The sequence below is a fragment of the Streptosporangium sp. NPDC049376 genome, from assembly GCF_044466505.1.
Taxonomy (GTDB): Bacteria; Actinomycetota; Actinomycetes; order Streptosporangiales; family Streptosporangiaceae; genus Streptosporangium.
The window spans coordinates 1-55,771 of sequence record NZ_JBITMT010000005.1; the positions used below are offsets into that span (position 1 = coordinate 1).

Consider the following 55,771-nt stretch of genomic DNA (forward strand, 5'->3'; position numbering starts at 1 on the left):
TGGGGTGGTTTTGTTGTTTTCCCGCCCCCGCGGCCCGCCGCCCGGGGCGGGGGGGGTTCACGGCCCCCGCGGTTATCAGGGTGGGGGGTTAAAAACCCCCGGGGGGGCCCCCCCCGCGGGGCCCCCACCGCGAGGGCGTCAGTTGTGGCTTGAACGGGCCTTGAACAGGGCCCGTTTGGCCGCCTTGCCGACCTGGCGGTCGGGGTGGGCCTTGCCGATCGCCTCCAGGAGCTCCTCCAGATGGGGGTGCGGCACCTTCCAGATCACGTCGAGCAGGTTGACGAGGTTCGGCACGTTGCCGATGTCGTCGAGGCTGCTGACGAACTCGGGGCGGCCGAGACCCGCCGAGATGGTCAGCATGTCGAGGATGAGCCAGTGGGTGTCGGCCTGGGTGGGTGGCGGGGCGTCCTCGACGCCGAGCTGCGCCAGGTGGGTGGCCGCGTAGGGGCGCAGGGAGGGCTCGTCGAGGGCCTCCTGCCAGGCGGGCACCGCGATCTCGCCCAGCGAGCCGACCATGCTGGCCGCCTGGACCCTGACGAGGGCGTCCGCGTCGTCCTCCGCGGCGGCCTCCAGCAGTTCCCTGGCGGCCTTGCCGGGCTCGCGGAGCTCCATCCAGGCGGCGAACTCGGCGTCGGCCTCCTCCTCGGGCAGCTCCGCGCTGAAGGACAGCAGGTCGAGGGCCGTCATCGCGTCGATGGCGGGGCGGGCGTCCAGTTCGATGTCGGCGTCGTCGGCCAGGTGGACGACGCCCTCCATGCCGAGCGGCGTCAGCCGTACCTGGTCGTGCTCGACCTCGACCATGCCGTAGCCGGCGAGCCAGTCGAGCACGGGGGCGAGCGGGTCGCCGTACTGCGCGACCGCCGCGGCCCAGGCCTGCGCGCCCTGGTCGTCGTACTCGGCGACGGCCTCCTCAAGCTCGGCACGCAGTTCGGCCAGGCCCTTTGAGCCGGTCGCCAGCAGCACCCTGACCAGCAGCGCCCTGGTCAGGCCGGACAGGGCGATCGTGGCGTCCTCGTCGTCGAGCTCGGGGTCGCCGTAGTCGATCGAGTGCAGACCGGCCAGCCAGGCGTCCAGGACGTCGTCGTCCTCCTCGAACGGCCATTCGGCGGTGTCGGGGTCGGCGCTGACGGTGTCCTCGCCCTCCGGCTGGAGGAAGTCGAGGTCGATCGCGAGGTTCCAGATGTTCCAGAGCGCGGGCACCGAGTCGGCCAGCGAGGCGCCGTCCGTCTCGGGGACGGGAAGGCCGAGGGCGCCGAGGGCCTCAATGATCTCCGCGTCGGTGAGCAGGCTCGTCTCGCCGACCTGGCGTTCGGAACCGACCCACACCGCCAGATCGCGGGCCTTGACGATCAGCCTGACCTCCCGGGCGGCCGAGGCCAGCTCGCTGTCGGGACGGAGCCGGATCGTGTCCAGCTCCGCGAGCTCGTCCGCGAACGGCTCGAAGTCTCCAAGTCCGTCGATCTCGTCCTCTTCGTCCTCGTCGTCGTACTCGTCGTCCTGTTCGGCGGCGAGGTCCTCCATCGCGTCGACGAAGTCGTCCTCGATGCGGTCGAGTTCGGCGAGCAGTTCCTTGAGCGAGGAGGATCCCGCGCTCAGCTTCCCGGTCTCGGACAGGAAGGTCAGGTAGGCGCGGACCGCGGGCACCATGCCGTCGGCGGCCGCGTCCGGATCCTCGACGACCTGGGGCATCCGGTCCAGCAGAACGGCGCGCAGGTCGGCCCGCTTCCACCGGCCGACGTCCGTCGAGGCGATCAGCCGGTGCCAGAGGGCGACGGAGCCCACCAAGTTGGAATCGCTGCCGGGCGCGTTCTCACGCGCCCAGAGGATGAAGTCTTGGAGCAGGGGACGCAGTTCAGCGGCGGCTGCCTCAATGCGATCTGTCACCTACCCAGCCTAGGGGGCCGGAAGGGTGCTCGCCTCCTCATATCGTACGGCTCAGTTGGCCCGTCGCATCGACTCGGTGATCCGCTCGGCGGCGGAGACCACGGGGGCGGCGTGCAGCCGTCCGGGGGTGCGGGTCAGCCGCTCTATCGGGCCGGAGACGGAGACCGCGGCGATGACCTTGCCTCCCGTGCCCCTGATCGGCGCCGAGACGCTGGCCACCCCCTGCTCGCGCTCGCCGACGCTGTGCGCCCAGCCCCTGCGGCGGACGCTGGCCAGGGTCGCCGCGGTGAACTTGGCCCCGCGCAGGCCGCGGTGCAGGCGGTCGGGCTCCTCCCAGGCGAGCAGGATCTGCGCGGCGGACCCGGCGAGCATCGGCAGGGCGGAGCCGACGGGGACGGTGTCGCGCAGCCCGCTGGCGCGCTCGGCGGCGGCGACGCACACCCGCTCGTCGCCCTGGCGCCGGTACAGCTGGGCGCTCTCGCCCGTCAGGTCACGCAGCTGGGTCAGCACCGGTACGGCGACCGCCAGCAGCCTGTCCTCACCGGCCGCGGTGGACAACTCGGACAGCCGGGGGCCGAGGACGAAACGCCCCTGTGTGTCACGGGAGACGATGCGGTGGTGTTCGAGGGCGACGGCGAGCCGGTGGGCCGTGGGCCGGGCCAGGCCGGTGGCCTGGACGAGCTGCGCGAGGGACGCCGGGCCGGCTTCAAGGGCGTTGAGCACGAGAACGGCCTTGTCGAGTACGCCGACTCCGCTAGAGTTGTCCATACACCGATACTGCCGTCTCGACATATGAGAAAGCAAGTGGGGTGCGGAAAGCGATCGCAAGGAGGCGACATGGGCCGCACGCTGGCGGAGAAGGTCTGGGAGCAGCACGTGGTGCGACGTGCGGAGGGAGAACCCGACCTGCTCTATATCGACCTGCACCTCATTCATGAGGTGACCAGCCCGCAGGCGTTCGACGGCCTGCGCATGGCGGGGCGTCCCGTGCGGAGGCCGGAGCTCACGATCGCCACCGAGGACCACAACGTCCCGACGGTGCTCGGCCCGATCGCCGACCCCGTCTCGCGCACCCAGGTCGAGACGCTGCGCAAGAACTGCGCGGAGTTCGGCGTCAGGCTGCACCCGATGGGCGACGCGGGTCAGGGTGTCGTGCACATCATCGGCCCGCAGTTCGGCCTGACCCAGCCGGGCATGACCATCGTCTGTGGTGATTCTCACACCTCGACCCACGGCGCCTTCGGCGGCATCGCCTTCGGCATCGGCACCTCCGAGGTCGAGCACGTGCTGGCCACCCAGACGCTGCCCGCCTACCGGCCGAAGACGATGGCCATCGAGGTCTCGGGCGAACTGCCCGTCGGGGTCACCGCCAAGGACCTGATCCTGGCGATCATCGCCAAGATCGGCACCGGTGGCGGCCAGGGCTACATCGTCGAGTACCGGGGCGAGGCCATCCGCAAGCTCTCCATGGAGGGCCGGATGACCGTCTGCAACATGTCGATCGAGGCGGGCGCCAGGGCGGGCATGATCGCCCCCGACGAGACGACCTTCGAGTACCTCAGGGGCAGGCCCCACGCCCCCACCGGCGAGAACTGGGACGCCGCCGTCGAGTACTGGCGGTCGCTGTCGACCGACGAGGACGCCGTATTCGACACGGTCGTCGAGATCGACGCCTCGACGCTGACCCCGTTCGTCACCTGGGGCACGAACCCGGGCCAGGGCGCTCCGCTGGGCAGCGCGATCCCGGCTCCCGAGGACACCGGCGACCCGGGCGCGGCCGCCCGCGCGCTCGAGTACATGGGCCTGACCGCGGGGACCCCGCTGCGCGAGGTCGCGGTGGACACGGTCTTCGTCGGCTCCTGCACCAACGGCCGGATCGAGGACCTGCGCGCCGCGGCCGAGGTGCTGCGCGGGCGCCAGGTCGTCACCCGCACGCTGATCGTCCCCGGCTCGATGCTGGTCAAGCTCCAGGCCGAGCAGGAGGGGCTGCACGAGGTGTTCAAGGCCGCGGGCGCCGAGTGGCGCGAGGCGGGCTGCTCGATGTGCCTGGGCATGAACCCCGACACCCTCGCCCCCGGCGAGCGCAGCGCCTCGACCTCCAACCGCAACTTCGAGGGGCGTCAGGGCAAGGGTGGCCGTACCCACCTGGTCTCCCCGCAGGTCGCCGCCGCGACCGCCGTCACCGGAAAACTGACCGCGCCCGCCGACCTGGTCTAGGAGAAACTCGCAATGGAAGCCTTCACCGTCCACACCGGCCGGGCCGTACCGCTGCGCCGCAGCAACGTCGACACCGACCAGATCATCCCCGCGGTCTGGCTCAAGCAGGTCAGCAGGACCGGGTTCGAGAAGGGCCTGTTCTCCGCCTGGCGCGAGGACCCCGGATTCGTCCTGAACGACCCGGCCTACCAGGGGGCCTCGGTCCTCGTCGCCGGCCCCGACTTCGGCACCGGCTCCTCACGTGAGCACGCCGTCTGGGCCCTGCAGCAGTACGGCTTCCGCGCGGTGATCGCACCGCGTTTCGCCGACATCTTCCGTAATAACTCCACCAAGATGGGGCTGCTCCCGGTGGTGCTCTCGGCCGCGGAGGTCGAGGCCCTGCAGGCGGCGGCCGAGGCGGACCCGACCCTTGAGGTCACCGTCGACCTGGCCGAACGCCAGGTGCGCTGGGCGGGGGAGACGGCCGGTTTCGAGATCGACGACTACACCCGCTGGCGTCTGATGGAGGGGCTCGACGACATCGGGCTGACCCTGCGCAACGCCGACGACATCGCGACATACGAGAATGGTCGGCAGCCATGGCTGCCGACGACCGTCTGACACGTTCAGAAGACGACCTGGCCCGGCGGCTGCGCGACGCGCACCGCCGGGTTCGTTTGTTGACCCTTTCTCCGGAGCGGCGGGAGCGTCTCGCCAGACGCCTGCTGTCGATCTGTGACCTCGCAAAGCACGATCTCCACCGTGCAGCGGGGCGTCTTGATTTATTCCTTCTCGACCTTGATGCTCTGGTTTCAGATACGCCAAGTGCTGGAAACATTGCGGAAGGTGATTGAGTCGTAGGGCTCCGTCCCCTAATTTCAAGCGGGCAAGGGGTTTCTCGCTCTGTTGAGACCTCGGGCCGTGACAACCGGGTGAGACGGGCTACCTGCCCCACGACCCACTCCCAGACATCGGTAGCAGGGGGAGCAACCTTTATGAACAAGAAGGAACTCGTCGAGGCGATCGCGGATCGCGTCGGTGACAGAAAGACCGCGACCGAGGCCGTCAACGCGGTGCTCGACACCATTCAGCGGGCCGTCGCCAGCGGCGACAAGGTCTCCATCACCGGATTCGGCGCCTTCGAGATGGTGCACAAGCCCGCCCGTTCCGCGAGGAACCCTTCGACCGGCGCGGAGATCAAGGTCGCCGAGAGCTGGGGTCCCAAGTTCCGGCCGGGCTCCGACTTCAAGGAGCTCGTCAACGTGGAGGGAAAGAAGGCCGCGAAGAAAAGGTAGGACTCGCCCGGGCGCCGGGACTCCCGTCGCGGGGGCCCGGCGCCCCGCCTTTCACGCGACGGCCGTACGGTCCCGTCACATGGGGGCGGTGGGAGGAACCGGGAACGTGGACAGCGTGACGTAGGTGATCCGGTCGCCGTCGAGGACGACGTTCACCCGTTGTCCCGCCCGTAGAAGCCGCAGCGGTCCGGCGTCGAAGGCCGCGGTGTCGAACGGGATCTCCGTCCCGTCGTCGGAGTAGACAGAGCCCGACCTGGTCGTCGTGTCGAAGATCCGTACCGTCGCCTGCACCCGGTCATGGTAACCCGGTCACCCGGAGGGACGCGGGTGGTCGGCGGCGTAGGACGCCAGCCCCCGGATGATGATCTCTATGCCGAGGTCGAACCGTTCGTCGTTCGTCCGCTGGAGCATGACGTCGGCGAGCTCGACCATGTTCGGGAAGCGGTCGGGCGGCAGCTCCCTGAAGTAGCGTTCGAGCGTCTGCCTGATCTCCGCCCAGGACCTCTCGACCGCCGGCCGTTCCCCGTCCTCCTCGGCCTCCTGGCGCCGGTCGTCCCAGACGCTCTCCTCGAAGGCGAAGCCGTTCATGAAGGTGGAGATCATGTCGCCCGCCGCGCCCGCGAGGTGGTCGGGGAGGCCGCCCGCGCGGAAGACGGCCAGGAGCTGCTCAAGGTGGGGGAGCGCCTCAGCGCTGAAGGGGAAGCCGGTCATGGCGATCCTGGCCATGTCACGGTGCTCGTGCAGCTTGGTCCGCCCGGTGCGGGCGTACTGCCTGATCTGCTCCTGCCAGTTCTCCGGGTCGGGGGCGGGCAGCTCCCAGTTGCGGAACATCCGCAGGTACATCAGTTCGAGCAGCTCGTCCTTGCCGCTGACGTGGGCGTAGAGGGCGGAGACCGCGACGTTCAGCTCGGCCGCGACCTGGCGCATGCTGAGCTTCTCGTAGCCCACGCGGTCGATCACCGTGTAGGCGGCCTCGATGATCCGGTCACGGGTGAGCGGGATGCGGGCCGGACCCGTCCTTCTGCGTGCCCGATCCCACGGCAGTGCGGGCAGCTCGTCACTCATGACGCCAGTGTAACGCCAGGGTGAACACTGCTCATCACATTGAACGCCGCTCGTTTTCACGACATATCTTGTCTTCGGCGTCGATGCGACATATCTTAAGAACACCGCACTGAGTGGCGAACGCCGTTCTTTGATAGAACGATGCTCGTGTATGGTGAACGCTGTTCATCTCAATCCCTCCAACCGCTGGGAGTCCCCCCATGACCACAGACGTGTCAGAACCACTTCGGAAGGCGGCCGAGCCGCCCCTCCACCGGTGGCGCTGGGTCGCGCTCGCCGTCATCCTGCTCGGCGAGGTGATGGACCTCCTCGACGCCATGGTCACCAACATCGCCGGGCCGACCATCAGGAACGAGCTCGGTGGTTCGGCCTCCGTCATCCAGTGGCTCGGCGCCGCCTACACCCTCTCGATGGCGGTCGGCCTGATCACCGGCGGCAGACTCGGTGACATCTTCGGCCGCAGGCGGATGTTCGTCATCGGCGCGGCCGGGTTCACCCTGGGGTCGCTGCTGTGCGGCCTCGCCCAGTCACCCGAACTGCTCATCGGCGCGCGGGTCCTGCAGGGCCTGTTCGGCGCCGTCATGCTGCCGCAGGGGCTCGGCATGATCAAGGAGATGTTCCCGCCGAAGGAGATGGGCGCGGCGTTCGGCCTGTTCGGGCCGGTCATGGGCCTGTCCACGGTCGGTGGCCCGATCCTGGCCGGATGGCTGGTCGACGCCGACTTCTTCGGCACCGGCTGGCGCATGATCTTCCTGATCAACCTGCCGCTCGGCCTGGCCGCCGTCCTGATGGGGATGCGCTTCCTGCCCGAGTCCCGTTCGCCGCACCCGCTCAAGCTCGACGTCCCCGGCGTGCTGCTGGCCTCCCTGGCCGGTCTCCTGCTGGTCTTCCCCCTGGTCCAGGGCAGGGAGAGTGACTGGCCCGCCTGGGCCTTCCTGATGATGGGCGCCTCCGCCGTGCTCTTCGTGCTCTTCGGCTGGTTCGAGGCCAGGAAGAGCCGGACGGGCGGTGACCCGCTGGTCGTCCCCAGCCTCTTCCGCAAGCGCGCCTTCACCGGCGGCCTGGCGACGGGCCTGGTCTTCTTCTCCGCCATGTCCGGTTTCGCGCTGGTGTTCAACCTCTACACCCAGATCGGCCTGGGCTACTCCACGCTCCAGGCGGCCCTGGTGATGATCCCCTGGTCGCTGGGCATGGTCGCCGGGTTCGGGGTGGCGCAGGCGGTCGCGAAGTTCGGCCGCAAGGTCCTGCAGGGCGGCATCCTCGTCATGGCGCTCGGCGTCGTCGGAGTCCTGCTGACGATCGCCCAGGCCGGCACCGGTGTGACCGCCTGGCAGTTCGTTCCCTCCCTGGCGGTCACCGGGCTCGGCATGGGCCTGCTGATGGCGCCCTTCTTCGACATCATCCTGGCCGGCGTCGAGCAGCACGAGACCGGCTCGGCCTCGGGCACGCTGACCGCGATCCAGCAGCTCGGTGGCGCCGTCGGTGTCGCCCTGCTCGGCACGGTCTTCTTCGACCAGGCCGCGGCCACCCTCAGGCCCGACTTCGTCGGCGCGGCGGGCACGGTCCTGTGGGTGGTCGCGGGGATGCTCCTGCTGACCTTCGTCACGGCCTTCCTGCTGCCCAAGCAGGCCAGGGAGGGGGAGAACGCCGGGCACTGACCCCGCCACGGCGCCCCGCCCGCGGGGGCCCGCCGTTCGGAGCCGGAGCGCCTCCGGCCCGGAACGGCGGACACGGCGGGCACGGGCGGGTCAGGAGGAAGAGGGAGTCCCCCCAGCGGGGGACTCCCTTTCGATCTTCTCCACCACGGCGAGGGTGCGGGGACCGACCCCGAGGGACAGGGCGCTGCGCAGGTCGTCCGGGGTGTCCACGTCCCGGCGTACCGAGGCGACCCCCTCAAGACAGAGCTCCTTGGCGCCGTACCGCAGATGACGCTCACGCGACTCGCCGCTGAAGCCCGGGGTGAACGGGACGCCGGGCCGTACGCCGTAGAAGGTCGTGCCGATCTCGGCCGCGTCGGGCAGGAACGCCTGGTCGAACTCGCCGGCCGCGGCCAGCACCAGGGCGAGTTCGGCGGGCCGCAGCGCGGGCAGGTCGGCCTGGAGCGCGCCCACGGAGCCGGCGGGCGCCAGCCGTACGGCCTCGGTGGCGCCGTGCCGCAGCGCCGCGTTCAGGCCGGCCTCGGGATCGCCCACCACGTGGGCGCCGATCCCGGCGAGCGCGGGCGCGGCCACGGGATCACTCGTCACGACCACGACGCGCGCGACCGTCGCGCAGGCCAGCGCGGCCTCGACGGTGTCGCAGGCGAACGCGACGGCCAGGGCGGCCCGGTGCGGGCCCGCCGCCCTCGACAGCCGCGTCTTGGCGGCGACCAACGTCTTGACCGGCACGACGAGGGTCCAGGCTGAACTCTGCGGAGCAGGCATAGCCTTAAGCATCGCGCCTCGACATCCTGTACGGCCAACCGGGACACTTGGGGCGCATCACTGCTTACGGAGGAGTTCATGAGACGTCCTGGATGGCCTTCCCGGTTCTGGGTCGCCCTGGCCGTCACGGTCGTCAAGCCGATCTCGTGGCTCCTGGTCAGGAAGGACTGGCGCGGGGCCGAGCGGCTGCCGCCGACCGGCGGGGTCATCCTGGCCGTCAACCACCTGTCGTGGCTCGACCCGGTCCTGGTCGCCCACTACCTCTACAACAACGGCCGCTGGCCGACGATCCTGGCCAAGGCCGGACTGTTCTCGGTGCCGCTGCTCGGGCGCGCGGTGCGCGGGCTGATGGCCATCCCGGTCCACCGGGGCAGCGCGGAGGCCTCCCGCTCGCTCGCCGAGTCGGAGCGCAGGATCGCCGAGGGCGCGTGCGTGATGTTCTATCCCGAGGGCACCTGCACCCGCGACCCCGACTTCTGGCCGATGGAGGGCAAGACCGGCGCGGCCAGGCTGGCCCTGGCGACCGGCGCGCCGGTGATCCCGGTGGCGCACTGGGGTGCCCAGGAGATCCTGCCCTACGGCGGTAAACGGCCAAGACTCTGGCCGCGTAAGACCTTCCACGTGCTGGCGGGGCCACCGGTCGACCTGTCGAAGTACGAGGGGCGGCCCCTGCACGCCGACGTGCTGCGCGCGGCGACCGCGGACATCATGGCGGCGGTCACCGCTCAGCTCGCCGAACTGCGGGGGGAGAAGGCGCCGCCGGCACCGTTCAAGCGGCCCTCGGACCATTGACTTCGACGTACGGTGATGAAATGACCAAGGCGGCTGTATTCGGCACGGGCTCGTGGGGCACGACATTCGCGATGATCCTCGCGGGCGCGGGAGGCAAGACCGTTCTGTGGGGCAGGCGCCCCGAGGTCGTCGAGGCGATCGACCGCCGCCACGAGAACCCCGACTACCTGCCGGGCGTACGGCTGCCCGAGACCCTGCGCGCGACGACCGACCCTGCCGAGGCCCTGGACGGGGCGGACTTCGTGGTGCTGGCCGTGCCGTCCCAGACGTTGCGGGTGAACCTGACCGGGTGGAAGCCGTACCTCCCGCCGGAGGCGGTGCTGGTCAGCCTGATGAAGGGCATCGAGCTCGGCACGACGAAGCGGATGAGCGAGGTGATCTGCGAGGTCGCCGAGGTGCCGAAGGAGCGGGTCGCGGTCGTCTCGGGTCCCAACCTGGTCGGTGAGATCGTCAGGGGCCAGCCCGCGGCGACCGTGGTCGCCTGCGCCGACCGGCACGCCATGGAACGCCTCCAGGAGGCCTGCCACCTGCCGCCGTGGTTTCGCCCCTACACCAACCCGGACGTCGTCGGGGTCGAACTCGGCGGCGCCGTCAAGAACGTGATCGCTCTCGCCGTGGGCGTCTCGGCGGGGATGGGGCTCGGCGACAACGTCAGCGCGATGCTGATGACCAGGGGACTCGCGGAGATCTCCCGGCTGGGCGAGGCGCTCGGCGCCGATCCGCACACCTTCGCCGGGCTGGCCGGAATGGGCGATCTCATAGCGACCTGCACCTCCCCATTGTCCAGGAACCGTACCTTCGGTGAGAATCTTGGCCGGGGGATGACCCTGGCCGAGGTCGTCGCCGCGACGAAGCAGACCGCCGAAGGAGTCAAATCCTGCGAGTCGGTTCTGGAACTGGCCAGGAAGCACGATGTCGAGATGCCGATCACGGAGGTGGTTGTGGCCGTCGTGCACGACGGGTTGCCTCCCGCCGAGGCCGGGAACCTGCTGATGTCGCGAACCCTCAAACCAGAACGGTACGGCGTTTGACCTCCCTGTCGTCCTCGCCGCCGAGGACACGGGAGAGGGAGCCCGGAGGCGTCGGCCGTACGATCCCGCCGACACCGCGAGGGAGGGAAGCGCCGTCACCCCGCCCCGGGATCGGAGTACCCCCGGCGCGAATCCGGTGAGCCGACGAATGCGCAGACCCAACGGTGAGAACACCCGCGCGGTCCACCTGCCCCCCTTGGCCGACCCCCGGCAGAGCCCGCTCGGCCTGCCGGTGTGGCGCAGCTCCGCCTGGGGCTTCTCCGACTCGGCCGAGTACGCCGAGATGTGCGACGAGAAGAGCTCGGGCTTCGCCCACGGCGGGGTGGACAACCCGACGACCGCCGCCTTCGCCGCCGCGGTCGCCTCGCTCGAAGGGGCCGCGGCGCCCAAGGACGTCGCCGGGCAGGCCTTCTCCTCGGGGATGGCCGCGATCACCGCGGTCCTGATGACCTTCCTGCGGGCCGGAGCGCACATCGTCGCCCCGATCCCCGTGCACGGCGGGACCTACTCGCTGATCACCAACGTGCTCTCCAGGTTCGGCGTCTCGGCGGGCTTCGCGGACTACGGCGACCTCAGCCGGGTGAACGCCGAGGTCAGGTCGAACACGAAGATCATCTACGCGGAGACCCTGTCCAACCCGGCCATGGCCGTCTCCGACATCCGGGGCCTGTACCGCATCGCCCGCAGGGCCGGGGCGCTGCTTGTCGTCGACTCGACCTTCGCGACCCCGGTCGTCTGCCGCCCGCTCGAACACGGCGCCGACCTGGTCGTCCACTCGGCGACCCGGTATCTCGGCGGCCACGACGACTGCGAGGGCGGTGTCGCGGTCGGCCGTCCCGACCTGATCGCACAGCTCGGCGAGGTCCGTCTCGACACCGGCGGCACGCTCTCCCCCGACGACGCCTTCCTGCTCCGCAGGGGGCTGGCGACCCTCCCGCTCCGGGTGCGCAGGATGTGCGCGACCGCGATGGTCTTCGCCGCCGCGGTGGCCAAGCACCCCGCGGTGCGCCGGGTCGACTACCCGGGCCTGCCGGGACACCCCGGCCACCAGCTCGCCAGGCACCTGTTCGACTCGGGCCCTGAGGGGACGAGGTACGGCGCCTGCGTGACGGTCACCCCGCACGGCGGCTACGACGCGGGCGTCGCGCTGGCCGACGGCCTCAGGATCGCCTCGATCGCCACCTCGGTCGGCGGCACCAGGACCAAGGCGGCGCACGTCGCCTCGACCAGCCATCCGCAGCTCGGCGGGGCCGCCGGGATCGACGCCGGGGCGGTCCGCTTCTCGATCGGACTGGAGGACGCGGAGGACCTCATCATGGACGTGACGAGGGCTCTGGACGCCCTCCTCGACCAAGGGGTGGCCCCGGACAGCGGAAAGGGCCCCGGATCGGGACGATAGGCGCGTCTGACAGCCGGGATGACGGCCCAGAGGGGGTACATTCGGTCATCATGAGCGAGCAGCGCGAAACCCGCCCGCGGGTTGCAATCGTCTTCGGTGGCCGCAACTCCGAGCACGGCGTCTCCCTCCTCGGGGCCGGGAGCGTCCTTGAGGCCATCGACCGGTCCAAGTACGAGGTTCTCCCCGTGGGCATCGCCCAGGACGGGCGGTGGGTGCTCGCCTCCGGCGAGCAGCGCTACGCGATCGAGAACGGCGAGATGCCGGTCGTCGACGCCACGGGAACGGCGCTCGCGCTGCCGACCGGCGGCGATGCGCTGGTCGTCTACGAAGCGGGCAGCATCCCGGTCGAGTTCGGCCAGGTGGACGTCGTCTTCCCGGTGATGCACGGCCCCTTCGCCGAGGACGGCACGATCCAGGGGCTGCTGGAGATGGCCGGGGTCCGCTACGTCGGCTCCGGGGTGCTGGCCAGCGCGGTCGGTATGGACAAGGGCTACATGAAGACGGTGCTGGCCGCCGCGGGCCTGCCGGTCGGGCCGTACGTCGTCGTGCGCGACCGTGACTGGCGCACCGCCCGCGAGCGGGTCCTCAAGGAGGTCGAGGAGCTCGGCTGGCCGGTCTTCGTCAAGCCCGCCCGCGCCGGGTCGAGTCAGGGCATCTCCAAGGCCAACGACCGCGAGGAGCTCGAAAGGGCCGTGGAGTTCGCCCGCGAGCACGACCCCAAGGTGCTGGTCGAGGCCGCCATCGTGGGCCGCGAGATCGAGTGCGCCGTGCTGGAGTCCCCCGGTGACGAGGCGCCCAGGGCCAGCCTGCCCGGTGAGGTGCTGGTCCACGGCGACCACGAGTTCTTCGACTTCGAGGCCAAGTACATCGGCGACGAGATGTCCCTGGCCGTGCCCGCCGACATTCCGGCCGAGGTCGCCGAGGAGCTGCGCGCGATGGCCGTGCGCGCCTTCGAGGCGCTCGGCTGTGAGGGCCTGTCCCGGGTGGACTTCTTCTACACCGAGGACGGCCGGCTGATCCTCAACGAGATCAACACGATGCCCGGCTTCACCTCGGTCTCGGTCGCGCCGCAGCTGTGGGCCGCGACCGGTGTGCCGTACGGGGAGCTCGTCGACCGGCTGATCCAGCTGGCGCTGAACCGCGCGCCGGGGCTCAGGTAGGTCAGCCCGTCTGGGGGAGCGCCGCCTTGATCGGCCCGGAGAGGTCGACCAGGACGTTCCCCGGGACGTGCTCGCGGGAGATCGTCACCTCGACGTAGGCCTGCCTGCCGATCGCGGTGAACAGGGCGGGCCTGGTGGGGTCGTTGAACCACGCGACCCCGTTGATCTCCGGCACCTCGTCGGTGGCGGCCATCGTCGACGGCCGGGTCACCCCGCAGCGCAGCGCGATCCGCGCCTGCCCCCACACCGCGACGTACGGCGAGGCGGGCGACGACTCGACCCGGTCCACACCGTCGAGGGTCTTGGGCAGCCGTCCGCCGAGGGCCTTGCACGCGGCGGCGGCCGCTCCCTCGGGAACGGGCGGGTCCACGCGGACCGCGCCGCCGCATCCCGCCAGGAGCAGAGGGAGGCAGGCGAGCGCGGCCCAGCGGGCGAACCGGAGTGACATGGAGTCTCCCGGTGAGGTCAGATATGGACGATGGGACACGTAAGAGTACGTGTGATGCCCTCCACCGCCTGAATCTGGGCCACCACCATCTTGCCGAGTTCGTCCACGTTGCGGGCCTCGGCGCGGACGATCACGTCGTAGGGTCCGGTCACGTCCTCGGCCTGGGTGACACCGGTGATCGAGGAGATCTGCCCGGCCACGTTCGCGGCCTTGCCGACCTCGGTCTGGATCAGGATGTAGGCCTGCACCATAACGTCCTCCCGGGCGATTGGATCAGTGCCGAAGGGCCACCGTACCCTGTGATGAACGGGAGGTGTGTCATCACAGTCGGAGATCTCGGCGAATTCGGAGTTGTCGCACGTATAGCCGAACGCTTGCCACAAGGTGGGACCGTGCTTCTCGGTCCCGGGGACGACGCCGCGATGGTGAGGTCTCCTGACGGACGGGTCGTCGTGACGACAGACTTACTGATCGAGGGTAGGCATTTCCGTCGCGATTGGTCCAGTGGCTACGACATCGGGCGTAAAGCTGCGGCCCAGAATCTTTCAGACATCGTTGCCATGGGGGCCGACCCCACCGGCATCGTGGTCGGTCTCGGCCTGCCCGCCGACGCCGCCACCGGCTGGCTCGACGACCTCACCGACGGCTTCCGCGACGAGTGCGACCTGGTCGGCGCGAGTGTGGTCGGCGGCGACGTCACCCGCTGCGACCTGGTCGTGCTCGGGGTGACCGCGCTGGGAGACCTCGGCGGGCGTGCCCCGGTCACCCGCTCCGGCGCGCGCCCCGGCGACGTGGTCGCGGTCACCGGACGGCTCGGTCACGCCGCGGCGGGGCTCGCGCTGCTCGCCGCCGGTGAGAAGGGCCCCGCCGAACTGCTCGACGCCCATCGCCGCCCCGCACCTCCGTACGCCTGCGGTCCCCGGGCGGCCGCGCTCGGCGCCACCTCGATGCTCGACGTCAGTGACGGGCTCCTCCAGGACCTCGGTCACGTCGCCGAGGCGAGCGAGGTGGGGATCGTGCTCCTGCCGGAGGCCTTCGTGATCTCCGAGTCCCTTGAGGAGGCCGCCGGACGGCTCGGGGTGGACCCGCTCGGGTGGATCCTGTCCGGCGGGGACGATCACGCGCTCGCGGCGACGTTCCCTCAGAGCGTACGGCTGCCGCAGGAGTGGACCGTGGTCGGCCGGGTCGAGGCGGGTAAGGGCGTGCAGGTCAGCGGCCGTTCGATGGCCTATGAGGGGTGGGATCACTTCAGGGAGTGAATTTTCCCACTTCCTGTGACATTCGTGAAAATTGCGACAAACGGTTATTGAAATGGTATGAAGTTTGGCGGCCGAGATTCCCTAGAGGAAGGGGCGACATGGGCCGCCATGGTGGACATGGGGAAGACGTCCCCCGTAACCGGGGGAAACGTGAGCCGGAGTCAGCTCCGGAGCCCCCCCAACAGTCCGGGACCAATGACGAGTTGATCGGGCGCCGGCTCCGTCCAGAGGAGTCCGCGATCACCGAACCCGCCAAGGGGTTCCTCGGATCAGGCTGGTCGGCCACGACCGAACTGTCCGAGCCCGTCTGGCCGGGAGAGGAGCGCAAGCCGAGACGGCGCGTCAGGACGATGCTGCTCACCGCGGTCGCGGTCGTCGCCGTCCTCGGCGGAAGCGCCGCGGCCATCCAGCTGACCAGCGGCTCCGCCGACTCGACCACCGCCTGCCCGCCCGGCGGCTGCGCGGCCGCCTCCTCGGAACGGCCCGCCCCCGAGGACTCGCTCACCGATCCCGAGGACCCCACGCCGCCGGGAGAGGAGACGGAGGAGCCCGCGGAGGAGCCGACCGGGGAGGCGACGGGCAAGCCCGGCGGGACGGAGACGCGGCCCCCGCGGACCCCGGCGCCCGTCGCCACTGCGCACCGCGCGGACCGTACCCCCGAGACCCCAGAGGCGAAGGCGCGCCCGACCCCGAAGACCGGGCACACCCCGCGCCGCACCGAGCAGGCGCAGCCGAGCGACGACCCCGAGCCCACACCGGAACCGACCGGGGAGGCGCTCGTCACCGGCGAACGGCCGCACACGCCCGGCGAGTCGCCGGGCGTCCCCGAGACCTCCGCGACCCCGGCGCCCACCCCGACCACCCCCGCGGCCTCCGGGGTCACCGTCGGATTCGGCCTGGTCAAGGAGAAGACCCAGGCCTACACCGCCCAGCTCGTCATCGCCGCGGACGGCAAGCTCGACGGCCTGACGCTGAAGATGCCGGTCGGTGGCGAGATCACCTCGCTGCACGGCGCCGACTGGAAGCAGGAGGGCGGAATCCTCGTCCTCGACTCGGCGCAGAACCTGGATCCGGGGGAGAACCTGGTCGTCACCTTCAGCGCGGACGGCCAGTCGAGTACCCCCAAGACCTGCCAGAGCCCCCAGGCTGACTGCGTCGTCATCTGATCCGGTACGGCGGGCATGCCCGAGAGCTGGTTGGATGGGGCTCATGACCGATTCCGCCCCTCCCCGCGTGCTGACCGTCGCCGGATCCGACTCCGGCGGCGGCGCGGGCATCCAGGCCGACCTGAAGACGATGCTGGCCCTCGGCGTCCACGGCATGAGCGTCATCGCCGCGGTGACCGCCCAGAACTCGCTGGGCGTCCAGGGCTACTGGGAGCTGCCCGCGGAGGCGGTCCGCGCCCAGCTCGACTCGGTGCTCGGCGACATCGGCGCACAGGCGATCAAGACCGGGATGCTGGCCTCGCCGGTACTGGTCGAGACGGTCGCCGAGACGCTCGCCGGGGCGGGGGCACCGGTCGTGGTCGACCCGGTCGGGGTCTCCAAGCACGGGGACACGCTGCTCGCGCCGGAGGCGGTCGAGACCGTCAGGACACGGCTGCTGCCGGTCGCGACCGTCGTGACCCCCAACCTCTGGGAGGTCGCGCAGCTGACCGGCGTCAAGGTCGAGGACGACCGGGACATGCGCAAGGCCGCCGACGCCGTCCTCGCGCTCGGCCCGGCCTGGGCGCTGATCAAGGGCGGCCACCTGCCGGGAGAGCCGGTCGACCTGCTCACCGACGGCACCCGTGAGTTCCGCTTCCACGCCGAACGCCACGACAACCGCCACACCCACGGCACCGGCTGCACCCTGGCCTCGGCCGTCGCCTCCTACCTGGCGCTCGGCGAGGACGTCCCCGCCGCCGTTGAGAAGGCCAAGGCGTACGTCACCGGGGCCATCGCCCACGGTTTCGCCCTCGGCTCCGGCATAGGCCCCGTGGACCACGCCTGGCGCTGGCGTTAGCCCTTCTGGGTCTCAGCCCGTGTGACGTCCCGCCGGAGCCCGATCTCCGGCCCCGTTCACAGAAGCCCGATCATGGGGTCGGTGCCCAGGCGGCGCAGGACCTCGGCGGTCCTGGACGCCTGCTCGGCGTCCGGGCCCTCCCTGTGGCCCGACTCGACGGCGTCGGCCAGCGCGACCAGCTCGTGCGGCGGCAGGAAACCGTTCACGGTGCGCAGGTGGAGCCGTACCTTGGGGCCGTTGTGGTCCCGGGCCGTCAGGTGAGGGATGGTGCGCCCGGTCTGGTGCCTGTGCTCGCCGCTTCCCTCGTACTCGGGGGTCGAGCCGAGCCAGACGCGGGCCGTGGCGAGGTCGGCCCGGCGTGTCCTGAACGTGCGCCGGACCTCCAGCACACTTCCGGTGAGGGTCGCCCTGAAACGGAAGGCGGCGACGAGGCCGCCCAGGAAGACCGTCCCGACCAGCGCGAATATCAGCAGGACCAGGTACTCGATCCGGAACGGGGAGTGGTCCGGGGGGTAGTACGGATAGTCCGTCGACGTGTACTGGTCACGCACCATGAGGATCACGAACAGCGGAAGCGCCACGAAGGGGAGGGCGAGAACCGACATGATGATCTTGGAACCCGTGCTCGCGCCGGCGCTCAGTTTGAGTGGTGCCGGAGAGGTGCTCACCATCTGACATTAACCAGTCAAGATGGTGATTCAGAGGAGATGTCCAGAAAAGACTTCTGGCAACACGACGCGGCCCGGCGCCCTACGAGGGGGCGCCGGGCCGCGTGTGCGTCTGGCTAGCGGGTGACCTTGCCGGCCTTGATGCAGGAGGTGCAAACGTTCAGCCGCTTCGGCGTGCCGTTCACCACTGCGCGCACGGGCTGGATGTTCGGGTTCCAGCGGCGGCGGGTGCGGCGGTGCGAGTGGGAGACGTTGTTGCCGAAGGTCGGCTTCTTAGCGCAAACATCGCAGACGGAAGCCACGGTTCGCTCCTTAGATCAGTCGAGAGGCTCGATCCGCCGCGTCGGCGGCGGTCATCGGGCGTGCCGGGACGACCGGCTGGCCAGACGAGAATACCCGACGCCCGGCCTCACATGACAACACGGACCGCCATGACTGGCCGAACGGGGATAGTCCCAAGGGTCAACGGTAGCGCATTCCCGGGGGCCGCCGGACGGCCGTGCCGGGCCCGCCCGCGTGGTGTCGAGGCGATTCTGTCGCACGGACACGGTAGAAACTCTGGGGTGACGAGCTTCGACGAGCCGCTGACCAAGGCGCTTGACCCCAAGACCGCCAAGCTGCTGGAGAGCGTCCTCGACCTGCGCACCGTGGGCGACCTGCTGCGGCACTACCCCCGCCGCTACGCCGAGCGCGGTGAGCTGACCGACTTCGAGGACCTTCAGGCCGACGAGCACGCCACGGTCGTCGGCGAGGTCACCAGGGCCATGCGCAGGCCGATGCGCAACAAGGGCGGCACCTGGCTGGAGGTCGAGATCGTCGACGGCCGCCGAGGCAAGATCTACCTGTCCTTCTTCGGCAGGGCCTCCCACATCGCGGAGACCCGGCTGCGGCCCGGCGTCAGGGGCATGTTCGCGGGCAAGGTCGGCGCGTTCGGCCAGGGCGACAAACGCAGGTGGCAGCTCTCCCACCCCGAGTTCGAGATGTTCGACGAGAGCCAGGAGGGCGCCGAGAGGTTCGCCGCCGCGCTGGTGCCGATCTATCCGGCGGGCAAGGACGTGACCCCCTGGGCGATCCGCAGGGCGCTCGGCGTCCTGCTCGACACCCTGGAGCCCCTTGAGGACCCGCTCCCCGCCGACCTCCGGAGCAGACGTGAGCTTCCCGGGCTGGCCGAGGCGCTCACGGCCGTCCACCGGCCCCGCGACCACGCCGACGTCTCCAGGGCGCGCAAGCGGCTGAAGTACGACGAGGCCTTCCTGCTCCAGGCGGTGCTGCTGCAGCGCCGCGCGGCCGCGGCCTCCTGGCCCGCCGTCCCCAGGCCCGCCCGCGCGGACGGGCTGCTGGCCGACTTCGACGCGCGCCTGCCGTTCCAGCTCACCGAGGGGCAGCGGAGCGTGGGCGAGGAGATCGCCGCCGACCTGGCCCTGGCCCACCCCATGCACAGGCTCCTGCAGGGCGAGGTCGGCGCGGGCAAGACCGTCGTCGCGCTGCGCGCCATGCTCCAGGTGGTCGACGCAGGAGGCCAGGCCGTACTGCTCGCCCCGACGGAGGTGCTCGCCCAGCAGCACCACAGGTCGATCACGGCCATGCTCGGCGACCTGGCGACGGGCGGCATGTTCGGCGGTACGGCGGTCGCCCTGCTGACCGGTTCGCTCGGCGCGGCGGCCCGCCGTACGGCCATGCTCGACGCCGCCTCGGGCGCGGCCGGGATCGTCGTCGGCACCCACGCGGTCCTGCAGGAGCGCGTGCAGTTCGCCGACCTGGGGCTGGTCGTGGTCGACGAGCAGCACCGCTTCGGCGTCGAGCAGCGCGACGCGCTCAGGGAGAAGGCCGGGGGAGGCCGTCCGCACGTGCTGGTCATGACCGCGACCCCGATCCCGCGCACGGTCGCCATGACCGTCTTCGGCGACCTGACGGTCTCCACGCTCTCCCAGCTCCCCTCGGGGCGCGCGCCGATCACCACGCACGTGGTCCCCGCCGCGGAGAAGCCGCACTTCCTCGACCGGGCCTGGAGCAGGCTGCGCGAGGAGGTCGAGCTGGGACGGCAGGCCTACATCGTCTGCCCGCGCATCGGCGACCTAGAGGGCGACGAGGGCGACCTGTCCAAGGACGACGACGAGCGCCGCCCCCCGCTCGCGGTGCTCGACGTGGCCGAGACGCTCTCCCAGGGCCCGCTGCACGGCCTGCGTACGGCGGTGCTGCACGGCAAGCTGCCCCCGGAGGAGAAGGACGCCGTGATGCGGGCCTTCAGCCGCGGCGAGACGGACGTCCTGGTGGCCACCACGGTCATCGAGGTCGGCGTCGACGTGCCCAACTCCTCCGTCATGGTCATCATGGACGCCGACCGGTTCGGCGTCTCCCAGCTCCACCAGCTGCGCGGCCGGGTCGGCCGGGGCGGGCTGCCGGGGTTGTGCCTGCTGGTGACCGACGCCCCCGGCGGCACCCCGGCCAGGCAGCGGCTCGACGCGGTGGCCGCGACCCTCGACGGCTTCGAGCTGTCCCGGGTCGACCTCGAACAGCGCCGCGAGGGTGACGTGCTGGGCGTCGCGCAGTCGGGCCGCAGGTCGTCGCTGAAGCTGCTGCAACTCCTGCGGGACGAAGAGGTGATCCACTCGGCCCGCCTCGACGCCGAGGGCGTGCTGGAGAGCGATCCGGAGCTGTCGGGGCACCCGATGCTGCGCATGGAGATCGACAGGCTGCTGGCCGACGAGCGCGCCGAATACCTGGAGAAGACCTGAGCCCGTCAGGAGACGGTCCTTGGGCGTCCGGGGCCCTCGGCGTCCGCCGACGGGAGCGGGAAGGCCTGGGGCGGCACGGAGGGGCCGCGGGCGGGAAAGGTCAGAAGACGCCCGAAGGCGGGGACGGCCTCCCCCCGAATGCCGTCCCCGCCTGGGCCCGCCCTCGGGTCAGGTGCCGAGAGCACCGGCGTGCGGAAGGGCTCACGATCACGCCGGTCGGCCTTCTCCTGGGTCGCCGAAGGCCGCAGGACTCATCATGCAAGCAGTCGTGACCCGGGGGAACGACCCTTGCGCTTTCGTCGCCACTCCTTGCCCACTCTTGACCTAGATCACCTACCCGAACCCTTTTGACCTGCGGTTATGTGATGCGTCGCGACACGCCGGGCTGTGGTCCGCGCCGCCGCTGGGACAATGGGCCGGTGAGTCGAGTCATCGCGGGAAGCGCAGGAGGACGACGGCTGGCCGTGCCGCCGGGGCGGGGGACCCGCCCCACGAGCGACCGGGCCAGAGAGGGGATCTTCGCAACCGTCGGGTCGTTGTTCGGCCCCCTGGACGGCGCCCGGGTGCTCGACCTCTACTCGGGGTCGGGGGCCCTCGGGCTTGAGGCGCTGTCCCGGGGCGCGGAGCACGCCCTGCTCGTCGAGTCGGACGCCAAGGCGATCAGGACGATCAGGGCCAACATCGCCTCCCTCGGGCTGCCCGGTGCGGAACTGGCCGCCGACCGCGTCGAGCGGGTGCTCGAACGGGGAACGGCGCAGCCGTACGACCTGGTGTTCGCCGACCCGCCGTACACACTGGGCGCCGAGGCGGTCGACGCCGTGCTCAGGGGGCTGAGGGACGGCGGCTGGCTGGAACGGGACGCCCTGGTGGTCGTGGAACGCGAGAGCCGGGGCACAGACCTGGTGTGGCCCGAGGGGTACGAGGAGGACAGGGTCCGTCGTTACGGGGAAGCGGCCGTTTGGTACGGTCGCGCCGCCGGGAATCCATAGGGCAGGGGGTTTCGCCTTGCGTCGCGTTGTCTGTCCGGGATCGTTCGATCCCGTTACCAACGGCCATCTGGACATCATCGGCCGGGCCTGCCGGCAGTACGACGAGGTCGTGGTCGCCGTCCTGATCAACATCGAGAAGAAGAGCCTGTTCACGGTCGAGGAGCGCATCGAGATGCTCCAGAACGTGACCAAGGAGTACGGCAACGTGCGCGTGGACAAGTTCCACGGTCTGCTGGTGGACTACTGCAGGCAGCAGCAGATCCCGGCCATCGTCAAGGGCCTGCGGGCGATCAGCGACTTCGACTACGAGTTGCAGATGGCCCAGCTCAACTACCGGATGTCCGGGGTCGAGACACTGTTCATGGCCACCGGTCCCGAGGTGTCGTTCCTGTCGTCGAGTCGCATCAAGGAGATCGTCCGTTACGGCGGGAGCGTGGCCGGTCTGGTACCCGATCTCGTCCAGGAACTCCTGGTCGAACGGCTCAGGGGCTGACCCCTGGTATCCTCTTGTTTCTGCCTTGCACGACGGCGTTGATTCGCCATGCCTGATGAGAGTGGAATGACTCCGCACAGCCTTGACCCCCGCGCCCCGTGGGTGATCTCCACCCATGACCTGGGGCGGAGACCGGGGGCGATGCTTCGGATGAGTCTCACCCTCCCGGCGCCGGCGAACATCGGTGTTGACATGATCGGTGTCCCCAGGGACACCGACGTCGAGCTGGACATCCGGCTTGAAGCGGTCATGGAAGGTGTGCTCGTCACGGGCACGGCGCGGGCCCCGCTGCGGGGGGAGTGCGCACGCTGCCTGGAGGAGATCGTCTCGGATACCGAGGTGAGCTTCCAGGAGCTGTTCTTCTACTCGGCGGAGGATGCCGCCGAGGACGACTCGCTTCTCGACGGAGAACTGCTCGACCTCGAACCTGCGTTCCGTGACGCGGTGGTGCTCACACTGCCGTTGAGCCCGGTGTGCAGCGAAGACTGCTCCGGGCTCTGCTCGGAGTGCGGGATCAGGCTGGCCGACGCCGAGCCTGATCACGGACACGAGGTCGTCGACGCCCGCTGGGCCAAGCTGCAGGGTCTGGTTCCAGAACATAACAACGATCAGGAGAGCTGACGTGGCTGTCCCCAAGCGCAAGATGTCGCGGAGCAACACTCGCTCCCGCAGGTCGCAGTGGAAGGCCGCCGCGGTCTCGCTCGTGAGCTGCCCCCAGTGCCGCTCGCCGAAGCGTCCGCACGTGGCGTGCCCCTCCTGCGGCACCTACAACCGCCGTCAGGTGATCGAGCCCTCCGCCTGATCGCAGTCTGACCGACGGACACCGGCCGGGTTTCTCCGGCCGGTGCCACCGTTCGCGATCCACATGCGATGGCGGTCGGCCCGCGGCTGTGGTGGACGCCGGGTTACGCGGTGACGCGTACCCTCCCGGCGCCCACCACATCTTCGGGCATCTCTCATTCCCTTCCTCGCCATCGCGCATTTCACCGCAAGCGTGCGAGGAGAAGAAACCATGGGGATGAGCAGTGTCAAGCCGGTAGCCGTCGAGGTCGTCAGTGACGAGCTCGACAAGGTCCTCTCCGTGCGACTGGACGCGGCGATCCTGGAGCGGGCGCTGACGCACCGCTCCTACGCCTACGAGAACGGCGGTCTGCCGACCAACGAGCGTCTTGAGTTCCTCGGCGACTCCGTGCTCGGCCTGGTCGTCACCGACACCCTGTACCGCAACCACCCCGACCTGCCCGAGGGGCAGCTCGCCAAGCTCAGGGCCGCGGTGGTCAACATGCGCGCCCTCGCGGGCGTCGCCCGCACCCTCGGTCTCGGGCGCTTCCTGCGCCTCGGCAGGGGCGAGGAGGGCACCGGGGGGCGTGACAAGTCCTCGATCCTCGCCGACACCCTTGAGGCGCTGATCGGCTCGGTCTACGTGGACAAGGGCCTCGACGAGGCCTTCCGCGTCGTCCACCTGCTGTTCGACCCGCTCATCACCCGCTCCGCCTCGCTGGGCGCCGGTCTCGACTGGAAGACCTCGTTGCAGGAGCTGACCGCCTCCGAGTCGCTCGGCGTGCCCGAGTACCACGTGGAGGAGAGCGGCCCCGACCACGCCAAGTCCTTCACCGCGATCGTCAGGGTCGGCGGCGAGGAGTACGGCTCCGGCTCGGGCCGTTCGAAGAAGGAGGCCGAGCAGCAGGCGGCCGAGACCGCATGGACCCGCATCCGTGAGGACCGCGACAAGCGCGAGGCCGGCTGACCCGCGAGCCGTACGGCACGAACCGAAGGAGGGGGCATGCCCGAACTGCCCGAGGTCGAGGTCGTACGGCGCGGCCTGGAACGCTGGGTCCGCGGACGCGTCGTCGCGCGGGCCGAGGTGCTGCACCCGAGAGCGATCAGGAGGCACGTCCCCGGCGCCGAGGAGTTCGCCGCCCAGCTCAAGGGGCGCACGATCGGCACCGCCGAACGCAGGGGCAAGTACCTCTGGCTGCCCCTCGACGGGACGGACGCGATCCTGGCCCATCTCGGCATGAGCGGCCAGCTGCTGGTCGTCGAGCCGGACACGGCCCGGGAGAAACACCTGCGGATCCGGATCACCTTCGCCGACGGCGGCCCCGACCTGCGCTTCGTCGACCAGCGGACCTTCGGGCACGTGCTGGTGACACCGCTGGCCGAGGCCGGCGGCAGGCAGGTGCCCGAGCCGATCACCCACATCGCGGCCGACCCGTTCGAGGAGCACTTCGACGAGGCGCTCTTCGCCCGCCGTCTGCGGGCCCGGCGGACCGAGATCAAGCGGGCGCTCCTGGACCAGTCGCTGATCAGCGGGGTCGGCAACATCTACGCCGACGAGGCGCTCTGGCGGGCCCGCCTGCACGGCGCCAGGCCGACCGGGGCGCTGACCGGGCCGAAGATCTCCGAGCTGGTCGGCGCGGCCCGCGAGGTGATGACCGAGGCCCTGGCGCAGGGCGGCACGTCCTTCGACAGCCTCTACGTCAACGTCAACGGTGAGAGCGGCTACTTCGAGCGCTCACTGGCCGTGTACGGCAGGCGGGACGAACCCTGCCCGCGCTGCGGCGCGCCGATCGTCAGGGAGTCGTTCATGAACCGTTCCTCCTACAGCTGCCCCCGCTGCCAGCCCCGCCCGAGAGGGGCGGCGGCATGACGGCCGTACGGCTGACCGCCTGGGTCAGAGGGCGTGTCCAGGGGGTCGGTTTCCGCTGGTGGACGCGGGCCAGGGCGCTGGAGCTCGGACTTTCCGGATGGGCGAGGAACACCGAGGACGGCCGGGTCGAGGTCGTCGCCGAGGGTGGTCGTGAGGCGTGCGAGAACCTGCTCTCCCAGCTCAGGGCGGGTGCGACCCCGGGAAAGGTTGACGCGGTCGTGGAACGCTGGAGCGAGGCCAAAGGAAATCTTGGCGGTTTCGTTGAGCGCTGATGCTTCCTTAAACCGCCCAAAATAAGGTATATTTTACTGTCGAGAGTGCCCACTGGTGCATCCACACGGAGCGTTCAACTTGACCGCCCCTTTCGCCGGTGCGACTCTTGATAAGAACCACGCGCACCCCTCCCGCGGCAAGAAGTGCGCGAACCAGTCTGGTCACTCAGCGTGGAGGACCCTTTACCATGGCGAAGGCTCTACTCGGCCACGTCGGCGGTCCTGACCCTCGTATGGTCTCGGAGATGCGCCGTCTTCAGCAGCGTATCCGTGATCTGGAGGCAGAGCTCACCCGGCTCCAGGCCCAGAACGACGAACTCGCGGCCGGCACCCGCGACGAGGCGTTCACCCGCCTGCAGGATCGTGAGCCGGTTCTCACTTAGAGACCGGGACGAAACACCACTGTCCAGGGGCGCCTCGCCGGGGCGTCCCTTGCCATGCCGACCCCTGTCACGTGCGGGGCCACGCATGGCGAACGACCCATGTACGGCGGGCGGACCACACGGTACGCCCGGCGCACCGCCGTACGACGAGATCGCTCACAGATGACGTGAGAAGAAGGCGAACTGCTCGGGGAGCACACGGACCCGGTACGCCGTGTCCTGGCACCCCGAGGAGATCCCTCCCTCCGTCGTCGCGCCGAGCGCCTTCAACCCCTTCAGCATCGTCTCCGTCTGCGGAGCCCTGTCGTCGCGCTCGCCGCAGCCCAGCCAGACCGGGATGTCCACCAGGTCACGCAGCGGAGCCCGTGCCGCCGTGACGGCGGGTGAGGCCGCGGCCACCGCGGCGACCCGGCCGGAACCCAGCTGCGCGGCCAGCCTGAGGGCCTCCGCCCCGCCCGCCGCCCAGCCGAGCAGCCCGATCCTTCCGGTGTCGAACCCCTGGGTCTCCAGATGCGGGAGCACGGTCCCCACGACGTCGGCCGAAGGCCAGTCGTCGATCGCGGCGACCGCGAACCGCCCCCCGCTCGCCGCCAGGTAACGGTCCGCGGAACAGAGGTCGAGCGACGCGCGGGCGTTCTCCGTACCCTCGGGAAACATGATCACGACGGCGGTCCGGTCGCGTGGCCGCGGCGGCAGTGAGACGATCACCGTACGGCCCTCGACCTCGCTCAGCCGCCGGGCCCCGGGACGGGCGACGGGAGGGTCGGGGACGCCTCCGCAGACGACGCGGGCGTAGGCGTTCCGGAAACCGTCCGGACCGATCGCGAGCGCGGCACCGCCCAGGCCGAGCGCGGCCAGCCCGCCGCCGACCAGGAAAGCCCGCCGTCTGAGACGGCCGTCCCCGCCGTGCGGGGAGCCCTCGCCGCGTTCCGCATCCATGCAGGGCACCCTAGGCGCTGGACAGGCGGGCGCGGGCGAAGAACGGTAGTCTTCCCAGGCGAGAGCGACAGGGCGGCTTGGGAAAGCGCGAGCGAACACGGGTGAACGCGGCGGACGAGGGGTGACATGTATCTGAAAACCCTGACTCTGCGCGGATTCAAGTCCTTCGCCTCGGCCACCACCCTCAGGTTCGAACCCGGCATCACCGCCGTCGTCGGCCCGAACGGCTCGGGCAAGTCCAACGTGGTCGACGCCCTGGCCTGGGTGATGGGCGAGCACAGCGCCAAGTCGCTGCGCGGCGGCAAGATGGAGGACGTCATCTTCGCCGGGACGTCCTCACGGGCCCCGCTCGGCCGTGCCGAGGTCACGCTCACCATCGACAACACCGACGGCGCGCTGCCCATCGACTACACCGAGGTCACGATCAGCCGCCTGATGTTCAGGGCGGGACAGAGCGAGTACGCCATCAACGGCGACACCTGCCGCCTGCTCGACATCCAGGAACTCCTGTCCGACTCGGGCATCGGCCGTGAGATGCACGTCATCGTCGGGCAGGGCCAGCTCGACCAGGTGCTGCACGCGGGCCCGGAGGACCGCAGGGCCTTCATCGAGGAGGCCGCGGGCGTTCTGAAGCACCGCAAGCGCAAGGAGAAGGCGCTGCGGAAGCTCGACGCGATGCAGGCCAACATGACCCGGGTCCAGGACCTCACCACCGAGCTGCGCAGACAGCTCAAACCCCTCGGCCGCCAGGCGGAGATCGCCCGCAAGGCCGCGGTCATCCAGGCCGACCTGCGGGACGCCAGGCTCAGGCTGCTCGCCGACGACGTGCTCACCCTGCGCGTCACCCTGGAGCGGGAGACCGCCGACGAGGCCGCCGTGCTGGCCCGCCGTACGGTGGTGGAGACCGAGCTGGAACAGGGCCAGGTCGCCGAGGCCGAGCTTGAGGCCGCGGAGGCCGAGGCACAGCCGCGACTGGCCGCCGCCCAGGAGACCTACTTCCGGCTTTCGTCCCTCCGTGAGCGCCTCAGGGGCCTGGCCGGACTGGCCGCCGAACGGCACCGCAACGCGACCGACACCGCGGTCGAGCGCAGAGGACGCGACCCGGAGGACTACGAGCGCGAGGCCGAGGAGATCCAGGAGCAGGAACGCGTCCTTGAGGAACTCCTCGACCAGGAGCGGGAGACCCTGGCACAGGCCGTCGCGGGACGCTCGGAGAGCGAGGCGGCGCTCGCCGCCGAGGAACGCCGCCTGGCCGCGGAGGCCAAGGCCGTCGCGGACCGGCGCGAAGGGCTGGCCAAGCTCAGGGGACAGGCCGGCGCGGCGCACAGCAGGGCGGGCGCGGCCGAGGAGGAGATCGGGCGGCTGAGGCTCTCCCTCGAAGAGGCCGAACAGCGCGCCGAGCGTGCCCGCGCCGACCACGAGGGCCAGGAACGCTCTGAGCCGGAGATCGACCCCGCCCTCGCCGAAGAGCTGGAAATCGCCCTTGAGGCCGTGGCACAGGCGAGGGAGGCCGTCGAGGAGGCCAAGGCCGTCGCCGAGGAGGCCAAGGCCTCGGTCGCGGGCCCCAACGCGGCCCTGTCCTCGGCCAAGGCCGCCGTCGGTGTCGCCCGCAAGGCCGACCAGGAGGCCCAGCGTCAGGTCGCCGCGCTCGAAGCCAGGTTCGAGGCGCTCCAGCTGAGCCTGGCGAGCGGCACGGACGGCGCCGCGGCGCTGCTGGCCGCCGACCTGGCCGGGGTGCTCGGCCCGGTGGCCACCATGCTGACCGTCAGCCCCGGCGCGGAGACGGCCGTGGCCGCCGTGCTCGGCGCCTACGCCGAGGCGGTGGCCGTGGAGTCGCTGCAGGCCGCCGCGGACGCCATCGACTTCCTCAGCCGCCAGGACGGGGGCCGGGCGGCCCTGCTCGTCGCCACGGGCGGACAGGTCCCGCGGAGGGCCGACATGCCCGTCGCGGGCGGCCGGTGGGCGGCGGACCTGGTCACCGTGCCCGACGCGCTGCGGGCCGCCGTCACGCACCTGCTGGCCGACGTCCTGGTCGTCGACGACCTTGAGACGGCCAGGAAGGCCGTCGAGCAGTGGCCCGAGCTGCGAGCCGTCACCCGCTCCGGCGACCTGGTCGGCTCCTACGCCGCCAGGGGAGGCTCAACGGGCGCGGCCTCCGCCCTCCAGATGCGGGCCGCTCTCGACGAGGCCGTCGCGGACCTGGCCACGGCCAGGCAGGCCGCCGAACAGGCGGGCCTCGCCATGGAGGAGGCCGCCGAAGCCGAGGCACAGGCGCAGTTCGCCGTCGAGGCCGCCCAGGCGGGCGTGGGCGAGGCGCAGACAGGCGTGCAGACCGCCCAGGCCGGGGTGAACGCCGCCCAGGCCGCGCTCGACCAGATCAGGGCCAGACAGCGTGACGCCGACCAGCGGGCCGCCGCGACCGCGCGGCGACTGGCCCAGCTCGGCGCCGCGGCCGAGGCCGCCGCCGCCGAGTGTGAACGGCTCGCCAGGGCCGTACGGGCCGCCGAGGAGGCCCGCGACCGGGACGCCGCGGGGCTCGCCGAGATCGAGGAACGGCTCGCCGCCGCCACCGCCGAGGTGGAGGCCGAACCCGAACCGACCACCGAGATGCGCGACGAGCTCGCGGAGATCTGCGCCTCGGCGAGACAGACGGAGATGGAGGCCCGCCTGGCCGTACGGACGGCCGAGGAGCGGGTCAAGGGCCTCACGGGCCGGGCCGACGAACTGCTGCGCGCCGCCGAACGGGAGCGCGAGGAACGCGCCAGGGCCGCCGAGCTGCGGGAACGGCGGCGCAGGCAGGCACTGGTCGCCCAGGCCGTGGTCCGTGGCACCGAGCTGACCCTGGCCCGCCTGGAGACCTCCCTCACCGTGGCGGCCGAGGAACGCGACGAGGCCGAACAGGCGCGCGGGCAGATCGACCAGTCGCTCAAGTCGATCAGGCTCCGCGTCAGGGAACTGTCCGGCGAACTGGACAAGCTGATCAACAGGGCGCACGGCAGCGAGGTCGCCAGAACCGAACGGCGCCTGCGCCTGGAACAGCTGGAGGCCAAGGCCGTCGACGAGTACGGCGTCGAACCCGACACGCTCATCGCCGAGTACGGCCCGGCCGAACCCGTCCCGACCGTCGACGGCGACCCCGTTCCCTACGTGCGTGAGGAACAGGAGAAGCGGGCCAAGGCCGCCGACCGGCAGATGGCGCAGCTCGGCAAGGTCAACCCGCTGGCCCTTGAGGAGTTCGCCGCCCTTGAGGAACGGCACGCCTTCCTCACCTCCCAGCTTGAGGACCTCAAGAAGACCAGACGTGACCTGCTGCTCGTCGTCAAGGAGGTGGACGAGCGGGTCGAGCAGGTGTTCGGCGCCGCCTACGCCGACGTCGCCCGCGAGTTCGAGCAGATCTTCGGGCGGGTCTTCCCCGGCGGTGAGGGCAGGCTGCTGCTCACCGACCCGGAGGACATGCTGACCACCGGCGTCGAGGTCGAGGCCAGACCGCCGGGCAAGAAGGTCAAGCGCCTGTCGCTGCTGTCCGGAGGGGAACGGTCGCTGACCGCCGTCGCCTTCCTCGTCGCCATCTTCAAGGCGCGGCCCTCGCCGTTCTACGTGATGGACGAGGTCGAGGCGGCGCTCGACGACACCAACACCCAACGGCTGCTGACCCTGTTCGAGGAACTGCGGCAGACGTCACAGCTCATCGTCATCACCCACCAGAAACGCACAATGGAGATCGCCGACGCGCTGTACGGGGTCTCGATGCGGGGGGACGGGGTCAGCCAGGTGATCAGTCAGCGGCTTCGAGAAAGTTAGTTGTGTCTCTTTGCGCGGCTTCGGCAGCGCGGGTTGTGTTTCTTTGCTCCGCCTGGCGGCGTCGCGGGCTGTGTCTCTTTGCTCCGCCTTCGGCGTCGCGGGCTTGGGCGCTTCGGGTCGGCGTCTTCCCTCGTCACTGCGTCGCTTCGCTCCTGCGTTCCTCAGTCCAGACACCGACGCGCCCAAGCCGTGTCTTTTTGCTCCGCCTGGCGGCGTCGCGGGCTTGGGCGCCTCGGGTCGGTGCTTTCCCTCGTCACTCATCCGCTGCGCTCCTTCGCTCCTCAGTCCAAGCACCGACGCGCCCAAGCCGAAACTCTTCACACTTGGCGCCGGGGGTGTCGGCCGACCCCTCGCTTCGGAGGTGGAAAGTCCACGCGGGCAGGTGCGGGGGACGTCTTTGTCGTCGTGGTGGGGAGGGTGAGCAGTCAAGATCGATGGGGGGTGACTTGACCCGGGGGGTCGGAGCATTCCGAGGGGTCTGGAAAACTGTGCTCTTGTGGAAGGCTATCTCGGCATAATCGCGATCATCGTCGTTGTCGCCCTGCTGGCGGCGGGCGGCATGTTCCTGTTGCTCAGGCCGCGGGGCAAGTCGGCTCCTCCGGTGGAGCCGCCCGAGGTGCGGCCCGTTCCCGGGGAGGAACAGGCGCCTCCCGTGGGGGCCGCGCAGGACGACGACGCGGCGACCACCACTCTTCCGCCGCCGGCCAAGCCCGCCGAGCCCATGGTCGTCCCCCCGGCCGTCGAGATCCCGCCGCCCTCGGCGGGCCGCATGGTACGGCTGCGCGCCAGGCTCGCCCGGTCCCAGAGCACCCTCGGCAAGGGCCTGCTCGACCTGCTCTCGCGTGACCGTCTCGACGACGACACCTGGGACGAGATCGAGGAGACCCTGATCACCGCGGACGTCGGCGTCGCCCCGACCCAGGCGATGGTCGAGGAGCTGCGGACCAAGGTGAAGGTGCTGGGCAGCAGGACGCCCGCCGAGGTGCGCGGACTGCTCAAGGAGCAGCTGCTGACCCAGATCGGCGCCGACACCGACCGCACCCTGCACGTCAAGCCGCACGGGGAGCGTCCCGCGGTCGTGCTCGTCGTCGGCGTCAACGGCACCGGCAAGACCACGACGACCGGCAAGCTGGCGCGTTCCCTCATCGGCGACGGCAACAAGGTCGTGCTCGGCGCCGCCGACACCTTCCGCGCCGCCGCGGCCGACCAGCTCCAGACCTGGGGCGACCGGGTCGGCGCCGAGGTCGTGCGTGGTCCCGAGGGCGGCGACCCGGCCTCGGTGGCCTTCGACGCCGTGGCCAAGGGCATCGAGGACAAGGTGGACGTGGTCATCGTCGACACGGCGGGCCGTCTGCACACCAAGACCGGCCTGATGGACGAGCTGGGCAAGGTCAAGCGCGTCATCGAGAAGAAGGCGACGGTCGACGAGGTCCTGCTCGTCCTGGACGCGACCACGGGTCAGAACGGCATGCGCCAGGCCCAGGTGTTCGCCGAGGTCGTCGACGTCACCGGTATCGCCCTGACCAAGCTCGACGGCACCGCCAAGGGCGGCATCATCATCTCCGTCCAGCGTGAGCTCGGAGTGCCGGTCAAGCTGGTCGGCCTCGGTGAGGGGCCGGACGACCTGGCCCCGTTCGACCCCGAGGTCTTCGTGGACGCCCTGCTCGGCGACTGAGAGAGCCACCGGGAACCGGGACGCGGTGAACGCCGCGTCCCGGTGGGGACGTCAGTCTCGAAGGAGCGCCCCGTTGCGCCGGGCGCGGTCTCCGGCGGAGGGCAGTGGCCCGACGGGCACGACCATGGGGGTGCCCGCCACCGGGTCCTCGATGACCCGGGCGGCCAGGTCGAAGACCTTCGCGAGCAACTCCTCGGTGAGGACCTCGGCGGGAGGCCCGGCGGCGACGACCTTGCCCGAGCGCATGGCGACCAGGTGGTCGGTGTAGCGGGCGGCGAGGTTGAGGTCGTGCAGGACCATCACCACCGTACGGCCGAGCTCCCCGTGCAGGCGGCGGACGAGTTCGAGGACCTCGATCTGGTGCGCCAGGTCGAGGAAGGTCGTCGGCTCGTCGAGCAGCAGCAGGTCGGTGCCCTGGGCCAGGGCCATCGAGATCCAGGCGCGCTGACGCTGCCCGCCGGACAGCTCGTCGAGCGGGCGTTCGCCCAGGTCGAGCAGGCCCGTCATGGACAGGGCCTCGTTGACGGCCGTCTCGTCGCCGGAGGACCACTGCCGGTACCACGTCTGGTGCGGGTGCCGTCCCCTGGCCACCAGGTCGGCCACGGTCAGTCCCTCGGGGGCCGTGGGGGCCTGCGGCAGCACTCCCAGGATCTTCGCGACCTCCCTGGTCGGCATCCTGTCGATGCGTTTGCCGTCCAGCAGCACCTCGCCGCCGGAGGGCTTCAGCAGGCGTCCCAGCGCGCGCAGCAGTGTGGACTTGCCGCATCCGTTGGGGCCGATGATCGTCGTCACCGTCCCGGCCTCGATCCCGAGGTCGAGCCCGTCGACGATGACGCGGTCGCCGTACCCGAGCTTGACGTCGACGGCCCGTAGTCTCAAGGTCGTGCCTTTCTTCGCGCGCGGACGAGGAGATAGATCAGATAGGGGGCGCCGAGGACCGCGGTGACCACGCCGACGGGAAGTTCGACGGGGCTGAACGCGGTCCGCGAGACCAGGTCGGAGGCGCTGGTGAGGACGGCACCGGTGAGCGCGGACACCACGAGCGGAGGCTGGGCCGCTCCGGCCAGGCGCAACGCGATCTGTGGCGCGGCCAGCGCGACGAAGGCGATGGGGCCCGCCGCGGCGGTCGCGAGCGCGGCCAGCAGCACGGCGGCCAGGATCATCAGGCTCCTGGTGAGGTTGGGGCGCACCCCGAGCCCGGTGACGGTCTCCTCGCCGAAGCGCAGCGCGCCGAGTGAGCGGGCGCCGACCAGGGTCGCCGGGACCAGTACGGCCAGCGCAACCGCGACGGGGACGACGTGTTCCCAGCCCCTGCCGTTCAGCGAGCCGGTGATCCAGACGATGGCGCGCCCGCTGTCGTTGACGTCGCCGATGGTCAGCAGCCAGTACTTGACGTTGACGCACATCACCGAGACGCCGATGCCGACGAGCACCAGGCGGTAGCCGTCCAGGCCGCCGCGCCAGGCGAGCGTGTAGACGGCCAGCGCCCCGGCCGCGCCGCCGAGCAGGGCGAGCAGCGGAATCCCGACCGAGGCCAGCATGCCGCCCGCCCCGCCCGCGGCGCTCGACGTGGCCACGATGGCCGCGACCACGCACACGCTGGCGCCCGGCGTCACCCCGAGGATGTCGGGGCTGGCCAGCGGGTTGCGCGCGATGGCCTGGGTGATCGCCCCGGCCAGGGCGAGCGCCGCGCCGACCAGGACGCCGGTGAGCGCCCGGGGCAGCCGCAGCTCCATCACCACGAGGTGGTCGGGGCCGTCCCCCACGACGGCCCGGCCCACCTCGGCCAGGCTCATCGGGATGTCGCCGATCCGCATGCCGAGCCCGGTCAGCAGTACGGCGGCGGCCAGCAGGACCAGTGCCGTCAGGACGGGGCGTGGCCGCAGCGGCCAGGAGGCGGGACCGGCCCGCAGCGCCTTTGTCTGTGCCCTTGTCGGGGCCTTCGTCTCAGAGGGGCGCAGGCCGTACACGGGGGTGGGGTTCACAGGCGGACCGGCTTCCTGCGGCGGACCAGGGCGACGAAGAACGGCGCGCCGAGCAGGGCGAGGACCACTCCTGCCTCCAGTTCGCCGGGCCGGGCGACCACCCGTCCCGTCACGTCGGCGAGCAGCAGCGCCACCGCGCCGATCAGCCCCGCGTACGGCAGCAGCCACCGGTTGTCGGGGCCGGAGAGGGGGCGGGCCAAGTGGGGGACCATCAGGCCGAGGAAGGCCAGCGAGCCGCAGGCCGCGACCGAGGCGCCGGTGAGCAGCGTGATCGCGCAGATGCCGACGGCGCGGGTCAGGGTGACGTTCTGGCCCAGGGCCCTGGCCACGTCCTCGCCGAGGGCGAGCGCGTTGAGGCCGGGGGCGTTGACCAGGGCGAGCAGGAGCCCGACGACGACGAACGGCAGCACCTGGGTGACGGTCTCCGCGCCCCGGCCCGCGATCGAGCCGGTCTGCCAGAACCGGAAGACGTCCATCGCCTGCTCGTCCATCAGGACCAGGGCCGAGGTGAGCGCGTAGAGGAAGGAGCTGACCGCCGTGCCGGCCAGGGCCAGGGTCAGCGGGGTCGGGCCGGACCGTCCGCCGACCATGCCGAGGGCGAAGACTCCGGCGCTGGCGACGAGGGCCCCGGCCAGGCCGAACCAGATGTAGCCGTACAGGCCGGTGACGCCGAGCGTCATGATGGCGAGCACCATCGCGAACGCCGCGCCCTGGGTGACGCCGAGCAGACCGGGGTCGGCCAGCGGGTTGCGGGTGTGCCCCTGCATGAGGGCGCCCGCGACGCCCAGGGCGATCCCGGCCATGACCCCGATGGCGGTCCTGGGCACGCGCAGCGACCGCACGACGATGTCGTTCTCGGTGCCCGACGGGCCGGTCAGGGCGTGCCACACGTCGCCGGGCGGGACCGGTTTCGCGCCGACCGCGAGGCTCAGCAGGACGGCGGTCAGCAGCAGGGCGAACAGCCCGGCGACCACGATCGACCTGCGGGTACGCAGGGCCGTGAGAACGCCCCTGGGCGAGGGGGACCGCGCGATGACCGCCGTCGTGCTCACGCGCGCTCCTCTCGCCTGCCGGAGACCGGACACCGTCCCGTGGACCGGGACCCCGATTGTCGGGCTCCGAACGAGTATGACAGTTTAGGCATGCCTAATCTAATTTAGGCGTGCCTTACCTTGGAGGAAGTCCTGATGAGAACATTGCGCGCCGTGGCGCTCGGGATGGCGACGGCCGTACTGTCGGCGGGGCTGGCCGCCTGCGGCACGAGTACGCCGACCACCGCGAAGCCCGCCGCGGAAACCGGGACGGGGGCGGATCCCTCGGCCGGGGCGGCGGCCGCGGAGGGCTTCCCCCGCACGGTGAAGCACGCCATGGGCGAGACCGTGATCCCGGCCAGGCCGGTGCGGGTCGTGACCCTCGACCAGAGCTTCGTCGACGCGGTGCTCACCCTGGACACCGACGTCGTCGGGTTCACCACCTACCGGGCGATCGACGACAAGCTCCCCGACTATCTGACCCCGGTCCTCGGGCACGCCAAGGACGCCGTCTCCGTCGGCACGCTCGAACAGCCGAGCCTGGAGCGGATCATCGCCCTCAAGCCCGACCTGATCGTCTCGGCGAAGGTCCGGCACGAGGCGCTGTACGACAAGCTGTCGAAGATCGCTCCGACGGTGTTCAGTGAGACCACCGGCGCGATCTGGAAGGAGAACCTCAGGCTCATGGGGCGGGCCCTGGGCAGGGAGGACCTGGCGGAGACCAGGCTCAAGGACTACCAGGACCGCGCCGCCGCGCTCGGCGCCTCCATCGACAAGAAGAACGGCGGAATGCCGACCGTCTCGGTCGTCCGGTTCGCCGGGGAGCCGACCGTGCGCCTGTACGTGGAGAACTCCTACTCGGGGCTGGTGCTGAAGGACGTCGGCTTCGTCCGGCCGAAGGACCAGCCGACCACGACCGAGACGATCGCGGTGAACATCAGCCAGGAGAACATCTCCCAGCTCGACGCCGAGCACATCTTCGTGGCGGCCTACCCCGACCCGGCGGCCGAGCCGATCAAGAAGGAGTTCCAGGCCAACCCGCTGTGGGGCAGGCTCAAGGGCGCCAAGCACGACGTCGCCGACGTCGTCTGGATGAGCGCGGTCGGCATCCAGGGCGCCCACGCCATCCTCGACGACGTCGCGAAGGTCTTCGGGGTCGATCCCGCCAGGGCCTCCTGAGCGGGTTCCTTCGGGTGGGATGTCAGGGCTCGGCCAGGAAGGACCTCAGTTCCTCCAGGTGAGGGGCGATGTCCAGGCCGCGCTCGGCGAGCCAGGCGTCGTCGCCGTAGGTGCAGCGGTAGCGTTCGCCGCCGTCGCAGATCAGGGTGACGACGCTGCCCCGCTCGCCCGCCTGGCGCATCTCCCGCAGGATCCGTACGGCGGCCGCGACGTTGGTGCCCGTCGAGCCGCCGACGTCGCGGCCGGTGACCTCGCGGACCCAGCGCATCGCCGCGATGGACAGGGCGTCCGGGACCTGGATCATGCGGTCGATCACGGTGGGCATGAACGACGGTTCGACCCGGGGGCGGCCGATGCCCTCGATGCGGGAGCCGGGGGCGGTGACGGTGTCGTCGCCGGCGCACCAGCCCGGGTAGAAGGCGGACCCCTCCGGGTCGACCACCGCGAGCCTGGTTTGGTGCCGCCGGTAGCGGATGTAGCGGCCGATGGTCGAGGACGTGCCGCCGGTGCCGGCGCCGACCACGATCCAGGTCGGCTCGGGGTGGGGTTCCATCTCCATCTGCTGGAAGATGCTCTCGGCGATGTTGTTGTTGCCGCGCCAGTCGGTGGCCCGCTCGGCGTAGGTGAACTGGTCCATGAAGTGGCCGCCGGTCTCGGCCGCGACCCGGCGGGACTCCTCGTAGATGGTCCCGGGGTCCTGAACGAGGTGACACCTGCCGCCGTAGAACTCGATCAGGGCGATCTTCTCGGGGGACGTCGAGGCGGGCATCACCGCGACGAACGGCAGGCCGACCAGCCTGGCGAAGTAGGCCTCGCTCACCGCGGTCGAGCCGCTGGAGGCCTCGACGACCGTGGTCGAGGGGCCGATCCAGCCGTTGGCCAGGCCGTACAGGAACAGGGATCGGGCCAGGCGGTGCTTGAGTGAACCGGTTGGGTGGACGGACTCGTCTTTGAGGTAGAGGTTTACCCCCCAGTGCGTGGGAAGCGGGAAGACGTGGAGATGGGTATCGCAGCTTCGGTGGGCGTCGGCCTCGACGTGACGGATGGCCTCGGCCACCCAGGAGCGGGTATAGGGGTCATGCCTGTCCACGTATTCCATGCACCCAAAAGTAGCGCGAGCTGGGGTTATGTGATGATGGACACAACCTCTACCATCTTCAGAGGGAGATGTTACGATAATGAGACTTGTCCGGCTGTAGGGCGTGTCGTACCCGCCTTCGAAGCAGCCGACGACCAACCTCCTGACCAGGCGGAAGAGCTCTTAACGGCCCGCTTACGAGCCGCCTGCGAGCATTCGACAAGCCGCCGGAAAGGGCGTGTCGTGCCTGTGCCGGACGGTGGTGGGGGGAATCAGTACAAGGGGGAAGAACACGTGATCACGATGACCGAAGAGCAGCGCCAGGACTGGTTCGAGCGCGACGTCGTTCCGGTCACCACCCAGCTCTACGCGTCCGCGATGCGTTTGACCCGCAACTCCGCCGACGCCGAGGACCTCGTGCAGGAGACGGTGGCCAAGGCGTTCACCTCTTACCACCAGTTCCGGGAGGGGACCAACCTCAAGGCGTGGCTGCACCGGATCCTCACCAACAACTTCATCAACGAGTACCGCAAGAAGCAGCGTTCGCCCAAGCTCTCGGCGACCGAGGAGATCGAGGACTGGCAGCTCGCCGCCGCCGAGTCCCACATGTCCTCCGGGCTGAAGTCCGCCGAGACCGAGGCGCTCGAACAGCTGCCCGACAGCGCCGTGATGAACGCGCTGCGCTCCCTGCCCGAGGACTTCCGCGTCGCGGTCTATCTGGCCGACGTCGAGGGCTTCGCCTACAAGGAGATCGCCGAGCGCATGGGCACGCCCATCGGCACCGTCATGTCCCGGCTGCACCGTGGCCGCCGTCAGCTCAGGACGATGCTTGAGGACTACGCCCGCGAGGAGGGCGCCGTCCGCCTGCCCGAGCAGCGCCAGGCCGCCTGACCGGCGGCTCATGCCCGATCCGGGGCTCAGCCCGCGGCGATCAGCGCGACCGCCGCGAGGGTGAAGCCGATGCCTGTCATCTGCACGACGTTGAGTCGTTCCTTCAGGACGTATCTGGCCAGCACCAGCGTGCTCGCCGGGTAGAGGGAGACCGGCACGCCGACGAGGCTCAGCATGCCGCGCTGCTGGGCGAACATGAACAGCACGTTGGCCAGCATGTCGAGAACCCCGGCCGCCAGGATGATCCGCAGCGCGCCCGCGCCCGGCCGCAGCGTACGGCCGGTGGCCAGGGCCAGCAGGGCGATGAGGGTGATCGAGGAGAGGCGCGCGCCGAACAGCGGCCACATCCCGGTCTCGGCGGGCGACTGCGCCAGCAGGACGAAGAAGCCGCCGAACCCCACGCCCGCCACCAGCGCGGCCACCAGCGGCCCCCGGCCGTTCCCGGACGCGCTCCGCGAGGGATCACGGCTGACCAGCAGCACCGCGACCAGTGCCAGCACCACACCGCAGAGCGCAGGCGGCTCGGGCCGCTCCCCGGTGGCCAGGCCGTACAGGACGGGCAGGGCCGCGGAGGTGGTCGCGGTGGTCGGGGCGACGACGGACATCACGCCGCTGGCCAGCGCCCGGTAGAAGAGCACCAGCCCGGCGGCGCCGGAGACACCCGCCGCCGTGCCCCAGGCGAACGCGCCCGCCGTCGGGGCGCCGGGCAGCAGCGGCATCAGCGCGACCACCAGGGCGAGCCCGGCGCTCTGGGAGAGCACGACCACCGCCATCACCCGCGACCTGCGGGTGGCCAGACCGCCGAAGAAGTCGGCCGTGCCGTAGACCACGGCGCAGAGTGTGGCCAGCGCCACCGCGATCATCCTTCACCTCAGTTCAATGGATTGCACCGTTGGAACAATATATGAGGTGCAAAATACTGCAAATCAGGTTCACTACACTGGACTGATGGATCCCGAGACGATCAACGCGGCGGTCGCCAACAACGTGCGGGCCCAGCGGGCGCACCGGCAGATGACGCTCGACGAACTGGCCACCCGCTCCGGGGTGAGCCGCGGCATGCTCGTCCAGGTCGAGCAGGGACGGACCAACCCCAGCATCAACACGCTCACCCGCATCGCCGACGCCCTCGGGGTGACGGTCGCGCGCCTGGTCGAGGTCTCGGACGTGCCCGTGGTGCGGGTCGTCCCCGCGGCCAACGTCGTCACCTTCCCGCACGGGAAGGCCAGTTCGGCCCGGCTGCTGGTCGGCACCGACGCCCCGTCGATCCTGGAGCTGTGGGACTGGCGGCTCGCCCCCGGCGACCATCACGACGGTGACGCCCACCCTCCGGGCACCAGGGAGATGCTGACCGTCATCGAGGGGGAGCTCACCCTCTCGGTGTACGGCGGCAGCCACGTCGTGGGCGTGGACGACGCCGTGGTGTTCCGCGCCGACCGGCCGCACCGCTACTCCAACAACGGGCAGGTCCCGCTCAGGTTCACGATGGTGGTGACCGAGCCGAAGGAGACACCTGACCAATAGTGGGGAACGGGTGTCACCAGGCGACGCGTGACCGCATCATTACCCCATGTCGCTTTCGCTGTCACCCGCTGGTGGCGGGGCCTGTGTCCCGGCCGCGCGGTCCGTCCCTCCGTCGGGGAGCGGTCCCTCCGTCCGCCGGGGAGGTGACGGGTGAACGAGCGTGTCGAGGCGGGGGAGGCGATCGCCAGGCTCCGCGCGGACCTGGCCGGGCTCGGGGTCACCGGCGCCTACGAGGTCGACGACGACGGCACTCTCTCGGTATGGATCGGGCTCGTCGTTCGCTTCCGAGATGGTTTCTACCGGTGGCAGGAGGGCCAGGTGAAACGTCGGCATCTGGGCACGGATTCGAAAGGATGCGCCATTCGGGTAGCGCGTCGCTATGCGGAACTCCAGGCGGATGTCCCATCCTGGTGGGACGAACTGGCCAGGAGTCTGCGGGGGGACGTGGCCGGAGACTATCCATGACCATCTGTGACCCCGGCCGGCCTGGCGGGGGGCAGACGTGTGGCGATGGATGGTTTTCACCATGGCCGTCCTGCTGGGAGTCGCGGGCTGTGAGCCCCCTGTCGCGATCCTGAGCATCGAGAGCGACCCGTCCCCGTCCGTCTCGCCGTCCCCCGAGGCCTCCCCGCTCTTCGACCCGGAGGAACTCGCCGAAAGGCTGGTCGCGATCCAGCGGCAGTGGCCGAGGAACAGCCTTCCGAAGCCGCCCGGCGCGCGCGGGGTGAACTGCGCCAGGATCAGGTGCGTCGCGCTGACCTTCGACGACGGGCCCGGGCCGTACACCGGCAGGCTGCTCGACATCCTCGCCAGGCACCAGGCGAGGGCCACCTTCTTCGTACTGGGCAGGATGGTCGCCGAGGACCGGGGGGAGAACCTCCGCAGGATGGTCGTCGAGGGACATGAGATCGGCAACCACACCTGGGACCACCTTCCGCTCCCTCAGCTCTCGGAGAAGTCGATCAGGTTCGAGCTGGACAGCACCCAGAAGATCGTCAGACGGCTGTCCGGGGTCAAGATGACGATGATGCGGCCGCCGTACGGCTCGACGGGCAGGCGGGTCGCGGCGGAGGCCTCCCGTCTCGGGCTCGCCCAGGTCATGTGGAGCGTCGACACCCTCGACTGGCGTGACCGCGACTCCAGGCTGGTCGCCCAGCGCGCGGCCCAGGCCACCCCGGGGGCCATCGTGCTCATGCACGACATCCACCCGACGACCGTCGAGGCCGTGCCCGCCGTCCTGAACCAGTTCGTCCAGCGGGGCTACACGTTCGTGACGCTGTCGGAGCTGTACGGCGTGCCCCGCCTGGTGCCCGGCAGGGCCTACACCAGCATGGGCGACGGAGCCAGGGGGACCGCGGCCACGGAGATTCCCTAACCGTCGGTGGCCGATGGCACGATGGGCCGCATGGGTTTCAGCGGCTTTCCCGACGAGGGGCTCCTGTTCTACGAGGGCCTTGAGGCGGACAACTCGAAGACCTACTGGACGCGCAACAAGCGGGTCTACGAGGAGGCGGTCCGGGCTCCGATGGCGGCCCTCGGCGAGGGGCTCGCCGAGGAGTTCGGGCAGGCGCGCATGTTCCGTCCCAACCGCGACGTCCGCTTCTCCAAGGACAAGTCCCCCTACAAGACGCACCAGGGGTCCTACGTCCCGAAGGGCGAGGCGATCGGCTTCTACGTCCAGCTCGACGCGGCCGGGCTGCTCGTCGGCGGAGGACTCTACGCCGCGCAGGGCGAACAACTGGCCCGCTACCGCCAGGCGGTCGACGAGGAGATCAGCGGGATGCCGCTGGAGAAGATCGTCGCCGAGGCGCGCGTCGCGGGCTACGCCATCGAGGGCGACCGTCTCAAGACGCGGCCGAGGGGCGTCCCCGAGGACCACCCCCGTCTCGACCTGCTCCGTCACAGGTCGCTGCACGCGAGCCGCCGTTTCGAGCCGGAGGGGTGGATCCACACCCCGCAGGTCGTGGAGCGGGTGCGGGAGGTCTGGCGCGACCTCACCCCGCTGGTCGAGTGGCTCGCCGACCACCTTCCCGCCGACTGACCCGGGTCAGGGCTTCGTATGCCCCCGGTCACGGTTCGTTGACGGCCCTGACCGTCTTCGACCGGTCACCTGGCGTTTCGTGTTTTCGGGACGGCCCACCCTCCTGACAGGAACCTTGACACTCCGCTCGGGTTTCGGATAGTCCGGAGGCATGGGTCCGAGTCGCTGCCGACTCGCGACACCACCAGCCGGAGCGGGGGAGGCGCCAATGGCGACCTACGAGTATGTCTGCCGGGACTGTGGATACTTCGACGTTCGTCTTCCGATGGGAACCGCGCCGTCCGAGTACGGCTGCGCCACCTGCGGACACGACGCCCGTCGCGTCTACTCCCCGCCGAACGTCTCCTGGGTTCCTCCGGCGCTCGCGGCCGCGTTCGGCCGTGAGGAACAGAGCCGGGAGGCGCCCGAGGTCGTCACCACGCCGCCGGGACGGCGACCGCCCCGGCCGCCGCACCCCGCGCTGGCGCGCCTGCCCCGGCCATGAGCCTGTGAGGGAGGTCCGGCGATGGCGACCGTGGGACTGCTTTACGTCGGTGCGGTGCTCTTCATCAACGGAATGATGCTGCTGGGAAAGGTCGACGCGCGGGCGGCGGCCGTCTTCAACCTCTTCGTCGGGGCGCTGCAGGTGATCACGCCCACCGTGCTGATCATCGCCGCGGGCGACAGGGCGGGTGCGATCCTCGGGGCCTCGGGACTCTTCCTGTTCGGCTTCACCTACCTCTACGTGGGCATCGGCCTGCTCGGCGGGTTCGACACCACGGGGGTCGGCTACTTCTCGCTGTTCGTGGCGATCACGGCGCTCGGTTTCTCCTACGCGAACTTCAGGATCCTCGGTGACAAGCCCTTCGGCGTCATCTGGCTCTACTGGGCGTTCCTGTGGTTGCTGTTCTTCCTGCTGCTCGGGCTCAAGCGCGAGCATCTGACCGTCTACACGGGCTGGGTGACGGCGATCGAGGGGTGGGTGACCGCGGCCATCCCGGCCTTCCTGCTGCTCACCGGCTACTGGCAGAACTGGAACCAGGACCTGCTGGCCGTACTGCTGGCGGTGTTCGGCGTGGTCGTCTTCGGCGGGCTGTGGCTGCTGACGAGGGGGCGGCGGTCACTTCCCGGCGGCACCGGTCCCGCAGGGGGGAAGACGGCCGCGGCGCACTAGATCCGTACGGGCGTGGCCCGGAGAGGTCCCTGGAAGGCCCTAGAAGGAAGGGCTCCGGAGGAGGTGATGTGGCCTGGGCATCCGGTCGGCACACACATCCCGAGAAAGGAGTTGCCATGCCGAAGGTCGTCTTCAGCGTGGATCAGTCGAAGCCGATGCGTGATCAGCAGGTGCCGGGGCACAACCGGTGGCACCCGGACATCCCCGTGGCGGCCATGGTCAGGCCGGGGGACGTGTTCCGCGTCGAATGTCGTGAGTGGACCGACTCGCAGATACACAACAGCGACTCGGCGAACGACGTGCGGGACGTCGACCTGTCCCTCGCGCACATGCTCAGCGGCCCCATCGGGGTCGAGGGGGCCGAACCGGGAGACCTGTTGGTGGTCGACATCCTGGACCTGGGCCCGGTCCCCCAGGAGACCGGTGAGGCGCCGGGACAGGGCTGGGGGTACACCGGCATATTCGCCAAGGCGAACGGCGGTGGCTTCCTGACCGACTACTTCCCCGACGCGTACAAGGCGATCTGGGACTTCAACGGCATATATGCGACATCTCGCCATTTGCCCGGTATCAGATACGCGGGGATCACCCACCCCGGCCTGTTCGGCACGGCGCCGTCGGCCGAACTGCTCGCCGACTGGAACCGGCGGGAACAGGCGCTCATCGACACCGACCCCGACCGGGTTCCGGCGCTCGGCCTGCCGCCGCTGGCCGAGAACACCCTGGCCGGTCAGGCGACCGGCGAGGTGGAGGCCAGGATCGCCCGTGAGGGGGCCCGTACCGTGCCCGCGCGGGAGAACGGCGGCAACCACGACATCAAGAACTTCACACGCGGCGCACGCGTCTTCTACCCCGTCCACGTGAAGGACGCCAAGCTCTCCGGAGGTGACCTGCACTTCAGTCAGGGCGACGGCGAGATCACCTTCTGCGGGGCGATCGAGATGGGGGGCTTCATCGACTTCCACGTGGACCTCATCAAGGGAGGCATGGAGAAGTACGGCGTCAGCACCAACCCCGTCTTCATGCCCGGCAACGTCGAGCCGCGCTATTCGGAGTTCATCTCGTTCATCGGCATCTCGGTCGACCACGACACCAACACCAACTACTACCTCGACGCGACGGTGGCCTACCGCAGGGCGTGCCTCAACGCCGTCGAGTACCTCAAGAGGTGGGGCTACACCGGGGAGCAGGCCTACCTGCTGCTCGGCTCGGCGCCCATCGAGGGCCGGATCAGCGGCGTCGTCGACATTCCCAACGCCTGCTGCTCGCTCTACCTGCCCACGGAGATCTTCGACTTCGACGTGCGCCCGAACAAGGAGGGGCCCGTCAAGCAGAAGCGGGGACAGTGCGCGGTCTCGTCCTGACCCGATGACCCGGAGGGGCTCCCCTCCGCGGGAGAGTCCTCTGGCGATGGGGCCGGGGGACTCTCCGCGCGTCCAGGTCTCCATGGGCCGGCCTGTGGTCACGGACCGCCCGGAGAGCCGCGGGCGACGGTCAGCGGTCGAACGCGGAGGACTTCACGCCGTTGACGAAGGCGTGCCATCCGGGAGAGGTGAAGTAGAGGACGGGACCCAGGGGGTCCTTGCTGTCACGAACGGCATGGGTGGCGTCCCGCTTGTGCTCGGGGCGGTGTGCGGCGGAGCCGAGTTCGGCGACCTCGACGCAGTCGCCTCCGTTGGGGCTGCTGAAACTCGACTTCCGCCACGGGAGATTGCTCAGGTCCATTTCTCCTCTACCATTCTCTTGATGCTGTCCTCTGGCATGCCGGTGATAAAACGGGAGGAGGGCAGCCTCAAATGACCGCACTGCCCCCGGGGTCCTTCGGACGGTTCAATGATGATGCGGTCGCAGACGCCGTTTCTCAACACGTTACCCCGGTTTCGCCGACGGGGACGGCGGTATTCACCGTTCGAGCAGGGTACGGCCTCGTGGGCGGATCCGGTGACATGGATTTCCCGTGAAAAACACGATGTGGGTAACCGATCACTTCCCGCGCCGGCCGGCCCGTTGTCGAACGGTTACCTGGGACTCCCGTTAATGGGCCATTCGGATAACGGAATTCTCGGATGTATTCGGCGTGGTGGCGCGGGAACCGCTTCGGAGGCTCCGTTGAAGGAGTGACGCGTGTTCCTTTCTGGGAACGGTGAGGGCCGTGAAACGCAAAAAGAGCGCCCGCCGTACGACGGACGCCCTTTTTCCGGGGTTTTCCGGGGTTCTCAGTTGCCGCGCTTGGCGCGGGCCGCGCTCCTGCCCCGGGTGGCCGCGTCGAGGACGACCTTGCGGATGCGCACGTTCTCCGGAGTGATCTCCACGCACTCGTCCTCGCGGATGAACTCCAGCGCCTGCTCAAGGGAGAGCTGACGCGGCGGGATGACCTTCTCGGTCTCGTCCGCCGTCGAGGAGCGCATGTTGGTGAGCTTCTTCTCCTTGGTGATGTTCACGTCCATGTCATCCGAGCGGGAGTTCTCGCCGATGATCATGCCCTCGTAGACCTCGGTGGTCGGCGAGACGAACAGCACGCCGCGCTCCTGGAGGTTCAGCATCGCGAACGCGGTCACCGGGCCGGGACGGTCGGCGACCAGGGAGCCGTTGTTGCGGGTGCGCAGCTCGCCGAACCAGGGCTCGTAGGAGTCGAAGACGTGGTGAACCAGGCCGGTGCCCCGGGTCTCGGTGAGGAACTCGGTCCTGAAGCCGATCAGACCACGAGCCGGGACCACGAACTCCATCCGGATCCAGCCGGTGCCGTGGTTGGTCATGTGCTCCATCCGGCCCTTGCGCACGGCCAGCAGCTGCGTCACCGCGCCGAGGTACTCCTCGGGGCAGTCGACGGTCAGCCGCTCGACCGGCTCGTGCACCTTGCCGTCGATGGTCTTGGTGACGACCTGGGGCTTGCCGACGGTCAGCTCGTAACCCTCGCGGCGCATCTGCTCGACGAGGATGGCCAGCGCCAGCTCACCACGGCCCTGCACCTCCCAGGCGTCGGGCCGGTCGGTCGGCAGGACGCGCAGCGAGACGTTGCCGATCAGCTCCTTGTCGAGGCGGTCCTTGACCATGCGGGCGGTGACCTTCGAGCCCTTCACCTTGCCGACCAGCGGCGAGGTGTTGGTGCCGATGGTCATCGAGATCGCGGGCTCGTCCACGGTGATCAGCGGCAGCGGACGCGGGTCCTCCGGGTCGGCCAGCGTTTCGCCGATCATGATGTCCGGGATGCCGGCGATCGCGATGATGTCGCCGGGACCGGCCTCCTCGGCGGGCTTGCGCTCAAGCGCCTCGGTCATCAGCAGCTCGGTGATCTTCACCTTCTGGATGCTGCCGTCGGTGCGGCACCAGGCGACCTGCTGGCTCTTCCTGATGGTGCCCTGGTGGACGCGGCACAGCGCGATCCTGCCGAGGTAGGAGGAGGCGTCGAGGTTGGTGACGTGCGCCTGCAGCGGGGCGTCCGGGTCGTAGGTCGGCGCGGGGATGGTCTCCTTGATGACCTCGAAGAGCGGTTCGAGGTCGTCGGAGTCGGGCATCCCGCCGTCCTCGGGGCGGTTCAGCGAGGCGCGGCCCGCCTTGGCCGAGGCGTAGACGATCGGGAAGTCGATCTGCTCCTCGGTGGCGTCGAGATCCATGAAGAGCTCGTAGACCTCGTCCACGACCTCCTTGATCCGGGCGTCGGGGCGGTCGACCTTGTTGATGCACAGGATGACCGGCATCTTGGCGGCGAACGCCTTGCGCAGCACGAACCGGGTCTGCGGCAGCGGACCCTCCGAGGCGTCGACCAGCAGCACGACGCCGTCGACCATCGACAGACCGCGCTCGACCTCGCCGCCGAAGTCGGCGTGGCCCGGGGTGTCGATGATGTTGAGGGTCATGCCGCCGTGCTTGACGGCGGTGTTCTTCGCGAGAATGGTGATGCCCTTCTCGCGTTCGAGGTCGTTGGAGTCCATGACACGGTCGTCCACGTCCTGGTTCGCGCGGAACGCTCCGGACTGCCAGAGCATGGCATCCACGAGAGTGGTCTTGCCGTGGTCGACGTGCGCGATGATCGCGATGTTCCGCAGGTCATCGCGGCTGTTCAAAGGCATGTTTGAGTCTCACTCTGTGATCGTGGAGGCTGGCCGCGGACCGTGCGGCCTCCCTATTTTAGTTGATCCGCAACAATCGCTTTCACGCCGCCGCCGAACGCGGTCATATGTTCACCTCCGGGACACCCCACAGGCCTGCGGATCGGGCCTTTCTCCGATATGACGAGCCGTCCCCCCGGCCCGCCGTGTTCGGTCATAAGCTCGTGGACATGCCGCTAGCGCCGTCGTTCGCCGTGATGCTCAGGACCGAGGACAACGTGCGGATCGAGGCCGCGCACACCCCGTCACGCGGTCCTGCCGACCTGGGCATCGTGCTCGCCCACGGCTTCACCGGCTCGCTCAGGGAACGCCCGGCCCGCCGCATCACCCACGTGCTCAGCGGGTTCGGCGGCGTCGTCTCCTTCGACTTCCGCGGCCACGGCCGCTCCGGCGGCGAGTCGACCGTCGGGGACCTGGAGATCCTCGACATGGACGCGGCGGTACGGCACGCCAGGGCGATCGGCTACGCCAGGGTCGCCGTCGTCGGCTTCTCCATGGGCGGGGCGGTGGCCGTACGGTACGCCGGATGGCGGGCGGCGGCAGGCCGGGTCGGGCGGGACGGCGAGATCGACGCCGTGGTCACGGTCAGCGCGCCCGCGCGGTGGTACTACCGGGGGACCAGGCCCATGCGGCAGGTGCACTGGGCGATCGAGCGCCCTCTGGGACGCCTGGCCGCGCGGGTCGGCAAGCGGACGCGGATCAGGAGCAGGGGATGGGACCCGGTGCCCTCGGCCCCCCACGAGGCGGTCGTGGACATCTCGCCGACCCCGCTGCTGATCGTCCACGGCGACGCCGACTCCTTCTTCCCCCTCGACCACGCCCACCAGCTCCACGACGCGGCGGGGGAGCCGAAGGAGCTGTGGATCGAGCCGGGCTACGGCCACGCCGAGTCGGCGGCGACCCCCGACCTGGTCCGCAGGATCGGCAGGTGGGTCGTGGCCAACTCCTGACCACCCTGGTTCACCCGGGCGACGCCCCGAGGGTGTTGACTGCTCTGCGTCTTTTGGTCGGGCCTGGTTTCGTGACCTGGTCTCGCGGCACAGGAGGGCGTATGCGCAGCATCTACGTGGCGGGTCTCGGGCGGGGGGACGGCAGGCAGATCGTCGAACTGGGCCTGATGGAGCTGCTCGCCCGCCGGGCCCACAGGACGGGGGTCTTCCGGCCGATCACCAGGGGAGACGACCGCACGCTCGAACTGCTCGGCATGAGATACCGGCCCGCGGCCGCTCAGTCCGGCGTCACGGCCGAGGCCGCCGCGGAGATCTACGCCGGTCACGGCACCGAGGAGCTGATCTCCCGGCTGGTCACCCGTTTCCACGCGCTCGAACGGGAGTGCGACGCGCTGCTCGTGCTCGGCAGTTCCTTCGCCACCGACGACCTGCCCAGGGAACTGGCGTTCAACGCCCGGCTCGCCGCGGAGTTCGGCGCCCCGGTGATCGTGGTGGTCGGCGCGCACGGCGAACGGGCGGAGGAGATCGCGATGGAGATGCGCACCGGCTACCAGGTCTTCTCCGACCTCGGCAGCACGGTGCTCGCGGTCGTCGCCAACCGGGTGCCGGCCGGGATGAGCGTCGATCCCGTTCTTCCCGTGCCCTGCTACGTCATCCCTGAGCATCCCTCGCTCTCGGCGCCGACGGTCGGGCAGGTGATGCGGGCCGTCGACGCCAGAAGGTTGCAGGGCGACGAGGACGCGCTGCGCAGGGACGTGCTGGGGTTCGTGTTCGGCGGGGCCACGTTGCCGGTCTTCCTCGAACACCTGACGGACGGGGCCCTGGTGATCACCCCGGGAGACCGGGCCGACCTGCTGCTGGCCTCCCTCGCGACGGAGGCGGCGGGCACCGTCAGGCCGTCCGGCGTGGTTCTGACGCTCGGCCAGGAGCCGACGAAGACCGTGCGGGACCTCACCGCCCGCCTGGCCCCCGGGGTGCCGGTGCTCTCCGCCGCGGCGGACAGCTTCACCGTCGCCACGACCCTGGCCGGGCTCGAAGGGCGGCTGACGGCCGACAACCCTCGCAAGATCGACACCGCGCTCGGCCACTTCGAGGCCCACGTGAACACCGCCGACCTCGCGGACCGGATCGAACTGGCCCGTCCTGAGCGGGTCACCCCGATGATGTTCGAGCACACCCTGCTGGAGCGGGCCCGCGCCCAGCGGAGGCACATCGTGCTGCCCGAGGGCGAGGAGGACCGTGTCCTGCGGGCCGCCGACATCCTCATGCGGCGCGGCATCGTCGACCTCACCCTGCTCGGCAGGCAGGAGGTGATCCGCAGGAGGATCGGCGACCTCGGTCTCGACCTGTCCGGCGTGACCGTCGTCGACCCCGTGACCTCCCCGATGCGCGGTCCCTTCGCCCGCGAGTACGCCGCGCTGCGGGCGCACAAGGGCGTGACGCAGGAACGGGCGGAGGAGCTGATGGCCGACGTCAACTTCTTCGGCACGATGATGTTGCACCGCGGCGAGGTGCACGGCATGGTCTCCGGCGCCGCGCACACCACGGCCGCGACGATCCTGCCGGCCTTCCAGATCATCAAGACGGTCCCCGGCACCTCGGTCGTCTCCTCGGTGTTCTTCATGTGCCTGGCCGACAGGGTGCTCGTCTACGGCGACTGCGCGATCAACCCCGACCCCGACGCCGAACGGCTCGCCGACATCGCGATCTCCTCGGCCCGTACGGCACGGCGCTTCGGCATCGAGCCCAGGGTCGCGATGCTGTCGTACTCGACGGGGCACTCGGGCAGCGGCGCGGACGTCGACAAGGTGCGCCAGGCCACCGCCCTGGTCGCCGAGCGGGCACCCGACCTGCTGGTCGAGGGGCCGATCCAGTACGACGCGGCGGTGGACGCCAGGGTCGCCGCCGCCAAACTGCCGGGCTCCCCGGTCGCGGGCCGGGCGACCGTACTGATCTTCCCGGACCTGAACACCGGCAACAACACCTACAAGGCCGTGCAGCGCTCGGCCGGGGCCGTGGCGGTCGGGCCGGTGCTCCAGGGACTCCGCAGGCCGGTCAACGACCTGTCGCGGGGCGCACTGGTCACCGACATCGTGAGCACCGTGGCCATCACCGCCATCCAGGCGCAGGAACAGGGGTGACCGTGAAGCGTGTCCTGGTGATCAACAGCGGGTCGTCCTCGGTGAAGTACGCTCTGCTCGCCGGTGAGGACCGGCTGGCCTCCGGCATCGTGGAGCGGATCGGCGAGCCGGGCTCCCCGGTCGCCGACCACGGAGCGGCCCTCGACATCGTCGCCGACGAACTGGCGGGTCAGGGCCTGGGGATCGACTCTCCCGAGCTGACCGCGATCGGGCACCGGGTGGTGCACGGCGGTACGGACTTCACCGAGCCGACGTTGATCACCGACGAGGTGACGGCGATGATCGAGGAACTGGTCCCGCTGGCCCCACTTCACAATCCAGGCAACCTGGCGGGCATCGAGGTCACCCGGCGGCTGCGTCCCGACCTGCCGCAGGTCGCCGTCTTCGACACCGCCTTCCACTCCACGATCTCCCCGGCCGCGGCGACGTACGCGATCGACAGGGAGGTGGCGGAACGGCTGAGAATCCGCCGCTACGGCTTCCACGGCACCTCGCACGCCTACGTCTCCCGGGAGGCCGCCGCGGAGGCCGGCAGGCCCGACGGAAACGTGATCGTGCTGCACCTGGGCAACGGGGCCAGCGCCTCGGCCGTCTCCGGCGGACGCTGCCTGGAGACCTCGATGGGCATGACCCCGCTTGAGGGCCTCGTCATGGGAACCCGTTCCGGGGACCTGGACCCCGGCGTCCTGACCTACCTCGCCAGGACCGGGGGGATGTCCTTCGAGGAGATCGACACGATGCTCAACCGGGGCGGCGGCATGCGCGGCCTGTGCGGGGACAACGACATGCGGGCCGTACAGGAACGCCTCGCGGCCGGGGACCCCGACGCGGAACTGGCCTTCTCCGTCTACTGCCACCGGCTGCGCAAGTACGTCGGCGCCTACTACGCCGTGCTCGGCACGGTCGACGTGATCGCCTTCACCGGCGGGGTGGGGGAGAACTCCCCGCTGGTCAGGAAGACGGCGCTGGACGGTCTTGAGGCGCTGGGCATCGCCGTCGACCCGGGCCGCAACGAGCGGGGAGAGCGGGTCATCTCCCCTGACGGGACGGCCGTGCGGGTCGTCGTGATCCCCACGAACGAGGAACTGGAGATCGCCCGGCAAACTCTTGCGGTTTTGCCTCGAACCAAACACCCATAAACCACGTCTACCTAAGTCAGATGGATGAGATCCGCCCCGAGCGGTCCATGGGACTCGGCCCTCCGCCCTCGGCGGGGGTCGTGGGACGCGCTCACCGGTGGTGGCCCAGCGTCGCGGGGGCGTGCTGGGCCGTTCATCCGTCCGCGGGCGTGCTTGTACGGCTCCGCCTGTACGGCTTCGCGGGGCCGTACAAGCACGCGTCGGCCCCTTGACGCCTCTCCCGCACCGGGACGGACCGGGGGAACGGATCAGGCGTCAGGGGCTTCAGGAGCGCCGGGGCCCGTCGGCCCAGGCACGCGATGGATGCGTGAACGGCGCGGGTTTCGGCCCCGTTGATGAGACCGAATCATGTTCTGTCGAACAAGGCAAGAGGTGAGGTCGGGGGACGGGAGGGGGGATTGTGATCTGAGGGGCAATTGTCTAAATCCCCGCAGACTGGTAGATAGTTCGTCAATGGTGCGGGAGTTCCATCGTTTCTCTGACAGGTCTCAAGATCGTCTTCTATAGTTTCGCTCCGGCCGTGAGGGGGTCTGGAGGTGAGCGAAGCGTGAGATCGAGTCGCTCGATCACGCTGGGAGTCATGCTCTCCACCCTGCTCGTGACGCCGGTCATGGCCGGGGCCGCCGCCGAGAGGGCCGCGACCGTGCGGGCCGCCAAGCCCAACCCCGAAGCCGAACTGGCCAAGCTCACCCGCGAGGCCAACGAGATCAACAAGCGCTACCGCGGGCAGGTGCAGAGCCTTGAGGAGACCCGGGTCCAGGCCAGCAAGGCGACACAGCGGGCCAAGAGCCTGAAACGCAGCCTGGCCACCGCGCAGACCGACGTCATGCGCTTCGCCCAGACCGCCTACATGGGCGGTGACCTGGACAGCACCAGCCTGCTGTCCTTCCAGGGGGATCCGGGCGCCGTCCTCGACGGCGTCTCGACGCTGTCCTACCTCGCGGGCCAGCGCGCAGGCCGGCTCAGCCGCCTGAAACAACTCGTCAAGGAGGCCAAGGACGCGGAGGAGGCGGCCACGGCGAAGGTCGTCAAGCTCAGGGACGACATCACCAAGCTCAAGAAGGACCGCGTCCGCATCGAGGCCCTGCTCGCCAAGTACGGCTTCCAGCAACCCGGCGGCAGCGAGGGCCTGACCTCCCGCATGGTCAACGTGCGCAACACGATCATGCGGAGCTTTCCGATGCCCTACTCGGTCGGCTGCCTGCGCCGTGGCGATCCCGGTGAACACGGCAGCGGCCGAGCCTGCGACTTCATGATGAGCACCGGTGGCCGCATGCCGACCGCGGAGGCCAGGGAACGCGGCGACCGCCTCGCCCAGTGGGCCATCGACCACGGCCGCGACCTCGGGATCATGTACATCATCTGGCGGCAGCGCTACTACGACATCCGCACCGGCACCGGCTGGCGAATGATGTCCGACCGAGGCGGCATAACCGCCAACCACTACGACCACGTCCACATCTCGGTCTTCTGACCAGTGTGGGGTGAATTATCGTCATTTTTCCATATTGTTCCTGGATTTGACTGTATGGGTGTCGGTGGCGACTCGGCTACTCTCTTGGCGGCCTGCCCGGACCGGCGGCCGAACTTCTCCGCCCGCGTGGGCCGGGTTTCGCTTCAGCACTTCCTCGGCCTCTGGAACCTCCATGGGCAGGCATGGTGAGTTCGGTGCCTTGGTGTGAGACGGCCTTCTTACGCCCGCCGAGGTCGCGTGCCGTGTTCACGGATCGAAGGATGACCCTCAACGCTTATTCGGACGCCTCCCGAGGAAGGCGATCGATGATGGCCTCGCTTCCCCGGAGGGCCGTTTCCACGACGCCGCCGGACTCAGGCCGCACCTATGAGAACGCCGACATCGGTGGCTCGTTCGCCTCCTGTCTCGGCCGAAGATCGCGATTTTTTCCATAGGATTACGGTACGGCCCGGGGAGAGGGGTGATGTGGGATGAACGAGAGCGCTTCGGAGCCCGAAGAAAAGGGTCAAGTCCTCTGGGAGGTCATCTCCATCTCGTTGGCCGGAGCCGTTCTGATATTTTTCCTCGGTCTGCAGCGGGGCTTCGCCTTCACGATGATAGGGGCGTCGGTTTTCTTCGTCTCGAAATGGCTGGGGCGAGGAGACAGCGGAAACGGATAACCATGGGACGGGGTCTGACGTCAGGACGTCTCTCTGCGGCGGCGGGGAGGTTTCTGGACCGTCGGCCGTGCATGACGTACGGCCCGGGCGGCGCGGTTACCGACCGCTGCCGCCCGTCCACACCTTGGTTTTCCGACCGGGCGGCAGGCGAGGAGAGCCTGGGCCTGCTGACTGCCTCTGGGAACGTCTGGCTCTGTTTTTCAGTCGCTTATGTGGCGCCCGGGACTTCGTGAAGTGAATTAGGCTCGTTCCGGTGGATGCCTGCCCCGGCCACACTGTTCGGTTGTCGAAGTCATCGGGGTCGTCGGCGGTTTTCTTGCGCGGAGGCGTCGTGGTCGGTGAGAGCTCTGTTCGCGGTGTCTCGGATATGTCCGGACGGGTAGGGCTGGGGGCTCTCTGGTTTTTCTCGTTCGGCGCCGCGAAGTTTCGCCATGGTCCTCCCGTGCTGGTGGCGGTTCTGCTCGCCTGCGTCGTGGTCAGTGCCTCCTACTGCCTGTTCTGGCTGTACAGGAGATGGCGCTTCGGCAGGCTCTCCGACCGCGAGAAGGGGGAAACCGAGGAGAAAACCGCCGAGGCCAAGGAGTCTCTCTGGGACTCATGGCAGGTCGAAGTCCTGTTTCTGGTCTACCTGCTGATCACGTTGAACGGGTACCGCGACGACATCTGGGTCTTTCTGCTTTACGCTCCGCTTCCCCTGCTGCTCGCGTCCATCCTGCTGAGAAAGGCGTTCACGGCTTTGCGGCGCGGGTCAGGATGATGACGTCCGGAAATTCTCCGTGGCGGTCAGGAGGTTGGTGAGGGAACTCCTGGACCGCTGGAGGGTGGTTATCTGGGTCTCGATCTCTTCGAGGTGGGTCCGGAGGTAGTTCTGCACGCAGGGGTGGATGTCGGGGCCCGGGCCCTCGATGCAGGGCAGGATGTCGCGGATGGTCCTGGTGGGCAGGCCGGCTGCCAGCAGGACACGGATGTGGCCGACGACGGTGGGAGCCTCGGCGGTGTAGTGGCGGTGGCCGCTCGCGCTGCGGTGCGAGGTGAGCAGACCCTGCTCCTCGTAGTAGCGCAGCAGTCTGACGCTCACGCCGGTCTCCCGGGCCAACTCGCCGATCTTCATCCCACGCTCGGAGGACGTCTTCGCGGGAGAGGCGGAGCCGGGGGAGGCCGTACGGGGCGGGAGAGCGGAGGCGTCCGCACGGGACACGACCGGAGGTGGTGCGGCCTCCGAGGACGACGCGGTCGAGGAGACGGTCCTGCGGGTGGAGGGCCTGAGGGCGGTCCCACGCTTCTGAGGGGTGGGGGTTCGGCCCAGGGCGCCGGTCTGCACGGAGGTCACCTCACACGAGCGTTACGCGAGCGTCGATCAATCCAGAAGGACACCCCATATAAGGCACAAAGTAAGTGATCTCATCCGGAAGCGCCGCAAACCAGCATTGGTGATCTGCCTCACACCGGCTTGAATCTCACATCGATGTGAGCTCCTAGCGTTGCCGGCATGACGAACAACGCGAACACCACGGCAGTGACCACCACCTTCACCCTGGGCGGCGATCTGGAGGTGCGGCGGATCGGGTACGGCGCCATGCGGCTGGCCGACGGGCCGGACAAGCCCGCCGAGGCCTGGGCCGCGCCCATCTGGACGGCTCCCGCCGACCGCGCCGCCGCGCTGGCCGTACTGCGCAGGGCGGTCGAGCTGGGGGTCGGGATCGTCGACACCGCCGACGCCTACGCGCTGGGGGCCAACGAGGAACTCGTCGCCGAGGCCCTGCACCCCTACTCGGGAGAGGTGGCGATCGCCACCAAGATCGGTGTCGTACGGCCGAGCCCCGCCGAGTGGATTCCGCTGGGCAACCCCGCCTACCTGAGGCAGCAGGCCGAGCTGAGCCTGCGACGGCTCCGGGTCGAGCGCATCGACCTGCTCCAACTGCACCGGATCGACCCCAACGTGCCGCTGGCCGACCAGATCGGCGCGCTGAGGCAGCTGCGTGAGGAGGGCAAGGTCCGGCACATCGGACTGTCGGAGGTGACGGTCGAGCAGCTCAGGGAGGCCTCGGAGATCACACCGATCGCCGCCGTGCAGAACATGTACAACCTCGTCACCCGTCAGCACGACGAGGTCGTCGACTACGCGGCCGAGCACGGCATCGCGTTCCTGCCGTTCTTTCCGATCGCGATGGGCGGGCACGCGGGCCAGGACAGCCCGGTGGCGACCGTGGCGCGCGAGGTCGGCGCGACCTCCTCGCAGACCGCGCTGGCCTGGTTGCTGCACCGCTCCCAGACGGTCATCCCGATCCCCGGCACGACCTCGGTCGGGCACCTGGAGGAGAACGTCGCCGCGCTGGAGGTCTCGCTGTCGCGGGAGCAGTTCGAGCGGCTGTCGGCGGCAGGTCTTGAGGCCGGGCAGGAGGGGTGACGGCGACGGACGGGATCAGGCGGCGATCCCCTCGGGACGTGGCCAAGACCGCCCCGAAGCCGCCGAGGAAGAGCCGGACACGTCGGAGAGTCCAAGGGCGGAGGCGTCGGGCACCCGGAGACGTCCGGGAAACCGAACACGCCGAAGGGCTCGGCATCCGGAAAAGCCCGGGAAACCGGGTCGCCCGGAGCTCGGCGGGAACCGGCGGTGGCTCCGCTTTTCTGAGAGTTTTTCGCAAAACGGGATTTCGCATTCCGCGATGCGGTTCCCACGTCGATGGGGCTCGGTATTGGGAGGCGTTTCCCGGTGGGAAAGTCAGGATGGTTGAGGTGGTCCGCCGGGTGAATCCCGTGGCCGCCGAAGGTCACCGTGCGTGACGACCGAGGGTCCGGCGGGAGGCGGTCGCCGTACCCCGGGGAACGTTCACTTCTCGATCGACATCAGGTAAA

57 protein-coding genes are annotated in these 55,771 nt (G+C 69.9%); 39 read left to right on the top strand and 18 right to left on the bottom strand.

Features of this window, described 5'->3' with window-relative positions; genetic code table 11:
- Positions 1-138: 138 nt before the first annotated feature.
- Together ACIBVQ_RS15545 and ACIBVQ_RS15550 are read right to left on the bottom strand one after the other, a co-directional pair.
- Positions 139-1,884 (bottom strand): hypothetical protein, encoded by a 1,746-nt coding sequence (locus tag ACIBVQ_RS15545; protein ID WP_399178044.1) that lies wholly within the window; start codon positions 1,882-1,884, stop codon positions 139-141.
- Between the two features lie 51 nt (positions 1,885-1,935).
- Entirely contained in the window at positions 1,936-2,652 is a 717-nt protein-coding gene (locus tag ACIBVQ_RS15550) for an IclR family transcriptional regulator (RefSeq protein WP_352010266.1), read from the bottom strand.
- A gap of 69 nt (positions 2,653-2,721) precedes the next feature.
- On the opposite strand from ACIBVQ_RS15550, the gene leuC reads away from it, so the two are divergent.
- From leuC to ACIBVQ_RS15570, 4 genes are all read left to right on the top strand, one after another.
- Positions 2,722-4,101 carry a 3-isopropylmalate dehydratase large subunit gene (leuC, locus tag ACIBVQ_RS15555; RefSeq protein ID WP_399178046.1) on the top strand — a complete coding sequence of 460 codons (1,380 nt, stop codon included), beginning with the start codon at positions 2,722-2,724 and terminating at the stop codon, positions 4,099-4,101.
- A 12-nt stretch (positions 4,102-4,113) separates the two neighbouring features.
- Positions 4,114-4,701 (top strand): 3-isopropylmalate dehydratase small subunit, encoded by a 588-nt coding sequence (gene leuD, locus ACIBVQ_RS15560; protein ID WP_352010268.1) that lies wholly within the window; start codon positions 4,114-4,116, stop codon positions 4,699-4,701.
- Positions 4,680-4,934 carry a hypothetical protein gene (locus ACIBVQ_RS15565; protein WP_352010269.1) on the top strand — a complete coding sequence of 85 codons (255 nt, stop codon included), beginning with the start codon at positions 4,680-4,682 and terminating at the stop codon, positions 4,932-4,934. Before leuD ends, ACIBVQ_RS15565 begins: the two co-directional genes overlap by 22 nt.
- Positions 4,935-5,075: 141 nt before the next feature.
- Entirely contained in the window at positions 5,076-5,375 is a 300-nt protein-coding gene (locus ACIBVQ_RS15570; RefSeq protein WP_352010270.1) for an HU family DNA-binding protein, read from the top strand.
- 75 nt (positions 5,376-5,450) lie between these two features.
- Here the strand turns inward: ACIBVQ_RS15570 and ACIBVQ_RS15575 are convergent, their stop codons facing one another.
- The gene (locus ACIBVQ_RS15575; RefSeq protein WP_352010271.1) at positions 5,451-5,666 is read right to left on the bottom strand and encodes a hypothetical protein; all 216 of its coding nucleotides are present in this window, start codon (positions 5,664-5,666) and stop codon (positions 5,451-5,453) included.
- Between the two features lie 18 nt (positions 5,667-5,684).
- Complete coding sequence (locus ACIBVQ_RS15580; RefSeq protein ID WP_362909410.1) at positions 5,685-6,440, bottom strand: TetR/AcrR family transcriptional regulator; 756 nt, start codon at positions 6,438-6,440, stop codon at positions 5,685-5,687.
- A 200-nt stretch (positions 6,441-6,640) separates the two neighbouring features.
- Between ACIBVQ_RS15580 and ACIBVQ_RS15585 the strand changes: the two genes are divergently transcribed.
- Entirely contained in the window at positions 6,641-8,098 is a 1,458-nt protein-coding gene (locus ACIBVQ_RS15585) for an MFS transporter (protein ID WP_352010273.1), read from the top strand.
- Positions 8,099-8,188: 90 nt separating this feature from the next.
- On the opposite strand, the gene cofC is transcribed toward ACIBVQ_RS15585, so the two are convergent.
- Positions 8,189-8,875, bottom strand: a complete 687-nt coding sequence (cofC, locus tag ACIBVQ_RS15590; RefSeq protein ID WP_352010274.1) for a 2-phospho-L-lactate guanylyltransferase — start codon at positions 8,873-8,875, stop codon at positions 8,189-8,191.
- Positions 8,876-8,941: 66 nt separating this feature from the next.
- On the opposite strand from cofC, the gene ACIBVQ_RS15595 reads away from it, so the two are divergent.
- From ACIBVQ_RS15595 to ACIBVQ_RS15610, 4 genes are all read left to right on the top strand, one after another.
- Positions 8,942-9,655: a lysophospholipid acyltransferase family protein gene (locus ACIBVQ_RS15595; protein ID WP_399178050.1), complete on the top strand. Its 714-nt coding sequence runs from the start codon at positions 8,942-8,944 to the stop codon at positions 9,653-9,655.
- 20 nt (positions 9,656-9,675) lie between these two features.
- Complete coding sequence (locus ACIBVQ_RS15600) at positions 9,676-10,686, top strand: NAD(P)H-dependent glycerol-3-phosphate dehydrogenase (protein WP_399178052.1); 1,011 nt, start codon at positions 9,676-9,678, stop codon at positions 10,684-10,686.
- Positions 10,687-10,834: 148 nt separating this feature from the next.
- Positions 10,835-12,085, top strand: a complete 1,251-nt coding sequence (locus ACIBVQ_RS15605) for a trans-sulfuration enzyme family protein (protein WP_399178054.1) — start codon at positions 10,835-10,837, stop codon at positions 12,083-12,085.
- Between the two features lie 50 nt (positions 12,086-12,135).
- On the top strand, positions 12,136-13,245 hold the full coding sequence (locus ACIBVQ_RS15610) for a D-alanine--D-alanine ligase family protein (RefSeq protein ID WP_352010278.1): 1,110 nt from the start codon (positions 12,136-12,138) through the stop codon (positions 13,243-13,245).
- A gap of 1 nt (position 13,246) precedes the next feature.
- Here ACIBVQ_RS15610 and ACIBVQ_RS15615 read toward each other — a convergent pair whose 3' ends face one another.
- Positions 13,247-13,693, bottom strand: a complete 447-nt coding sequence (locus ACIBVQ_RS15615; RefSeq protein ID WP_399178056.1) for a DUF3515 domain-containing protein — start codon at positions 13,691-13,693, stop codon at positions 13,247-13,249.
- Positions 13,694-13,710: 17 nt separating this feature from the next.
- Positions 13,711-13,944 (bottom strand): Lrp/AsnC ligand binding domain-containing protein, encoded by a 234-nt coding sequence (locus tag ACIBVQ_RS15620; RefSeq protein WP_352010280.1) that lies wholly within the window; start codon positions 13,942-13,944, stop codon positions 13,711-13,713.
- Between the two features lie 51 nt (positions 13,945-13,995).
- On the opposite strand from ACIBVQ_RS15620, the gene ACIBVQ_RS15625 reads away from it, so the two are divergent.
- From ACIBVQ_RS15625 to thiD, 3 genes are all read left to right on the top strand, one after another.
- On the top strand, positions 13,996-14,952 hold the full coding sequence (locus tag ACIBVQ_RS15625) for a thiamine-phosphate kinase (RefSeq protein WP_399178059.1): 957 nt from the start codon (positions 13,996-13,998) through the stop codon (positions 14,950-14,952).
- A 203-nt stretch (positions 14,953-15,155) separates the two neighbouring features.
- Positions 15,156-16,118, top strand: coding sequence for a hypothetical protein (locus tag ACIBVQ_RS15630; RefSeq protein ID WP_399178060.1), 963 nt, complete (start codon positions 15,156-15,158; stop codon positions 16,116-16,118).
- A gap of 34 nt (positions 16,119-16,152) precedes the next feature.
- On the top strand, positions 16,153-16,956 hold the full coding sequence (gene thiD, locus ACIBVQ_RS15635; protein ID WP_386187286.1) for a bifunctional hydroxymethylpyrimidine kinase/phosphomethylpyrimidine kinase: 804 nt from the start codon (positions 16,153-16,155) through the stop codon (positions 16,954-16,956).
- A gap of 56 nt (positions 16,957-17,012) precedes the next feature.
- Here the strand turns inward: thiD and ACIBVQ_RS15640 are convergent, their stop codons facing one another.
- Positions 17,013-17,561 (bottom strand): hypothetical protein, encoded by a 549-nt coding sequence (locus ACIBVQ_RS15640; RefSeq protein ID WP_399178063.1) that lies wholly within the window; start codon positions 17,559-17,561, stop codon positions 17,013-17,015.
- 179 nt (positions 17,562-17,740) lie between these two features.
- Positions 17,741-17,926, bottom strand: a complete 186-nt coding sequence (gene rpmB, locus ACIBVQ_RS15645; RefSeq protein ID WP_012894387.1) for a 50S ribosomal protein L28 — start codon at positions 17,924-17,926, stop codon at positions 17,741-17,743.
- A 261-nt stretch (positions 17,927-18,187) separates the two neighbouring features.
- Between rpmB and recG the strand changes: the two genes are divergently transcribed.
- The 9 genes from recG (at position 18,188) to ACIBVQ_RS15690 (ending at position 25,146) form a co-directional block, all read left to right on the top strand.
- Positions 18,188-20,359 (top strand): ATP-dependent DNA helicase RecG, encoded by a 2,172-nt coding sequence (gene recG / locus ACIBVQ_RS15650; RefSeq protein ID WP_399178065.1) that lies wholly within the window; start codon positions 18,188-18,190, stop codon positions 20,357-20,359.
- 419 nt (positions 20,360-20,778) lie between these two features.
- Entirely contained in the window at positions 20,779-21,348 is a 570-nt protein-coding gene (gene rsmD / locus ACIBVQ_RS15655; protein ID WP_352010286.1) for a 16S rRNA (guanine(966)-N(2))-methyltransferase RsmD, read from the top strand.
- A gap of 16 nt (positions 21,349-21,364) precedes the next feature.
- Positions 21,365-21,841, top strand: coding sequence for a pantetheine-phosphate adenylyltransferase (coaD, locus tag ACIBVQ_RS15660; protein ID WP_352010287.1), 477 nt, complete (start codon positions 21,365-21,367; stop codon positions 21,839-21,841).
- 192 nt (positions 21,842-22,033) lie between these two features.
- Positions 22,034-22,462, top strand: a complete 429-nt coding sequence (locus ACIBVQ_RS15665) for a YceD family protein (protein ID WP_352010288.1) — start codon at positions 22,034-22,036, stop codon at positions 22,460-22,462.
- 1 nt (position 22,463) lies between these two features.
- Positions 22,464-22,643: a 50S ribosomal protein L32 gene (gene rpmF / locus ACIBVQ_RS15670; protein ID WP_179824792.1), complete on the top strand. Its 180-nt coding sequence runs from the start codon at positions 22,464-22,466 to the stop codon at positions 22,641-22,643.
- Between the two features lie 210 nt (positions 22,644-22,853).
- Positions 22,854-23,588 (top strand): ribonuclease III, encoded by a 735-nt coding sequence (gene rnc / locus ACIBVQ_RS15675; protein ID WP_352010289.1) that lies wholly within the window; start codon positions 22,854-22,856, stop codon positions 23,586-23,588.
- A 36-nt stretch (positions 23,589-23,624) separates the two neighbouring features.
- The gene (mutM, locus tag ACIBVQ_RS15680) at positions 23,625-24,491 is read left to right on the top strand and encodes a bifunctional DNA-formamidopyrimidine glycosylase/DNA-(apurinic or apyrimidinic site) lyase (protein ID WP_399178069.1); all 867 of its coding nucleotides are present in this window, start codon (positions 23,625-23,627) and stop codon (positions 24,489-24,491) included.
- Positions 24,488-24,763, top strand: coding sequence for an acylphosphatase (locus ACIBVQ_RS15685; protein WP_352010291.1), 276 nt, complete (start codon positions 24,488-24,490; stop codon positions 24,761-24,763). The genes mutM and ACIBVQ_RS15685 overlap by 4 nt, the downstream gene beginning before the upstream one ends.
- Positions 24,764-24,951: 188 nt before the next feature.
- A complete protein-coding gene (locus ACIBVQ_RS15690; protein ID WP_184719995.1) occupies positions 24,952-25,146 on the top strand; it encodes a hypothetical protein in 195 nt (64 codons plus the stop codon).
- Positions 25,147-25,302: 156 nt separating this feature from the next.
- On the opposite strand, the gene ACIBVQ_RS15695 is transcribed toward ACIBVQ_RS15690, so the two are convergent.
- Positions 25,303-26,085 (bottom strand): hypothetical protein, encoded by a 783-nt coding sequence (locus tag ACIBVQ_RS15695; RefSeq protein WP_362909395.1) that lies wholly within the window; start codon positions 26,083-26,085, stop codon positions 25,303-25,305.
- Positions 26,086-26,211: 126 nt separating this feature from the next.
- On the opposite strand from ACIBVQ_RS15695, the gene smc reads away from it, so the two are divergent.
- Both smc and ftsY read left to right on the top strand, forming a co-directional pair.
- Positions 26,212-29,886: a chromosome segregation protein SMC gene (gene smc, locus ACIBVQ_RS15700; protein ID WP_399178071.1), complete on the top strand. Its 3,675-nt coding sequence runs from the start codon at positions 26,212-26,214 to the stop codon at positions 29,884-29,886.
- Positions 29,887-30,382: 496 nt separating this feature from the next.
- The gene (gene ftsY / locus ACIBVQ_RS15705; RefSeq protein ID WP_352010294.1) at positions 30,383-31,561 is read left to right on the top strand and encodes a signal recognition particle-docking protein FtsY; all 1,179 of its coding nucleotides are present in this window, start codon (positions 30,383-30,385) and stop codon (positions 31,559-31,561) included.
- A gap of 51 nt (positions 31,562-31,612) precedes the next feature.
- Here ftsY and ACIBVQ_RS15710 read toward each other — a convergent pair whose 3' ends face one another.
- Genes ACIBVQ_RS15710 through ACIBVQ_RS15720 form a run of 3 tightly spaced genes read right to left on the bottom strand, consistent with a single transcriptional unit; the run spans position 31,613 to position 34,598 of the window.
- Positions 31,613-32,440 (bottom strand): ABC transporter ATP-binding protein, encoded by an 828-nt coding sequence (locus ACIBVQ_RS15710; protein WP_352010295.1) that lies wholly within the window; start codon positions 32,438-32,440, stop codon positions 31,613-31,615.
- Positions 32,437-33,546 carry a FecCD family ABC transporter permease gene (locus ACIBVQ_RS15715; RefSeq protein ID WP_399178074.1) on the bottom strand — a complete coding sequence of 370 codons (1,110 nt, stop codon included), beginning with the start codon at positions 33,544-33,546 and terminating at the stop codon, positions 32,437-32,439. Before ACIBVQ_RS15715 ends, ACIBVQ_RS15710 begins: the two co-directional genes overlap by 4 nt.
- Positions 33,543-34,598 (bottom strand): iron ABC transporter permease, encoded by a 1,056-nt coding sequence (locus tag ACIBVQ_RS15720; protein ID WP_352010297.1) that lies wholly within the window; start codon positions 34,596-34,598, stop codon positions 33,543-33,545. The genes ACIBVQ_RS15715 and ACIBVQ_RS15720 overlap by 4 nt, the downstream gene beginning before the upstream one ends.
- A 135-nt stretch (positions 34,599-34,733) precedes the next feature.
- Here ACIBVQ_RS15720 and ACIBVQ_RS15725 point away from each other — a divergent pair, with 135 nt between their 5' ends.
- Positions 34,734-35,756 carry an ABC transporter substrate-binding protein gene (locus ACIBVQ_RS15725; protein WP_399178077.1) on the top strand — a complete coding sequence of 341 codons (1,023 nt, stop codon included), beginning with the start codon at positions 34,734-34,736 and terminating at the stop codon, positions 35,754-35,756.
- A gap of 22 nt (positions 35,757-35,778) precedes the next feature.
- Here ACIBVQ_RS15725 and ACIBVQ_RS15730 read toward each other — a convergent pair whose 3' ends face one another.
- Positions 35,779-36,855: a PLP-dependent cysteine synthase family protein gene (locus ACIBVQ_RS15730; protein ID WP_362774096.1), complete on the bottom strand. Its 1,077-nt coding sequence runs from the start codon at positions 36,853-36,855 to the stop codon at positions 35,779-35,781.
- A 282-nt stretch (positions 36,856-37,137) separates the two neighbouring features.
- Here ACIBVQ_RS15730 and ACIBVQ_RS15735 point away from each other — a divergent pair, with 282 nt between their 5' ends.
- On the top strand, positions 37,138-37,725 hold the full coding sequence (locus ACIBVQ_RS15735; RefSeq protein ID WP_352010731.1) for a sigma-70 family RNA polymerase sigma factor: 588 nt from the start codon (positions 37,138-37,140) through the stop codon (positions 37,723-37,725).
- Positions 37,726-37,751: 26 nt separating this feature from the next.
- On the opposite strand, the gene ACIBVQ_RS15740 is transcribed toward ACIBVQ_RS15735, so the two are convergent.
- Complete coding sequence (locus tag ACIBVQ_RS15740; protein ID WP_399178079.1) at positions 37,752-38,588, bottom strand: EamA family transporter; 837 nt, start codon at positions 38,586-38,588, stop codon at positions 37,752-37,754.
- An 85-nt stretch (positions 38,589-38,673) separates the two neighbouring features.
- Here ACIBVQ_RS15740 and ACIBVQ_RS15745 point away from each other — a divergent pair, with 85 nt between their 5' ends.
- From ACIBVQ_RS15745 to fmdA, 7 genes are all read left to right on the top strand, one after another.
- The gene (locus tag ACIBVQ_RS15745) at positions 38,674-39,249 is read left to right on the top strand and encodes an XRE family transcriptional regulator (protein WP_362909381.1); all 576 of its coding nucleotides are present in this window, start codon (positions 38,674-38,676) and stop codon (positions 39,247-39,249) included.
- 150 nt (positions 39,250-39,399) lie between these two features.
- Complete coding sequence (locus tag ACIBVQ_RS15750; protein ID WP_352010302.1) at positions 39,400-39,714, top strand: hypothetical protein; 315 nt, start codon at positions 39,400-39,402, stop codon at positions 39,712-39,714.
- A gap of 61 nt (positions 39,715-39,775) precedes the next feature.
- A complete protein-coding gene (locus ACIBVQ_RS15755; RefSeq protein ID WP_399178082.1) occupies positions 39,776-40,624 on the top strand; it encodes a polysaccharide deacetylase family protein in 849 nt (282 codons plus the stop codon).
- A 30-nt stretch (positions 40,625-40,654) separates the two neighbouring features.
- Positions 40,655-41,290, top strand: coding sequence for a DUF2461 domain-containing protein (locus ACIBVQ_RS15760; RefSeq protein ID WP_399178083.1), 636 nt, complete (start codon positions 40,655-40,657; stop codon positions 41,288-41,290).
- Between the two features lie 208 nt (positions 41,291-41,498).
- Entirely contained in the window at positions 41,499-41,774 is a 276-nt protein-coding gene (locus ACIBVQ_RS15765) for an FmdB family zinc ribbon protein (RefSeq protein WP_352010305.1), read from the top strand.
- A gap of 21 nt (positions 41,775-41,795) precedes the next feature.
- Positions 41,796-42,443: an AmiS/UreI family transporter gene (locus ACIBVQ_RS15770; RefSeq protein WP_399178086.1), complete on the top strand. Its 648-nt coding sequence runs from the start codon at positions 41,796-41,798 to the stop codon at positions 42,441-42,443.
- Between the two features lie 116 nt (positions 42,444-42,559).
- Positions 42,560-43,807 carry a formamidase gene (gene fmdA / locus ACIBVQ_RS15775; protein WP_399178088.1) on the top strand — a complete coding sequence of 416 codons (1,248 nt, stop codon included), beginning with the start codon at positions 42,560-42,562 and terminating at the stop codon, positions 43,805-43,807.
- A gap of 130 nt (positions 43,808-43,937) precedes the next feature.
- Here the strand turns inward: fmdA and ACIBVQ_RS15780 are convergent, their stop codons facing one another.
- Together ACIBVQ_RS15780 and typA are read right to left on the bottom strand one after the other, a co-directional pair.
- Entirely contained in the window at positions 43,938-44,168 is a 231-nt protein-coding gene (locus tag ACIBVQ_RS15780; protein WP_352010308.1) for a DUF397 domain-containing protein, read from the bottom strand.
- Positions 44,169-44,659: 491 nt separating this feature from the next.
- A complete protein-coding gene (gene typA, locus ACIBVQ_RS15785; protein ID WP_352010309.1) occupies positions 44,660-46,513 on the bottom strand; it encodes a translational GTPase TypA in 1,854 nt (617 codons plus the stop codon).
- A 209-nt stretch (positions 46,514-46,722) separates the two neighbouring features.
- On the opposite strand from typA, the gene ACIBVQ_RS15790 reads away from it, so the two are divergent.
- From ACIBVQ_RS15790 to ACIBVQ_RS15815, 6 genes are all read left to right on the top strand, one after another.
- Positions 46,723-47,502 (top strand): alpha/beta hydrolase, encoded by a 780-nt coding sequence (locus ACIBVQ_RS15790; RefSeq protein ID WP_399178091.1) that lies wholly within the window; start codon positions 46,723-46,725, stop codon positions 47,500-47,502.
- 101 nt (positions 47,503-47,603) lie between these two features.
- On the top strand, positions 47,604-49,643 hold the full coding sequence (gene pta, locus ACIBVQ_RS15795) for a phosphate acetyltransferase (protein WP_386187245.1): 2,040 nt from the start codon (positions 47,604-47,606) through the stop codon (positions 49,641-49,643).
- A complete protein-coding gene (locus tag ACIBVQ_RS15800; protein WP_399178093.1) occupies positions 49,640-50,782 on the top strand; it encodes an acetate kinase in 1,143 nt (380 codons plus the stop codon). The genes pta and ACIBVQ_RS15800 overlap by 4 nt, the downstream gene beginning before the upstream one ends.
- Before the next feature lie 20 nt (positions 50,783-50,802).
- Complete coding sequence (locus ACIBVQ_RS15805) at positions 50,803-50,994, top strand: hypothetical protein (RefSeq protein ID WP_352010313.1); 192 nt, start codon at positions 50,803-50,805, stop codon at positions 50,992-50,994.
- A 335-nt stretch (positions 50,995-51,329) separates the two neighbouring features.
- Complete coding sequence (locus tag ACIBVQ_RS15810; protein WP_362774076.1) at positions 51,330-52,256, top strand: hypothetical protein; 927 nt, start codon at positions 51,330-51,332, stop codon at positions 52,254-52,256.
- A 990-nt stretch (positions 52,257-53,246) separates the two neighbouring features.
- Positions 53,247-53,672 carry a hypothetical protein gene (locus tag ACIBVQ_RS15815; protein ID WP_399178096.1) on the top strand — a complete coding sequence of 142 codons (426 nt, stop codon included), beginning with the start codon at positions 53,247-53,249 and terminating at the stop codon, positions 53,670-53,672.
- Here ACIBVQ_RS15815 and ACIBVQ_RS15820 read toward each other — a convergent pair.
- Positions 53,664-54,245, bottom strand: a complete 582-nt coding sequence (locus ACIBVQ_RS15820; RefSeq protein ID WP_399178097.1) for a MerR family transcriptional regulator — start codon at positions 54,243-54,245, stop codon at positions 53,664-53,666. The two genes, ACIBVQ_RS15815 and ACIBVQ_RS15820, sit on opposite strands and share 9 nt — an antisense overlap.
- 159 nt (positions 54,246-54,404) lie before the next feature.
- Here ACIBVQ_RS15820 and ACIBVQ_RS15825 point away from each other — a divergent pair, with 159 nt between their 5' ends.
- Positions 54,405-55,322 (top strand): aldo/keto reductase, encoded by a 918-nt coding sequence (locus ACIBVQ_RS15825; protein ID WP_399178099.1) that lies wholly within the window; start codon positions 54,405-54,407, stop codon positions 55,320-55,322.
- Positions 55,323-55,771 lie beyond the last annotated feature (449 nt).

Coding starts and splice junctions, on each gene's coding strand:
- ACIBVQ_RS15550 (WP_352010266.1), bottom strand. CDS start 2,652: ATGGACAACTCTAGCGGAGTCGGCGTACTCGACAAGGCCGTTCTCGTG.
- leuC (WP_399178046.1), top strand. CDS start 2,722: ATGGGCCGCACGCTGGCGGAGAAGGTCTGGGAGCAGCACGTGGTGCGA.
- leuD (WP_352010268.1), top strand. CDS start 4,114: ATGGAAGCCTTCACCGTCCACACCGGCCGGGCCGTACCGCTGCGCCGC.
- ACIBVQ_RS15565 (WP_352010269.1), top strand. CDS start 4,680: ATGGCTGCCGACGACCGTCTGACACGTTCAGAAGACGACCTGGCCCGG.
- ACIBVQ_RS15570 (WP_352010270.1), top strand. CDS start 5,076: ATGAACAAGAAGGAACTCGTCGAGGCGATCGCGGATCGCGTCGGTGAC.
- ACIBVQ_RS15580 (WP_362909410.1), bottom strand. CDS start 6,440: ATGAGTGACGAGCTGCCCGCACTGCCGTGGGATCGGGCACGCAGAAGG.
- ACIBVQ_RS15585 (WP_352010273.1), top strand. CDS start 6,641: ATGACCACAGACGTGTCAGAACCACTTCGGAAGGCGGCCGAGCCGCCC.
- cofC (WP_352010274.1), bottom strand. CDS start 8,875: ATGCTTAAGGCTATGCCTGCTCCGCAGAGTTCAGCCTGGACCCTCGTC.
- ACIBVQ_RS15595 (WP_399178050.1), top strand. CDS start 8,942: ATGAGACGTCCTGGATGGCCTTCCCGGTTCTGGGTCGCCCTGGCCGTC.
- ACIBVQ_RS15600 (WP_399178052.1), top strand. CDS start 9,676: ATGACCAAGGCGGCTGTATTCGGCACGGGCTCGTGGGGCACGACATTC.
- ACIBVQ_RS15605 (WP_399178054.1), top strand. CDS start 10,835: ATGCGCAGACCCAACGGTGAGAACACCCGCGCGGTCCACCTGCCCCCC.
- ACIBVQ_RS15610 (WP_352010278.1), top strand. CDS start 12,136: ATGAGCGAGCAGCGCGAAACCCGCCCGCGGGTTGCAATCGTCTTCGGT.
- ACIBVQ_RS15615 (WP_399178056.1), bottom strand. CDS start 13,693: ATGTCACTCCGGTTCGCCCGCTGGGCCGCGCTCGCCTGCCTCCCTCTG.
- ACIBVQ_RS15620 (WP_352010280.1), bottom strand. CDS start 13,944: ATGGTGCAGGCCTACATCCTGATCCAGACCGAGGTCGGCAAGGCCGCG.
- ACIBVQ_RS15625 (WP_399178059.1), top strand. CDS start 13,996: ATGAACGGGAGGTGTGTCATCACAGTCGGAGATCTCGGCGAATTCGGA.
- thiD (WP_386187286.1), top strand. CDS start 16,153: ATGGGGCTCATGACCGATTCCGCCCCTCCCCGCGTGCTGACCGTCGCC.
- ACIBVQ_RS15640 (WP_399178063.1), bottom strand. CDS start 17,561: ATGTCGGTTCTCGCCCTCCCCTTCGTGGCGCTTCCGCTGTTCGTGATC.
- ACIBVQ_RS15665 (WP_352010288.1), top strand. CDS start 22,034: ATGATCGGTGTCCCCAGGGACACCGACGTCGAGCTGGACATCCGGCTT.
- rnc (WP_352010289.1), top strand. CDS start 22,854: ATGGGGATGAGCAGTGTCAAGCCGGTAGCCGTCGAGGTCGTCAGTGAC.
- mutM (WP_399178069.1), top strand. CDS start 23,625: ATGCCCGAACTGCCCGAGGTCGAGGTCGTACGGCGCGGCCTGGAACGC.
- ACIBVQ_RS15685 (WP_352010291.1), top strand. CDS start 24,488: ATGACGGCCGTACGGCTGACCGCCTGGGTCAGAGGGCGTGTCCAGGGG.
- ACIBVQ_RS15690 (WP_184719995.1), top strand. CDS start 24,952: ATGGCGAAGGCTCTACTCGGCCACGTCGGCGGTCCTGACCCTCGTATG.
- ACIBVQ_RS15695 (WP_362909395.1), bottom strand. CDS start 26,085: ATGGATGCGGAACGCGGCGAGGGCTCCCCGCACGGCGGGGACGGCCGT.
- smc (WP_399178071.1), top strand. CDS start 26,212: ATGTATCTGAAAACCCTGACTCTGCGCGGATTCAAGTCCTTCGCCTCG.
- ACIBVQ_RS15725 (WP_399178077.1), top strand. CDS start 34,734: ATGAGAACATTGCGCGCCGTGGCGCTCGGGATGGCGACGGCCGTACTG.
- ACIBVQ_RS15730 (WP_362774096.1), bottom strand. CDS start 36,855: ATGGAATACGTGGACAGGCATGACCCCTATACCCGCTCCTGGGTGGCC.
- ACIBVQ_RS15735 (WP_352010731.1), top strand. CDS start 37,138: ATGACCGAAGAGCAGCGCCAGGACTGGTTCGAGCGCGACGTCGTTCCG.
- ACIBVQ_RS15740 (WP_399178079.1), bottom strand. CDS start 38,588: ATGATCGCGGTGGCGCTGGCCACACTCTGCGCCGTGGTCTACGGCACG.
- ACIBVQ_RS15745 (WP_362909381.1), top strand. CDS start 38,674: ATGGATCCCGAGACGATCAACGCGGCGGTCGCCAACAACGTGCGGGCC.
- ACIBVQ_RS15755 (WP_399178082.1), top strand. CDS start 39,776: ATGGCCGTCCTGCTGGGAGTCGCGGGCTGTGAGCCCCCTGTCGCGATC.
- ACIBVQ_RS15760 (WP_399178083.1), top strand. CDS start 40,655: ATGGGTTTCAGCGGCTTTCCCGACGAGGGGCTCCTGTTCTACGAGGGC.
- ACIBVQ_RS15765 (WP_352010305.1), top strand. CDS start 41,499: ATGGCGACCTACGAGTATGTCTGCCGGGACTGTGGATACTTCGACGTT.
- ACIBVQ_RS15770 (WP_399178086.1), top strand. CDS start 41,796: ATGGCGACCGTGGGACTGCTTTACGTCGGTGCGGTGCTCTTCATCAAC.
- fmdA (WP_399178088.1), top strand. CDS start 42,560: ATGCCGAAGGTCGTCTTCAGCGTGGATCAGTCGAAGCCGATGCGTGAT.
- ACIBVQ_RS15780 (WP_352010308.1), bottom strand. CDS start 44,168: ATGGACCTGAGCAATCTCCCGTGGCGGAAGTCGAGTTTCAGCAGCCCC.
- typA (WP_352010309.1), bottom strand. CDS start 46,513: ATGCCTTTGAACAGCCGCGATGACCTGCGGAACATCGCGATCATCGCG.
- ACIBVQ_RS15790 (WP_399178091.1), top strand. CDS start 46,723: ATGCCGCTAGCGCCGTCGTTCGCCGTGATGCTCAGGACCGAGGACAAC.
- pta (WP_386187245.1), top strand. CDS start 47,604: ATGCGCAGCATCTACGTGGCGGGTCTCGGGCGGGGGGACGGCAGGCAG.
- ACIBVQ_RS15805 (WP_352010313.1), top strand. CDS start 50,803: ATGGATGAGATCCGCCCCGAGCGGTCCATGGGACTCGGCCCTCCGCCC.
- ACIBVQ_RS15825 (WP_399178099.1), top strand. CDS start 54,405: ATGACGAACAACGCGAACACCACGGCAGTGACCACCACCTTCACCCTG.